Annotated in this window: 58 protein-coding genes and 1 tRNA gene (1 of these 59 running past the window's edge); 12 read left to right on the forward strand and 47 right to left on the reverse strand. The window is 62.7% G+C overall.

The window, feature by feature from the left end; translation table 11 throughout:
• The 4 genes from QQJ96_RS01425 to QQJ96_RS01440 all read left to right on the forward strand — a co-directional run.
• On the forward strand, positions 1–426 hold a 426-nt coding region (locus tag QQJ96_RS01425; protein WP_284330124.1), incomplete at its 5' end, for a hypothetical protein.
• A 222-nt stretch (positions 427–648) separates the two neighbouring features.
• A complete protein-coding gene (mprF, locus tag QQJ96_RS01430; RefSeq protein WP_284330125.1) occupies positions 649–3,189 on the forward strand; it encodes a bifunctional lysylphosphatidylglycerol flippase/synthetase MprF in 2,541 nt (846 codons plus the stop codon).
• On the forward strand, positions 3,186–3,968 hold the full coding sequence (locus QQJ96_RS01435) for an AcvB/VirJ family lysyl-phosphatidylglycerol hydrolase (protein ID WP_284330126.1): 783 nt from the start codon (positions 3,186–3,188) through the stop codon (positions 3,966–3,968). Before mprF ends, QQJ96_RS01435 begins: the two co-directional genes overlap by 4 nt.
• A 288-nt stretch (positions 3,969–4,256) precedes the next feature.
• Positions 4,257–4,430 carry a DUF1328 domain-containing protein gene (locus QQJ96_RS01440; RefSeq protein WP_284330128.1) on the forward strand — a complete coding sequence of 58 codons (174 nt, stop codon included), beginning with the start codon at positions 4,257–4,259 and terminating at the stop codon, positions 4,428–4,430.
• A gap of 41 nt (positions 4,431–4,471) precedes the next feature.
• On the opposite strand, the gene QQJ96_RS01445 is transcribed toward QQJ96_RS01440, so the two are convergent.
• Positions 4,472–5,311 carry a methyltransferase domain-containing protein gene (locus tag QQJ96_RS01445; RefSeq protein WP_284330129.1) on the reverse strand — a complete coding sequence of 280 codons (840 nt, stop codon included), beginning with the start codon at positions 5,309–5,311 and terminating at the stop codon, positions 4,472–4,474.
• A 21-nt stretch (positions 5,312–5,332) separates the two neighbouring features.
• Here QQJ96_RS01445 and QQJ96_RS01450 point away from each other — a divergent pair, with 21 nt between their 5' ends.
• Positions 5,333–5,794, forward strand: coding sequence for a GNAT family N-acetyltransferase (locus QQJ96_RS01450; RefSeq protein WP_284330130.1), 462 nt, complete (start codon positions 5,333–5,335; stop codon positions 5,792–5,794).
• On the opposite strand, the gene QQJ96_RS01455 is transcribed toward QQJ96_RS01450, so the two are convergent.
• The 4 genes from QQJ96_RS01455 to QQJ96_RS01470 form a co-directional block, all read right to left on the reverse strand.
• Positions 5,789–6,679, reverse strand: coding sequence for an alpha/beta hydrolase (locus QQJ96_RS01455; RefSeq protein ID WP_404649392.1), 891 nt, complete (start codon positions 6,677–6,679; stop codon positions 5,789–5,791). The genes QQJ96_RS01450 and QQJ96_RS01455 overlap by 6 nt on opposite strands.
• A gap of 64 nt (positions 6,680–6,743) precedes the next feature.
• Positions 6,744–8,255, reverse strand: coding sequence for a PhoPQ-activated protein PqaA family protein (locus tag QQJ96_RS01460; RefSeq protein ID WP_284330131.1), 1,512 nt, complete (start codon positions 8,253–8,255; stop codon positions 6,744–6,746).
• Between the two features lie 181 nt (positions 8,256–8,436).
• Entirely contained in the window at positions 8,437–9,186 is a 750-nt protein-coding gene (locus QQJ96_RS01465) for a DUF4386 domain-containing protein (RefSeq protein WP_284330132.1), read from the reverse strand.
• A gap of 158 nt (positions 9,187–9,344) precedes the next feature.
• Positions 9,345–10,172 carry a helix-turn-helix transcriptional regulator gene (locus tag QQJ96_RS01470; protein ID WP_284330133.1) on the reverse strand — a complete coding sequence of 276 codons (828 nt, stop codon included), beginning with the start codon at positions 10,170–10,172 and terminating at the stop codon, positions 9,345–9,347.
• 162 nt (positions 10,173–10,334) lie between these two features.
• On the opposite strand from QQJ96_RS01470, the gene QQJ96_RS01475 reads away from it, so the two are divergent.
• On the forward strand, positions 10,335–11,174 hold the full coding sequence (locus QQJ96_RS01475) for an isocitrate lyase/PEP mutase family protein (protein WP_284330134.1): 840 nt from the start codon (positions 10,335–10,337) through the stop codon (positions 11,172–11,174).
• A 66-nt stretch (positions 11,175–11,240) separates the two neighbouring features.
• Here QQJ96_RS01475 and QQJ96_RS01480 read toward each other — a convergent pair whose 3' ends face one another.
• From QQJ96_RS01480 to QQJ96_RS01500, 5 genes are all read right to left on the reverse strand, one after another.
• Positions 11,241–13,037: a right-handed parallel beta-helix repeat-containing protein gene (locus QQJ96_RS01480; protein ID WP_284330135.1), complete on the reverse strand. Its 1,797-nt coding sequence runs from the start codon at positions 13,035–13,037 to the stop codon at positions 11,241–11,243.
• A gap of 303 nt (positions 13,038–13,340) precedes the next feature.
• Positions 13,341–13,733 (reverse strand): hypothetical protein, encoded by a 393-nt coding sequence (locus QQJ96_RS01485; protein ID WP_284330136.1) that lies wholly within the window; start codon positions 13,731–13,733, stop codon positions 13,341–13,343.
• Between the two features lie 395 nt (positions 13,734–14,128).
• Entirely contained in the window at positions 14,129–15,130 is a 1,002-nt protein-coding gene (bla, locus tag QQJ96_RS01490) for a class A beta-lactamase (protein WP_284330137.1), read from the reverse strand.
• 255 nt (positions 15,131–15,385) lie between these two features.
• Positions 15,386–16,768 carry a serine hydrolase domain-containing protein gene (locus QQJ96_RS01495; RefSeq protein WP_284330139.1) on the reverse strand — a complete coding sequence of 461 codons (1,383 nt, stop codon included), beginning with the start codon at positions 16,766–16,768 and terminating at the stop codon, positions 15,386–15,388.
• A gap of 147 nt (positions 16,769–16,915) precedes the next feature.
• Complete coding sequence (locus QQJ96_RS01500) at positions 16,916–17,068, reverse strand: hypothetical protein (protein WP_284330140.1); 153 nt, start codon at positions 17,066–17,068, stop codon at positions 16,916–16,918.
• A 151-nt stretch (positions 17,069–17,219) separates the two neighbouring features.
• Here QQJ96_RS01500 and QQJ96_RS01505 point away from each other — a divergent pair, with 151 nt between their 5' ends.
• The gene (locus QQJ96_RS01505; RefSeq protein ID WP_284330142.1) at positions 17,220–18,137 is read left to right on the forward strand and encodes a class I SAM-dependent methyltransferase; all 918 of its coding nucleotides are present in this window, start codon (positions 17,220–17,222) and stop codon (positions 18,135–18,137) included.
• Positions 18,138–18,438: 301 nt separating this feature from the next.
• Here QQJ96_RS01505 and QQJ96_RS01510 read toward each other — a convergent pair.
• Positions 18,439–18,515: transfer RNA gene (locus tag QQJ96_RS01510), tRNA-Arg, on the reverse strand.
• A 156-nt stretch (positions 18,516–18,671) separates the two neighbouring features.
• The gene (locus QQJ96_RS01515) at positions 18,672–20,579 is read right to left on the reverse strand and encodes a M61 family metallopeptidase (protein ID WP_404649387.1); all 1,908 of its coding nucleotides are present in this window, start codon (positions 20,577–20,579) and stop codon (positions 18,672–18,674) included.
• A gap of 315 nt (positions 20,580–20,894) precedes the next feature.
• Between QQJ96_RS01515 and QQJ96_RS01520 the strand changes: the two genes are divergently transcribed.
• The 3 genes from QQJ96_RS01520 (at position 20,895) to QQJ96_RS01530 (ending at position 22,645) form a co-directional block, all read left to right on the forward strand.
• On the forward strand, positions 20,895–21,557 hold the full coding sequence (locus tag QQJ96_RS01520; RefSeq protein WP_284330143.1) for an outer membrane protein: 663 nt from the start codon (positions 20,895–20,897) through the stop codon (positions 21,555–21,557).
• A gap of 172 nt (positions 21,558–21,729) precedes the next feature.
• Positions 21,730–22,092: a hypothetical protein gene (locus QQJ96_RS01525; protein WP_284330144.1), complete on the forward strand. Its 363-nt coding sequence runs from the start codon at positions 21,730–21,732 to the stop codon at positions 22,090–22,092.
• 190 nt (positions 22,093–22,282) lie between these two features.
• Positions 22,283–22,645 (forward strand): hypothetical protein, encoded by a 363-nt coding sequence (locus tag QQJ96_RS01530; protein WP_284330146.1) that lies wholly within the window; start codon positions 22,283–22,285, stop codon positions 22,643–22,645.
• A 247-nt stretch (positions 22,646–22,892) separates the two neighbouring features.
• Here the strand turns inward: QQJ96_RS01530 and QQJ96_RS01535 are convergent, their stop codons facing one another.
• The 11 genes from QQJ96_RS01535 to QQJ96_RS01585 form a co-directional block, all read right to left on the reverse strand.
• Complete coding sequence (locus QQJ96_RS01535; protein ID WP_284330148.1) at positions 22,893–23,198, reverse strand: STAS domain-containing protein; 306 nt, start codon at positions 23,196–23,198, stop codon at positions 22,893–22,895.
• Between the two features lie 9 nt (positions 23,199–23,207).
• A complete protein-coding gene (locus QQJ96_RS01540) occupies positions 23,208–24,392 on the reverse strand; it encodes a methyl-accepting chemotaxis protein (RefSeq protein ID WP_284330149.1) in 1,185 nt (394 codons plus the stop codon).
• Between the two features lie 16 nt (positions 24,393–24,408).
• Positions 24,409–25,506 (reverse strand): protein-glutamate methylesterase/protein-glutamine glutaminase, encoded by a 1,098-nt coding sequence (locus tag QQJ96_RS01545; RefSeq protein ID WP_284330151.1) that lies wholly within the window; start codon positions 25,504–25,506, stop codon positions 24,409–24,411.
• Between the two features lie 39 nt (positions 25,507–25,545).
• A complete protein-coding gene (gene cheD, locus QQJ96_RS01550; protein WP_284330152.1) occupies positions 25,546–26,202 on the reverse strand; it encodes a chemoreceptor glutamine deamidase CheD in 657 nt (218 codons plus the stop codon).
• Positions 26,199–27,077 carry a CheR family methyltransferase gene (locus QQJ96_RS01555; protein WP_284330153.1) on the reverse strand — a complete coding sequence of 293 codons (879 nt, stop codon included), beginning with the start codon at positions 27,075–27,077 and terminating at the stop codon, positions 26,199–26,201. Before QQJ96_RS01555 ends, cheD begins: the two co-directional genes overlap by 4 nt.
• Before the next feature lie 3 nt (positions 27,078–27,080).
• A complete protein-coding gene (locus QQJ96_RS01560) occupies positions 27,081–27,287 on the reverse strand; it encodes a hypothetical protein (protein WP_284330154.1) in 207 nt (68 codons plus the stop codon).
• 72 nt (positions 27,288–27,359) lie between these two features.
• Positions 27,360–29,084, reverse strand: coding sequence for a methyl-accepting chemotaxis protein (locus QQJ96_RS01565; RefSeq protein ID WP_284330155.1), 1,725 nt, complete (start codon positions 29,082–29,084; stop codon positions 27,360–27,362).
• Positions 29,085–29,096: 12 nt separating this feature from the next.
• Positions 29,097–29,582, reverse strand: a complete 486-nt coding sequence (locus QQJ96_RS01570) for a chemotaxis protein CheW (RefSeq protein WP_196240369.1) — start codon at positions 29,580–29,582, stop codon at positions 29,097–29,099.
• Positions 29,583–29,778: 196 nt separating this feature from the next.
• On the reverse strand, positions 29,779–31,767 hold the full coding sequence (locus tag QQJ96_RS01575; protein ID WP_284330156.1) for a chemotaxis protein CheA: 1,989 nt from the start codon (positions 31,765–31,767) through the stop codon (positions 29,779–29,781).
• Between the two features lie 100 nt (positions 31,768–31,867).
• On the reverse strand, positions 31,868–32,230 hold the full coding sequence (locus tag QQJ96_RS01580) for a response regulator (RefSeq protein ID WP_284330157.1): 363 nt from the start codon (positions 32,228–32,230) through the stop codon (positions 31,868–31,870).
• Positions 32,231–32,244: 14 nt separating this feature from the next.
• A complete protein-coding gene (locus QQJ96_RS01585; protein WP_284330158.1) occupies positions 32,245–32,547 on the reverse strand; it encodes an STAS domain-containing protein in 303 nt (100 codons plus the stop codon).
• A gap of 241 nt (positions 32,548–32,788) precedes the next feature.
• On the opposite strand from QQJ96_RS01585, the gene fliK reads away from it, so the two are divergent.
• Together fliK and QQJ96_RS01595 are read left to right on the forward strand one after the other, a co-directional pair.
• On the forward strand, positions 32,789–33,919 hold the full coding sequence (gene fliK, locus QQJ96_RS01590) for a flagellar hook-length control protein FliK (RefSeq protein WP_284330159.1): 1,131 nt from the start codon (positions 32,789–32,791) through the stop codon (positions 33,917–33,919).
• Complete coding sequence (locus tag QQJ96_RS01595) at positions 33,916–34,188, forward strand: flagellar biosynthesis protein (protein WP_284330160.1); 273 nt, start codon at positions 33,916–33,918, stop codon at positions 34,186–34,188. Before fliK ends, QQJ96_RS01595 begins: the two co-directional genes overlap by 4 nt.
• Before the next feature lie 34 nt (positions 34,189–34,222).
• On the opposite strand, the gene QQJ96_RS01600 is transcribed toward QQJ96_RS01595, so the two are convergent.
• The 24 genes from QQJ96_RS01600 to fliG form a co-directional block, all read right to left on the reverse strand.
• Positions 34,223–34,699, reverse strand: coding sequence for a chemotaxis protein CheW (locus QQJ96_RS01600; RefSeq protein ID WP_284330161.1), 477 nt, complete (start codon positions 34,697–34,699; stop codon positions 34,223–34,225).
• A 3-nt stretch (positions 34,700–34,702) separates the two neighbouring features.
• The gene (motD, locus tag QQJ96_RS01605) at positions 34,703–35,791 is read right to left on the reverse strand and encodes a flagellar motor protein MotD (protein ID WP_284330162.1); all 1,089 of its coding nucleotides are present in this window, start codon (positions 35,789–35,791) and stop codon (positions 34,703–34,705) included.
• Complete coding sequence (locus QQJ96_RS01610; RefSeq protein ID WP_284330163.1) at positions 35,788–36,528, reverse strand: flagellar motor protein; 741 nt, start codon at positions 36,526–36,528, stop codon at positions 35,788–35,790. The genes motD and QQJ96_RS01610 overlap by 4 nt, the downstream gene beginning before the upstream one ends.
• Position 36,529: 1 nt before the next feature.
• Positions 36,530–38,473, reverse strand: a complete 1,944-nt coding sequence (locus QQJ96_RS01615) for a chemotaxis protein CheA (RefSeq protein WP_284330165.1) — start codon at positions 38,471–38,473, stop codon at positions 36,530–36,532.
• A 5-nt stretch (positions 38,474–38,478) separates the two neighbouring features.
• Complete coding sequence (locus QQJ96_RS01620) at positions 38,479–39,120, reverse strand: protein phosphatase CheZ (protein WP_284330167.1); 642 nt, start codon at positions 39,118–39,120, stop codon at positions 38,479–38,481.
• The gene (gene cheY, locus QQJ96_RS01625; protein ID WP_284330168.1) at positions 39,117–39,524 is read right to left on the reverse strand and encodes a chemotaxis response regulator CheY; all 408 of its coding nucleotides are present in this window, start codon (positions 39,522–39,524) and stop codon (positions 39,117–39,119) included. The genes QQJ96_RS01620 and cheY overlap by 4 nt, the downstream gene beginning before the upstream one ends.
• A 50-nt stretch (positions 39,525–39,574) precedes the next feature.
• Positions 39,575–40,309 (reverse strand): RNA polymerase sigma factor FliA, encoded by a 735-nt coding sequence (locus QQJ96_RS01630; RefSeq protein WP_284330169.1) that lies wholly within the window; start codon positions 40,307–40,309, stop codon positions 39,575–39,577.
• A gap of 1 nt (position 40,310) precedes the next feature.
• Positions 40,311–41,234, reverse strand: a complete 924-nt coding sequence (locus tag QQJ96_RS01635; RefSeq protein WP_284330171.1) for a MinD/ParA family ATP-binding protein — start codon at positions 41,232–41,234, stop codon at positions 40,311–40,313.
• A gap of 14 nt (positions 41,235–41,248) precedes the next feature.
• Positions 41,249–42,592 carry a flagellar biosynthesis GTPase FlhF gene (flhF, locus tag QQJ96_RS01640; RefSeq protein WP_284330172.1) on the reverse strand — a complete coding sequence of 448 codons (1,344 nt, stop codon included), beginning with the start codon at positions 42,590–42,592 and terminating at the stop codon, positions 41,249–41,251.
• Positions 42,589–42,753 carry a hypothetical protein gene (locus QQJ96_RS01645; protein ID WP_284330174.1) on the reverse strand — a complete coding sequence of 55 codons (165 nt, stop codon included), beginning with the start codon at positions 42,751–42,753 and terminating at the stop codon, positions 42,589–42,591. Before QQJ96_RS01645 ends, flhF begins: the two co-directional genes overlap by 4 nt.
• Positions 42,754–42,772: 19 nt before the next feature.
• Entirely contained in the window at positions 42,773–44,863 is a 2,091-nt protein-coding gene (gene flhA, locus QQJ96_RS01650) for a flagellar biosynthesis protein FlhA (RefSeq protein WP_284330175.1), read from the reverse strand.
• Positions 44,864–44,875: 12 nt separating this feature from the next.
• Positions 44,876–46,015, reverse strand: coding sequence for a flagellar biosynthesis protein FlhB (gene flhB / locus QQJ96_RS01655; protein WP_284330176.1), 1,140 nt, complete (start codon positions 46,013–46,015; stop codon positions 44,876–44,878).
• A 3-nt stretch (positions 46,016–46,018) separates the two neighbouring features.
• Positions 46,019–46,786, reverse strand: a complete 768-nt coding sequence (gene fliR / locus QQJ96_RS01660) for a flagellar biosynthetic protein FliR (protein ID WP_284330178.1) — start codon at positions 46,784–46,786, stop codon at positions 46,019–46,021.
• The gene (fliQ, locus tag QQJ96_RS01665; RefSeq protein ID WP_188793634.1) at positions 46,783–47,052 is read right to left on the reverse strand and encodes a flagellar biosynthesis protein FliQ; all 270 of its coding nucleotides are present in this window, start codon (positions 47,050–47,052) and stop codon (positions 46,783–46,785) included. The genes fliR and fliQ overlap by 4 nt, the downstream gene beginning before the upstream one ends.
• A complete protein-coding gene (gene fliP / locus QQJ96_RS01670; RefSeq protein ID WP_284330179.1) occupies positions 47,049–47,864 on the reverse strand; it encodes a flagellar type III secretion system pore protein FliP in 816 nt (271 codons plus the stop codon). Before fliP ends, fliQ begins: the two co-directional genes overlap by 4 nt.
• Positions 47,861–48,247 (reverse strand): flagellar biosynthetic protein FliO, encoded by a 387-nt coding sequence (gene fliO / locus QQJ96_RS01675; RefSeq protein WP_284330180.1) that lies wholly within the window; start codon positions 48,245–48,247, stop codon positions 47,861–47,863. Before fliO ends, fliP begins: the two co-directional genes overlap by 4 nt.
• Positions 48,244–48,540: a flagellar motor switch protein FliN gene (fliN, locus tag QQJ96_RS01680; RefSeq protein WP_284330750.1), complete on the reverse strand. Its 297-nt coding sequence runs from the start codon at positions 48,538–48,540 to the stop codon at positions 48,244–48,246. Before fliN ends, fliO begins: the two co-directional genes overlap by 4 nt.
• Before the next feature lie 59 nt (positions 48,541–48,599).
• The gene (gene fliM / locus QQJ96_RS01685) at positions 48,600–49,616 is read right to left on the reverse strand and encodes a flagellar motor switch protein FliM (RefSeq protein WP_284330181.1); all 1,017 of its coding nucleotides are present in this window, start codon (positions 49,614–49,616) and stop codon (positions 48,600–48,602) included.
• Between the two features lie 12 nt (positions 49,617–49,628).
• Positions 49,629–50,117, reverse strand: coding sequence for a flagellar basal body-associated FliL family protein (locus QQJ96_RS01690; RefSeq protein WP_284330183.1), 489 nt, complete (start codon positions 50,115–50,117; stop codon positions 49,629–49,631).
• A 298-nt stretch (positions 50,118–50,415) separates the two neighbouring features.
• A complete protein-coding gene (locus QQJ96_RS01695; protein ID WP_284330184.1) occupies positions 50,416–51,660 on the reverse strand; it encodes a flagellar hook-length control protein FliK in 1,245 nt (414 codons plus the stop codon).
• Positions 51,661–51,727: 67 nt separating this feature from the next.
• A complete protein-coding gene (gene fliJ / locus QQJ96_RS01700; RefSeq protein ID WP_284330185.1) occupies positions 51,728–52,165 on the reverse strand; it encodes a flagellar export protein FliJ in 438 nt (145 codons plus the stop codon).
• Positions 52,162–53,523, reverse strand: a complete 1,362-nt coding sequence (gene fliI / locus QQJ96_RS01705; protein ID WP_284330186.1) for a flagellar protein export ATPase FliI — start codon at positions 53,521–53,523, stop codon at positions 52,162–52,164. The genes fliJ and fliI overlap by 4 nt, the downstream gene beginning before the upstream one ends.
• On the reverse strand, positions 53,520–54,155 hold the full coding sequence (locus QQJ96_RS01710; protein WP_284330187.1) for a FliH/SctL family protein: 636 nt from the start codon (positions 54,153–54,155) through the stop codon (positions 53,520–53,522). Before QQJ96_RS01710 ends, fliI begins: the two co-directional genes overlap by 4 nt.
• A protein-coding gene (gene fliG / locus QQJ96_RS01715; protein WP_284330188.1) for a flagellar motor switch protein FliG crosses the window boundary here: on the reverse strand, positions 54,155–54,845 show its 3' portion. It continues 323 nt past the right edge of the window; 691 of the gene's 1,014 nt are visible here — the last part of the coding sequence; its start codon lies off the right edge, out of view — the gene reads right to left on this strand; its stop codon occupies positions 54,155–54,157. The genes QQJ96_RS01710 and fliG overlap by 1 nt, the downstream gene beginning before the upstream one ends.

Consider the following 54,845-nt stretch of genomic DNA (forward strand, 5'->3'; position numbering starts at 1 on the left):
GACGCGCCGGCCCACCCGGCCACCGCACCGGCTGCTCCGGCACCCGCCAGCACCGCGGCATCGGCCGCCGTGCCCGCCGCCGCCGAAGGCTTCCAGGTCAGCTCCATCACCCTGGGCGACGCCATCACCAGCGAGCACAAGGTAAAGAAGGAAGCCACCATCTTCTCGCCCAGCCAGAAGACCATCTATGTAAGCGTCGATACCACCGGCACCACGCAGGGCGCTACGCTCAACGCCAAATGGACTTATCTGGACAAGAACCAGACGATCGTCAGCACCAGCCAGTCGATCGTCGCCGACAGCCCGAGCACCACCACCTTCAGTATGAAGAACCCGGACCTGTGGCCGGAAGGCAAGTACAAGGTGGACATCTCGGTGGACGGCAAGCCGGTCGCGAGCAAGACCTTCGAAGTCAAGAAGAGCTGAGCCGGGCTGACGGTATGGATACGGGGCGCCCTTCGCGGGGCGCCCCTTTGTTTTCATGGGAACGTGTCCAGGACACGTCCGCGATGGCGGGTCGCAAGTTATTACCTGTCATGCCATGTATGGCACCATCGCGGTCCGGGGAATTGAGAGGCGCGGTACGTGGAGCAGCAAGGCGGGGCCGAAGTCCTTAGCCAAGAAGACGCCCTGAGCCGGAGCGGTCCGGTGTGGCTGCGTCGATTCGTCGGTCCGATTCTGTCGGTGCTGATGCTGTGCCTGGCGCTATGGGCGCTGTACCGGCTGGCCGGCGAAGTGAGCTATCACCAGGTTGGCGAGTACATGCACCGCCTGCGCCGCGGGCGCATTGGCCAGGCCATCGTGCTGACCGCGCTCGGTTACGCGGTGATGCCGCTGTATGACCTGTTTGCGCTGAGCGCGATTGGCCGCAAGTTGCCGAAGCCGCGCGTGGCGCTGATCTCCTTCATCAGCTACGCCTTCAGCAATACCCTCGGTATGGCGATGCTGGTATCCGGTTCGATCCGCTACCGCTTCTATATCCAGGCCGGCCTGACGACGCTGGACGTAGCCAAGGTGGTGCTGTTCTGCACGCTCAGCTTCTGGCTGGGCCTGTTCACCATCACCGGCGTGACACTGCTGCTGGTACCGATACCTCTGGGCTTGCCGTTTGCTCATTGGCGTCTGCTGTTGGGTGTCGGCTTGTGCCTGATGCCCTTGCTCTGGCTGACCGGAGCGGCCCTGCTGCGTCGACCGATCAGACTTTGGCGATGGAAAGTGCAATTGCCTTCGTTGTCGGTGGGATTGCGCCAGGTGTTCGTGGGGGCGCTCGACTGGGGTCTCGCGGCCGCCGTGCTGTATGCACTGATGCCCGATTCACTGGCGCTGCATTTCGGTTCGTTCCTGGCGATCTTCGCGCTGGCTCAAATCGCCGGCCTGATCAGCCATGTACCGGGTGGCCTGGGCGTGTTCGAAGCCGTGATGCTGGCCGGCTTCGGCGCCACCGGTAACCAGGCTTTGTCCGCACCGATACTCGGTGCGCTCGCCGCTTACCGCGGCGTGTACTACCTGCTGCCGCTGTGCGCGGCCACGGTGGCAGTGGTGATCCGCGAAGCCCGCGGGCTGCGGCAGGCCGCGCTGCTTACACCGTGGTTCAACGGCATCCTGCCACCGTTCTTCGCGGGTCTTACGCTGGTATCCGGCGCGGTACTGCTGTTCTCCGGCGCCACCGCGGTCTTGCCGGGGCGCCTGGAACTGTTGAGCGACCTGTTGCCGCTGCAGGTGATGGAGGTTTCGCACTTCCTCAACAGCGTGATCGGCATGTCGCTGTTGATACTCGCGCGCGGCCTGCAGCGCCGGCTCGATGCGGCCTATTGGCTGACGCTGGTGCTGTTGCTGGCCGGCGCGGTGGCTTCGCTGCTCAAGGGCATCGACTACGAAGAGGCCGGCTTGCTGGTTCTGCTGGCGGTGGCGCTCGCACCTGCGCACCGCCTGTTCTATCGCCGGGCTTCGCTGTTCGACATGACCTTCTCGTTCGGCTGGCTGCTTGCTTGCGCCACGGTACTGGGTTGCACGGTGTGGCTGGTGCTTTTCAGCTACCAGCATGTGGAATACCGCAACGACCTGTGGTGGCAATTCAGCTTCTACCACGGCAACGCGCCACGCGCCTTGCGCGCCCTGGTGGGTGCGGCCGGGGTGGCGTTTCTGTTCGCGCTTACTACGCTGATCCGCTCCGCGCGCTCGCGTCCTACCCCGCCCGGCGAAGTAGAACTGGCGCGCGCCATACCGTTGATCAAGCAATTCCACTCCGCCCAGGCGCATCTGGCGCTGATGGGCGACAAGAGCTTGTTGTTCGATCCGGATACCCAGGCCTTCATCATGTATAGCGTCGAGGGGCGCAGCTGGGTGGCGATGGGCGATCCGGTCGGCCGCGATGATCGCGCGCGGCAGGAATTGGTGTGGACCTTCCGTGAGCGCTGCGAACGGGCCGGCGGATGGCCGGTGTTCTACCAGGTGAACCCGGACGACCTGGATCTCTATCTGGAGGTGGGCATGAGCCTGCTGAAGATCGGGGAAGAAGCACGCGTACGGCTGGCACAGTTCAACCTCGACGGCAAATCGAAGAAGGTCCTGCGCAACACCGTGAACAAGCTGGTGCGCGAGGGCCTGCGGCTGGAGATCGTGCCGGTCGAACAAACCCCGTCGCTACTGCCGCAGCTGAAGCCGATCTCCGACGCCTGGCTGCGCGAAAAGCGCGTGCGCGAAAAAGGCTTCTCGCTCGGCGCCTTCGACGAGCGCTATCTCTCGCGTACGCCGATGGCTGTGGTGTGGCAGAACGACAAGCCGGTCGCCTTCGCCAACCTGTTCCTCACCGACAGCATGGAAGAAGCCTCGGTGGACCTGATGCGCTTTGCGCCCGATGCGCCGCCAGGCTTGATGGATTACCTGTTCGTGGAACTGATGCAGTGGTCCAAGGCGCAGGGCTATCGCTGGTTCAACCTCGGCATGGCGCCGCTGTCGGGCTTGCAGAGCCGCCGTCAGGCGCCGCTGTGGAATCGCTTCGGCGCGCTCATCTTCGGTCGTGGCGAGCGCTTCTATAATTTCCAGGGCCTGCACCGCTACAAGGACAAGTTCGATCCGGAATGGGAGCCGCGGTACCTGGCTGCCCCGGGCGGAATTGCCTTGCCGGTGGTGCTCACCAATGTCGCCAGCCTGATCTCGGGCGGGCTTAGCGGAGTCGTCCGTCGATGAAATTGCGTATTGCCGTGGTGGTGGTCGTGCTGGCGATCGCCGCGGTACTGGCCATCTGGAAACCGTTCCCTCATCCCAGCCTGGAAGATGCCTCCGTCAAGCTGATGCCGACCACGCCGGCGCCGGCCGGCCATGACGACGTGATCGCGATCTTCTATTCCGGCGACGGCGGCTGGCGCGATCTGGACCAGCAACTGGGTAAGCGCCTGCAAGCCCACGGCGTGCCCGTGCTCGGCATCAGCTGCCTGGACTACTACTGGCGCATGCGTCCGGCCGAGGAATCGGCACGCGACCTGGATGCGCTGATCAACCAGTACACCACGCAGTGGCACAAGCAGAAGGTATGGCTGATCGGCTTCTCCTTCGGCGCAGACGTGCTGCCCACCATCGTCGACAAGCTCAGTCCCGCGAACCGTGCGCGCATCACGCAGATGGTGCTGCTCTCGCCCAGCCAGGACGTGAACTTCGAGATCGAGATGGAAGGCTACATCATGATGCGCGAGAACTGGCTGAAGACGCATCTGCAGCAAATCAAGCAGTGGATCCATCCGGTGCCGCACTATCCGGCGCTGCCGCCGATCGAGGCGCTGCAAGGCAAGCCGCCGCTGGTCTGTTATTACGGCCACGACGATGGCGACGATACGGTATGCAACGATCCGAAGCTGCCGAAGTGGGTGCAGGTCTACGTGAAGCCGGGCGACCATCACTTCGACTACAATTATGACGGGCTGGCGATGCAGATGATCGCCGATTTGCCGAAGCATCCGCCCTCGCCCTGACTCGTGCGGGACGGGACGTCCCGCGATCTATGGCGCGAGACCAGGCGCCTGCCAGCGACGCAACGCCAAGCGCCACGCTCAATGACCATGCTTTGAACAAAGGCTTCATGCCCGCCAGGCTTTCGGCGGCTGTCTCGCATACCGCGCTTGCACGAACATCGCGCGAGATTTTCACCTATCTGAACTGCCTGGACGGCGCGTACGCCTCTTTCACGGCCGCATTGATCGAATCGACAACGCCGAACGCGCTACCGCGCCGGCTATCCATCGATCCGCACGGAGATTGTGATGCTTTATTGGGCCGCCGTATTTTTCATCATCGCCATCATCGCCGCCGTGTTCGGTTTCGGTGGCATTGCCGCCGGAGCGGCCAGTATCGCCAAGATACTGTTCATCCTGTTCATCGTTCTATTCGTGCTGTCGCTGATCGTCAGCGGTATACGCCGGGGGCCACGTCCTTGACCCATAGGCCGGGATTGCCATCCCGGCCGGCAATATAGTCGCTAGCGGCTACGAAACAAGGTCACGCTTCCGCGCTCGCTGATATTGTCCATCGTCAGCCACGATTCCCGGGCCAGCACTTCGGTGCAGGGTCCCAACGTGCAAAGTCGAATCGGGCGGTCTTCGGCTTCCCGCTTCAGCATATCCAACACGGTGCGCAAGATCGTGCCGGTGAACGGCGTGTACAAATAGAACACCGTGCCTTCTGCCAGGCACGCATGCCGTACATCCTGCGCGATGAAACTTGCATTGCGCAGGTTCAACGCTTGCGCGCACTGCCGCGCGCTCGTCACGTAAGCGGCCTGCAATTCGATGCCGACGCAACGGGCCCGTGTGCAGATCGCCGTCAACAGCGTGACATGACCTAACCCCGCCCCGAGATCGATGACCACATCCTGGTCACCCATGGGCACGCGCGCCAGGAGGTCGAAGATATGGCGCGCCGGTGTCGGCTGATAGAACACCATCTCCGCGTCAAGCTCGGGCACGTTGCCGGGTTCCGCCAAGTCGAGCACGCCGCTGAGCAGCGCGTCGAGCGGATCGTAGCCTTCTTCATCGCCATTCCGGGGCATCGCTGCTGCCCAATGCAGCAGCCTGCCTGCCCCCTGACCACGTCGAATGTCTGCGCGAATGGCGTGATAGAGCCGGCGATCGATCACTTCCAATTCGATCATCAGGCCTTCGCCGCGTTGTCGTAGCGATGGCTCCAGGCTATCGCCGGCATGGAAAAGAGCACGTTCCAATTGCTCTTGCATGTCGATACGGCGCCCCAGTTGGTCCGGATCGCGCCAGGTTCGATCCTGTAGCATTTGGTTCAGCAGGTTGCGCAAACGGGCGTCCATCCGATCATCCAGGAATGTCACATGAGCAAGCCCTTCGTCATCAGGCAGGTACGGCAGGCGGATTTTTCCGAGTGGCTGCCGTTATGGCAAGGCTACAACGCTTTCTACGGCAGAGCGGGCGCTACGGCGCTTCCTGCGCAGATTACGCATACGACATGGCAGCGCTTCCTCGACGCCTATGAACCCGTGCATGCACTGGTCGCCGAATGCGACGGACGCCTGCTTGGCTTGGCGCACTACCTGTTTCACCGCAGCACCACCCAGATCGAACCGAGCTGCTATCTGCAGGATCTGTTCACCGACGAATCGGCCCGTGGCTTAGGAGCGGGCCGCACACTGATCGAAGCGGTCTACCAGGCCGCGGCGCAAGCCGGCTGCCCGCGTGTGTACTGGCAGACGCACGAAACAAACGCCACCGCCATGCGGCTTTACGACCAACTGGCGGAGAAATCGGGCTTTGTCGTCTACCGCAAGTTGCTATGAATAGCCCGCCGCTTTGCGGTTGCGCAACCATTCCAGCAGTTGTGCCATCACCTGGTGCCGCCCGGTTTCGGTTTCGTTGAACAGCTCGTGGAACAGAGTATCGAAGAAGCGACTGGTGAGTTGCTTGGTGGCCCAGGCACCGTTGGAAAAATCGCGGCTGCCGGACGGATCCACCAGGCGATCGCTGCCGGCTGCCAGCAACAAGGTCGGTACGCGCAAACGCCAGGCGTCGGTAATGCACGCTGCGCCGGCACGGAAAATGAAATCGGCCAGGCGCGGCGTTATCCAGCGTACGCACAAGGGATCGTTGCGATACTCCTGGACCACCTTCGCATCATGCGACAACCCATCGAACGGCAAGCCATTGCGCAAGGGCAGATTCGGCAGCACCCGCGTGAGCACGGCCGCCAAGCGACGCTGCCATGGCGCCGCATACGAGCGCAAGGCGGGTGAGGAAAGCACCAGTCCGGGTGGTTCCACGCGACCATCCAAAACCGCGCGCAAAGCAATCAGCCCACCCATGCTGTGACCGAGCAGTAGTGGCGGCTTACCCAGGCTGGCCGCGTAATGCTCGTAGACAGAGGCGAGGTCGCGCAGCAGATCATCGCCATGCCGCAAGGCGGCCCTTTGGCCCGGCGTATGTCCATGCCCGCGTTGATCGTAGCTGCGCACGGCATAGCCGTGCGCGAGAAACCACTGCGCCAGTGCTTCGTAGCGTCCGCTATGCTCGCCCAACCCGTGCACGATCAGCACTGCATCGTGCGCGGGGTGCCGTGGCCAATCACGCAAAAACAGCCGCTGCCCGTCGGCCATGGTCAGCCAGGTCGCCCCATCGTTGGTATTCCCACCACCGGCCATCGACTCCGCCCTTGCCTGTCGTTCCACAGCAGTCCCCTTGTTGGCTTGCGTACATTAGCCCTTGGCGGAAGTTCTGAGAACCTGGGATGCCTTAGCGGCTTGGTACCAAGCCTGGCTTACCCACGGTGCTGCACGAAGGCCCCTGGTCCGGCGGTGGTGCAGAAGGAAAGGCCTGCTCAGGGTAAATATAGACTGGGGTGGTCGCGACGAAACTATCCGCGTAGGTCAGCTCGGTAAACATCGCCAGCCAGCCGCTGTCCGGCTTGTCCACCTCAACGGTCACTTTGCCATGGCTGATAGTCGCCGGCATTTCCTTGTAGCGGACGCCGCACGCATAGCGGAAATCGCGTGCCGAGGCGTTCTCAGCCACCCATACCCGGGCGCTCTCGGGTGCTTCCGACGACGAGGCGCTAAGCTCTAGTCGAGCCCCTACGTTCCATTTCGAATGCACCACAGGAATGGAGCGACCTTCATTCCAACGCTGCAGCGTCGGGATCAACGCCTCCTGCAGGTGTTGCTTGATGCCGTAGTGGTCGGAGTTGGGCACGACGCGTTCACCGGTTTCACCCTGCAATTTGTCGATATAGAAGCGCGACACATCCGGTGGGAAGAAGTCATCACCGCTGGCATTGACGATGTACTTGGGTATCCGCAGGCGTTCCCCATACCGGCTCGACAGATATTTATAGGGATCTTCCACCTGCATCAACTGATCGAACTCCGGAGTCTGATAACGCCCTAGAATGCCGTGGTTGTAATAGTCCCGCAGGGCAATCGGCCACGCGCCGCCATAGCTCTTGTTGATATAGGGGATCAGCGGCTCGATATGCATGCCGATCACAAAAGGAACCACCGCATCCACTCGCTGATCGCCCAAAGGCACCAGCCAAGTAGCCCAGGCCCGCTTCGACACACCGGTCACCACGAAGGAGCGCACCTGCTCGGGAGTCAACTCGCGCTGCGCCAGATCCATGGCGTGTACCGCTGCCTCGGCCATCGGTACATGCAGCGGCAGCGTGCGGTTTTGTTGCGGGTGGTCCAGGAAACGCTCCCAGGTCTCACCGATCAGGTCGTCTTCCTCTCTTTGCTGGCTGTCGCCCGGCAGCTGCACATATTGATTGGGCTCATACGCCAGTGAAATCACGACCATGTGGGTCTGCCGAGCAAGGTTTGCCAGGATGTCTTCATCGAAATCCGTAGGGGGAGAGCTGTCCTCCTTGGCCTGGTCTTTCGCCACGTTGGTGCCGTTGTTGATCACCAGCAGGGCACGCGCCGTGGATGTTTTCTCCGGCACATAGACATCCACCTGATGCGTCCAAACCTCAGGCCGTGCGCCACCGCCCTCCGGCCATTGCTGGGAAGTCATCTCGTAACTGGTCTTTTTGACGTCCGGCGGCTGGACTGCCGGCGGTGGCAGCTTTTTATATCGCCAAGGCCAACTCGCCTGCTGCTCGCGATAGCAGGGCCACGCGTCAGAAAAATTGAGAGAACGACACGGATCGGCGGCAGGTTGCGCCACCGGATCGGCGTGCACCTTCGCGTGGAATGCCACTACGGTGACAACAATGAGGGTAAAGCCGACGACCATCAGCGACTTGAACATACACATGCTCCTTGTGTTTGCTGCGCACATACCGTGCGTTGCCGCGATTGAAGACGGCATGCGCGGACATGAAAAATCATCCATGACACGACTGCAAACAGGAAATGTCTCAAACACCCACGATGGTGAAAGGACTCACAATCAGTGTGTTGGCGGGTACCTGGAATAGATCAGAGCATCCCTAGGGAATCCAGGTCGCCGTACGGGGATCCGTAGCCCACGCGCGCCATTTTGCGACATTCAAGCCTACGATGGTCAACCACAGCGCGATCGAACCCTCTCCGGGCAGGCACGGGAACAACAGATACGGCAACAAGCGGTTTTGCAGCGATGGCGCGATGAAACTGAGGAAGCCGTCGAGGAAATAGCAAAGCCCGGAAAGTGCAAGCAGCGCACCGAGTAGCCGTGGCAAGAAGCCGGAGCGGAAAATCAGAAAGCCCGACAGTATTTCATCGAGCCCATAGAACGCGAAGGAAATAAGCAGACCTGTGTCCTGCAGTTGCAATGATAGATAGGACAAGGCTTGCAATTGTGCCGGACTGAACGCGGCCATGGCGCCGCCTTCGGCCGCAAGCTTCAGCGGCACGTAGGCGTTAAGCATATCCAGGCCTTCGATCGCCGTGCCGATCAACCCGCAGCCCATCGCGATCGCCGCGACTATGCCGTTCACTCGCCTGAACAGGATGAAGCTGATGATTTCATCGGGGACATTGCACAGCAGCAGCACGACATGGGCCGCAAAGCCCAGCCGGAATAAATCTTCGTGCATCGCGATGTTATGCACCGTGGCGGCGGCATTGCCGGACACGATCAGCGTGCTTCGCACGTAGCCAATGTCGAAAGCGCCGGTCACGATGCCGATCAGCGACACGACACCGACGATTCTCGCCAGCACCAGCGGGGAAAACCGTTCCGGACTGGGATGCTGCATAAGATCCCCTTGCCGGCGCTGCGGCCGGGTGCGGTACCTACACTGGAAAGCTTACCGCCTATAGCATGCACTGATGAGGGCCACGTTCCGCGTGCCGAAAGCTTGGTTACCCGCCAGGGCCTGCTGTCGCGCTAACGTGCTGGCGCGCCGTCGAATCCTTAAGCCTTCGTAGCGCGGCGAAAGTCGGTCGGTGCACGACCAAAGGCCTGCCGGAACGCGCTGGTGAAATGGCTATGACTCGAGAAACCCAGTTCAGCGGCCAGCGCGGAAAGATCGTCATAGCGCTTGATCAGGTCGAGCGCACGCGCCAGACGCAGTTGAAGCTGATAGCGGTAGAGCGGCGTACCTTCCACTTGCCGGAACACCTGGGTGAGGTAGGCAGGCGAACTACCGATCTCTTTGCCGATCTCGGCCAGGGTCCAACGTCGTGACAGGTCGCTGGACAGCATGATCTTCACGCGGTCGGCGAGACGCCGGCGCGCAGGCGTAGCGGCCAATGGCCTGGCCGTGCTTGGCCCGAGGCTGCGGCTCACCAGGGTGAACGCCAGGACCTCCGCCTCCAATGGCTCGATGGTTCGGCTTTCGAGGCGTTGGTGCAGCAGCGCAACCAAGGCCTGCGCATGCGCATCGATGCGTTGCGATTGCGCACGAAAGGCTATGCCGGCACTGGCATGCAGCAGCGCTTTGGGCGCCAGCTCGGCAAGCAATGCCTGATCCAGATCCAACGATAGGCAGGCGTCACCCCCGTCTACAGGATGGCTGACCTGGTAGCCCTCCTGGGCATTGAAGAACAACACATGATTGGCGTCCGCCACCGCCTGGTCTTTGCCCAGGTGTCGAAGGTAAAGACCCCGGTAAGGAAAGTTCAGCTGTGTCGCCGAGACGCACTCTTCCGCGCTGCGATGACGGCAGATCCCCGTGCAAAGCACGTTTCGCAGCATCAGCGAATCGGTCCAGAGCAGGGTCTTGGCGGTAAGGGCGGACATGACTCTTGCCTCGACAGGCGCCCGTTCGGGTGAAGAAGGTGGGGGGAACTGGCGACGAACCGATCTGCGCAGCGGCAGCTAAAGATTTTGATAGCGCGATTGTAGCGGTCAATGGTCTGATCTGCTCGCCCGAGATGAGGGTGTAAATCCAGTGCATCGAGCATGAATCCAGAACAGAAAAGCCGCGCCGAATACTTCCATCAACTGCACACCGGCCCAGACCCGTTGGTACTGCCCAATGCCTGGGACGCCGCCAGCGCGCGCGCCATCGAAAGCGCAGGCGCCAAGGCCATCGCTACGACCAGCGACGGCATGGCGTGGGGACTGGGCTACCCCGGTGGTCAGCAGATGCCCGTGCAGGAACTGCTGGCTGTCTGCCAACGGGTCTGCGGCGTCGTAAGCGTTCCGGTGAGCGTGGATATCGAGCAGGGCTACGGCCGCGACGTGCAGGAAACCAGCGAGGTGGTAGAAGCCCTGATACGCTGCGGCGCCGTCGGCATCAACATCGAAGATGGTGTGATGCACGACAGCCAAACGCTGGCGCCCCCGGGCGTACTCGGCGAACGTATCGCAGGCGCTCGTTCAGTAGCGCGGCAGCGCAACCTGCCGCTTTTCATCAATGCGCGTATCGATACCTATTTCGCCCCTGGCCTTGACGCGCAGACGCGATTCGAGGAAACGTGCAAGCGCGCCCTGGGCTATATCGAGGCTGGCGCCAGCGGCATCTTCGTACCTGGCCTGGCCGACCTGGGTCAAATCGCCAAGCTGGCTGAACTGCTGCCGGTACCGCTGAATATTTACGCTGGCTATGCCGGGGCCCACCACTCAACCGAATTGAAAAAACTGGGTGTGCGACGAATCAGCTTGGGTTGCGGCACCACGCAAGCAAGCCTGGCGCACCTGGTTCACATGGCCAGGGAGGCATTGGCCGAGGGCCGTTCCGAAACGATGGCTGGCCGTATGTTCACGGTGTCGCAAGCCAGCAGCTTGTTTCAAACCTAAGGACAAAGAGCAGTGACGATGAATCGTCACCGCTCCCCATGACAAGCGCCTAAACATCTAGCCTCGTCACTGTTGATACGCACCCCGATCAATCAGGCCACCGCCGTCAGTCCGCGGCGAGCCTGCATAATCATAGGCTCCCTCGATGGCCAGGCCGAGGTCCGCGCCACTGCCGATACCCGGCGAGCCGGCCGAAAGATGCAAATCCGGCGTGGTCGTGCTGCTGAACAAGGGATCGGCCAGCAAGCCATTGGATTCGCTCTGGCTGGCCTGCTGGAACGAGCCCAGGCTGGTGTACGAAATGTTGTTCCACACCCAATACGCTGACGCGCCGCTGTCGCTGGTATAGAACAGGTCGTTTTGCAACGTCACCGGTGCTGTGCTCGACGAGATCGGGCTGTTCACCAGCAGCCCCTGGCCATTGGCGTACAGAATATTGTTGGCGAACAGGTTGTTGCTGGCATGGTTTTGCACCTGGAATTCGCCGCTGCCAGATAGCGTGGTGTCGTTCTCGAACAGCGTGTTGTTGACGATGGTGCAATGGTCGGTGCCCCCCACCGACGAGCTATAACCGCCGATGGAGATTCCGGTGACGTTGCTATAGAGCACGAGATTATTGCGCGCCGTGATAAAGCTGGTGTCATGCCCGAAGTGCTCGCTTGCCAGCTCGATTCCCAAGTCGGCCGCCTGCACATTGTTCTGCTCGATCGTGATATGCGTGCCACCATCCACGTAGATGCCATCGGCGCCCGGTTGGTAGTTGTAGGCCGGATTGGTGGTGGAACTGATGTTGTACACCGTGTTGCCGGCGATCCATCCATTGCGCGCCTGGTCCAGGCTGGCATTGGGCGCCGTGCCTTCGAAACCGATCGCGACGATGCCGATGTTGTTATTGTCGTGCACGCGGTTGTTGGTTACCTGCCAGTTCTGCACGTTGCCGTTCACCGACAGCGATTCACTGTAGGCAAGAGTGAGGTGATCGAGCTCGTTGCCGTCGATGATGAGGTTGCTGATCGGCGTGGTGGCGTTGCCGTACACCGCCAGGCCAAACGCATCACCCTGCGAGGTCGTCACCGTGGTAACGATGTTGTGGATATGATTGTTGCGGACCTCGATGTGGTCACCTGAGCCCACTACATAGATACCCAGCGGCACCAGGCTAGACGAGTTCGAGGTGTAGTTCTGCAATTGCAGACCGATCACCCGTACGTAGCTGGCGTTTTGCAAGGTAATCAAGCCTTGCTGGCCTTGCGGCACGCCCAGGCCGCTGCCGTCGAGGGTGGCCGTCTGGCCCGGCGCGGACGTCAGGGTAATGTAGCCGGCGCTAGCCGAGCCGGACTGGGTAATGGTCACCAGCTCGTTGTACGTACCGCCTGCCACTTGCACCGTTGCGCCGGCAGGTACCGAATTCATCGCGTGCTGGATGGTCCTCCATGGCGCAGCCGCGCTGCCGTTGGCGCTGTCGTTGCCGGAGGTAGCGACGTAATACACCGGCCCGACAAAGGTGGATGCCGCCACCGCCACCGATGCGGCGCTGGTGGCGAGCGGCGCCGCATCGGCCTGCGCCGTTACCGTAGCGGTGAACGATGACGAAGCACCCGCAGGCGCGGTGTAAAGACCGCTGGAGGAGATCGTACCCAGGCTCGGCGCGCCACCAGGCACGCCGTTGACCAGCCACGTTACGGTTTGATCGCTGCTGCCGGATACCGTGGCGGCGAATTGCTGCGTGCCATTGGCGGGCAGCGATACCTGCGAAGGCGACACGGCGACCGTGACTGCCGCCGAAGCAGGCGCTGCTGCGAAGAACGTCGAAGCCATCATCACGGCCAATGCGGCCATGCGCATCTTGGGAGGCGTGCTCATACTTTCCGTATCCTTACAAAGGGGAAGGTCGCCATGGGCGACGGGGAGGCTGGACAGCCGCCGCACTATGGCGCAGGTGCTCCTTGCGAGAATGCGATGGCTTTCGCAAGATCGGCCGCGTCCTGATCCCGTCCACGCAAGACCCTGCCGCACATCAGGCAGCATGCATGTCATTTCGCAAGGGCTTATTTAATTGACGGTAAATCGTCACGCGCCGTGACGCGGAAACATTAATGCGTCAAAAAATACACACTGCGCTATGGGTTCGCCAAACCGCGCGCAATCCCCGTGCGGCCTGAAATATCAATCGTACTGAAGCGTCATCAACACGGGGTGTTGGGCATGGCCCTCCGCGCTCGTGAGGTAGTTGAAAAAATACCTGAGCACCTGGTCATTGGAATCGGCTTGAATGGCTTGGGTAGTGAGCCGATAGGTGCGCACCGATTTATCTTTTTCCAGCCCGCAGGAGTGATCGGCAGCTGCATCATGAACAGATGTATCCGTTGACACCTGGCAGGTTGGTGTCACCACCGAACCCACAAACGTGATGGTTCCCGTTTCGGCATTCGCGCCAAACGACAAACACGAGAGCGTTGCAGCCAACAGGCCGATCCGTGCGCGTGACCCCAGCGTGCGAGATATCGCAAGCTGGTGAATGCGCCCCTTCGCAGTGCTTGAGTCGATTAGGTTTCTCATGACCTACGTGTTGCATCGAGCAAGCCACGCGGGATATATCGAATGAGAGCCTGATCACAATTTATTAGATTGCGCCAAATGGAAAAGCCATTAAGCCAAAGCGCATTTAGATCCGAATGAAAACATTATCTTCACTTATACCCAAAAGCGCGCCGTACGCGACACAAGTTGACGCTAATGGGCGGCATTTGAAGCTGAACAAACTGAATGAGCGATCGTAAATGCACAGTGCGCAGTGCCCAAATCGGGCCCTATCTCCTACGTGATAATCAAAGATGCCCCGTTTCGAATGAATTAAGACGATTATCGTCACCCGAATCGTGAAGAATGCCTTCACATTTCTGAACAAACGTGCATCTCACGGTAATTTCAAGGCATCGCGGCTGGCTAGGCCATCACTTGACCGCGCGGGCGATGCTTTGGGCAATCTCCGCATACAAGGCATCCCTGCCGGCCTTGTCCGCGTGGGAGGCGGTCAGAAAAGCCGCGACAATAACCGTATGGCCATCCGGCCAGGTCATGATGCCAATGTCGTTATAGGCGGCCGTCTCCCCTTCCAGTGAGGCAGAGGTGCCGCATTTGTCGGCCAGGCGCACGCCCTCGGGCAGGCCTGACCTGAGGCGATTGGGCTTGGTTTGGCCATATAAAAGCTGTAGCAGGCGCTGGGTCGAGCCGGGCGACAACAGCGTGCCTTTCCAGAGCTTGTTCAGGAAATGCGCCGCGGCATCCGGCGTGGTGCGGTTGCGTGGATCGCTCAGATACGCACGGTAGCCGCGACGCCAGCGCTCCAGCCCCTGCTGGTCAGTTTCATCGGCAGGTATTTGCTCACCGTGTTCAGTGCCCTCGAAGATCCGGTCGATACCTGCCTCGTCCAGGTCGACGCGCATGCCATCAACCCCATGCGCGCGCAAATAGCCGGTAACCGCCTTGGGACCGCCTATCACCCTCACCAGCACATCCGCAGCCGTGTTGTCGCTTTCGCTTACCGCCGCCGTCAGCAGCTGCGCCACTGTGAATGTCATGCTGTCACCACGGAAGTGGGCGCCGATGGATGGAACCGCGGCACCGCCCACGACGTCGGCACGCGTCAACGTCACCGTCTGATCCAGCGACAACTGCCCGCTATCCACCTGCGCAAGCACGGCTGCTGCGACGGGAGCCTTGAACACGCTCATCATCGGGTAGGCGCGATCGGCGTTGACCCGCGCCTGTACGCCGGTCTCCAGATCCAGCACGGTAACGCCAAGCAGACCTGGCCGGGCATGCTGCGCAAGTTCGTCCAAGGCGTGCTGAAGCCGGGTCTGTTCCTTCTCGCCGTTATCGGTGGAGGCAGCCGAGGCCGGCGCACCCATCAGCAGCAAAGCCGCGCCAGCAAACAGCCCATATCGGTAGATCATTCCTGTTCTCCCCAGACGAGGCCGTTCGAGCCGGTCTGCATTGCGCGCGCGGCCACCGCGAAATAGCTGGTCTTGTGGCCGAGCCCTTCCCTTGGCAGAAACGACCACCCTATCGATCCGGCCGGCGAAACGCGTGCGCGAATAATGACCAATTCGAGGCAGCGCGTAGGCTGGGATGACAATCCCAGCATCGGGACGCCGTGTGGAAAGCTGGGATTAGCATCCCAGCCTACGCGCTAATGACCCGCCTGCCGGCTATCGAGTGCCCAGGTGCTTTTCCACTCGTGGCGGGTCCATGCCATCCGGATAGAATTCCAGCGCGGTGACCTCCCCGTTTGTCGACTTCACGACATGAAAATAATCGGTACCGTCACCGGCATAATAAAGAAGCTCGCTGCGAGCCGGCGTCAATGGACGTTTGGGTCCGGGTGCCCGCTGAATGTAAAGCTGCCCACTGTCCCAGCTTATGACATGCCGGGATTCGCCCTGGATTTCATAGCTTCCCAGCAGAGCGCTTACCTCGCCCTTTGACAGGGTTACGTCGTCGAAGCGCCGGTAAGGCTTACCGATGGCCAGCGCGGCCAGCTGATGCGCGACGCTGCGTGCATTGGGCTTTCCGGCATCCGAGTTGGCGAGGACCACCACCGTGACTTTTTCTTCGGGCACGTATACGTATTGCGATGCGAAACCCTCGATGCCACCGTTATGCTCAAAGACTTGTTCACCGCGTACCCGGTCCAGCATTACGCCGTAACCATAGGGAACGGTGCTCCCGTCCGAAAGTCTGGCCGGCGTCGTCATTTGCTTGAGCAGTGAGGATGGAAACGTCTGGCTGTTGTTGAGGCCTTCGACCAGGTGGCGTATGTCATCGCTGGTTGCAGCGAGCGCCCCGGCAGTCATGGGGCCATCGATGGACACAAAGGGCGGCCTGGTCACAGCGCCACGGGTGTCGGCACTATAGCCTTGCACTAGATGGTTCACGACCGCATCGTCGGAGTAATAGCCGGTATGGGCCATGCCAAAGGGGGTGAGCACCAGGTCATGTTCGACCTGATCCCAGCGGCGACCTGTCACTTTTTCGATGACGGCGCCCAGCAGCATGTATCCCGAATTGCTGTAACGCCAATCGCCTCCTGGCTTGAAATCCAACGGTTGTTTGGCGATCAGGCCGACCAGCGCCTTGGTGTCCAAGCTCAAGCCTGGATCGACATTCCAGTTATCGCTTATGCCTGCTGTGTGGCTCAGCAGTTCGGCAATGGTGATGTCGGAGGCATGAGGAAAGTCCGGCAGAAATCGGGACAAGGGGTCGGCCAGTGACAACTTTCCTTGCTGGCCCAGCAACAAGATCGTCGCTGCCGTGACGGTTTTGGTGATCGACCCTATGCGGTAGACGTCATCGTCCGAGCTTGCTACATGAAGCTCCAGACTGGCCATTCCGCGCGAGGCACGGTAGATCACCTTGCCGTCCTTGGAAACCAGTGCGGAGATACCCGGCCCATCCTGCCGCGTGGAGCGGAACAGGATTTGATCGGCTGCAGATGCAAACGGTGACGGTTCCGATGCCGTGGCCTGGAAAGCCACGCCCAGGAGTGAAATACCCAGCAAAGCGGCTCGAAACACGCGAACTATGCAATCCATGGTCATTCCCTGTCTTGGTTTGTGCGATCTACGGGCAAATCGGCCGCGAAGGACTCGGCCTTGGCCGAGTTGCCAAAGGCGTCTTTTTACGCCTATCCCTGGCAAAGACTACCGCTCAACATAACGCAGTGACTTGCACCAGGCCAGTCACGCATCACCTTGGCCCCGATATCCGTCGGCCAGCAAGGGACGACGCGGCGTGACCGAAACTTCATTGACCTTGGTCCAGTGAACGGCAGCTTGTCCATTCGGGTAGATGACGAAGGGCATGTCCATGAGATCGCCCACATCGACGTCCATGCTGGCGCTGATGGTACGGAACCGCGTGTTATTTTGAGACACCGCAAAAAGATGGCGCACACTCGTTCTGATTCAAGACCCATTACACTTGTCTGCAACAGAGTGCCGACCATCGACACTCAATCCAACCCCTTTCAGCCGCCATCAGCCCATGAGTCATCTTGACAAACTTTCTCGTTTCTTTAGGCGTCGGGCTCAAGACAATCAGGAAAATGCGGCACGCAAGCGGATTCTCACCTCGCACCCCAACGGCCATTTCTACTCCCCCGTGGTTGATCCTTCGGAGATTTCCGCACGCACCGATCAGATATGGCCGGTACACCCCGCGATTCTTGGCATTGATTTCAACGACGCAAGCCACCAATCGATACTGGCTCGCGAATTTCCGCGTTTTTATCCGCAATATGATTATCCGGAGCATTTGCAGGAATCGGAAACACTGAGTTCGTTCTTCACACAGAACTCCCAATTCAGCTGGCTGGACTCGCGCTTGTTTTTCGTATTGTTGAGAGCCTGGCGACCCGCGCGAATACTCGAAGTCGGCAGCGGGTTCTCCACTCTGCTTGCCGCCGACGTCAAACGGCGGTTTCTCGATGGGGATCTCGACTTGACTTGCATCGAGCCCTATCCGCGTCCATTCCTGCACCATGGATTCGATGGACTGACGCGTCTTATTGAGCAAAAGGTGCAGGACGTACCTATGGCCGAATTCCTTAGACTTGAAGCTGGCGACATACTTTTCATCGATTCGTCGCACGTCGCCAAGACAGGGAGCGACGTCAACTATTTGTATTTCGATGTGCTGCCTAGATTGAAACCAGGGGTACGCATTCACGTGCACGACGTCTTCTTCCCCCATGATTACCCCAAGGAATGGGTTATTGATCAAAACAGGAGCTGGAACGAACAGTACGTGTTGCGTGCACTTCTGATGTACTCGAATGCGTTCGAGGTGATCTTCTCGTCCAGTTATGCGTATTGGCGCTTCCCCGAACAGGTACGTTCCGCGCTGGCCTATGCGGATGGAAGATATTTCGATGGCGGTAGCATCTGGTTTGAGCGGCGTTGATGCCGACGCCATGCCAGGCCTGATTGGCCCTGGCCCCAGCCATGGAAATGATTGACTGCTCGCCAACAGGTTATTGCTAAGGCACGCACAGTGCCTTGGCGCAAGACTACACCGTTGGTGTGCGGGTCTGCGCAGCGAGTAACCGCCTTTCTTCAGAATCTAACGCACGCTTTGCCCTGGACCGTAACAGGACCGCAAAGCCGGATCGATGCCGGCAAGTGAGCCTGGCCGGCGCCAATGGACCCGCGGAGCGAGGCCAGGCGGCCGATCACGCGACCGGCGTCGCGGTTTTGCTCGCAATTGGCGCGCCCGGAGGGATTCGAACCCCCGACCAATGGCTTCGGAAGCCACTACTCTATCCGGCTGAGCTACGGGCGCGTGATAAGCGCTGGCGCGAAGGATCCAAAGGAGGATGAGCGCCAAGCGGAGGGGAAGTATAGCGGAGGTGGATGGGGATGCCCATGATGGCGCTTCTCACCAGGGCAGACCCTCACCCCAGCCCTCTCCCCCGCGGGGAGAGGGCTGAAAGCAAGCTCACTTCGCCTTGATCAGCTGGCTCAAGGTATCCGGCTTGCTGCTATCACGCTCCAGGTGCGGGTACTTCAGGCCGCCGTGGTAATCGATGCGCACAGTCTTGTACTCATCGAAATTCTTCACCAGCAGTTCGATCGGCTGGCTGCTGTCCTTGGCGGCGGCCGTGACGGCATCCTTGATCGCATCCGAATCGTAGCTGCGGCCATTCACGGCAACGATCGTCATGCCCGGCGAGAGGCCCGCGTTGAAAGCGGGGCCATCCCATAGCACGTCGTTGATGGCGCCTTCCTTGCCGATCGAAACGCCCAGGGAGTAACTCAGGTCGGTCATATGGCGGAACATTTCCATCGCCTTGACCGCATCGGACGGCTTGTCGTTGTAGACCAGCTTCCAGCCATGCGAAGCCAGGCCGCCGGTCAGCGGGCCGTGTCCGTCCAGGCGCGTACGCAAATAGCTCGCCCAGTCGTACGGTGAGATGCCGTTGAGGGTTTTCACAACGTCATCAAAGGTATACGGATCGACATCCCACGCCCCCGGATTCACACCGAAGAATACCTTGGCGAAATCATCGATGGTCTTCTTGCCGCCGGTCAGTTCGCGCAGCTTGCCGTCCACGTCCAGCCAGATCATCTCGCCGGCGGAGTAGTAATCCTCGCTGCCCTGGTAGTTGCGATACGGCAACGGGCGGCGCAACGCGATGGTCGGATCGTTGGTGGTGTCCTGCACATTGCGCCAGCTGGCCAGGCCCGGGCGCCCCTTGTCATAGACGGAGGCGACAGCGGCGATCATCTCCAGGTACTGCTTGTCGCTCCACAGGCCCGAGCGCGCGGCGACAACCTGGCCCCAGAACTGCGTCTGGCCTTCGTACACCCACAGCAGCGAATCGCCCATCGTCACATTGAAGTTCGGCGTGGCCAGGTCTGCGCCGCGGCGATATTTGCCGTCCCATGAGTGATTGAACTCGTGCGAGAGCAGGTCGCGCATCGCCCAACCCTTGCCCCACTCGGTGAAGTAGGCGGGCGGGGTGCCGTTTTCGCTGGAGCGGTGATGTTCCAGGCCGTTGCCGCTCATCTTGTCGCTGAGCGAAAGCAGGAAGTCGTAGTGGTCGTAGTGATGCGCGCCATACAGCTTGTACATCTGCTGCACGAGCTGGCGGTGGATCTTCAGCTGGTCCGGCGTGACTTCCAGGTACTTCGGATCATCCGCCACGATGTTCAGATGCACCGGCGTGCTTGCGCCGGGGTCGAGGTCCAGGCGCTTGAAATACTTGCCGGCATAGATCGGCGAGTCGACCAGGTCGTCGTAATCGATCGGCTTGAAGTGCACGCTGCCGCCATCCTGCGAGGCCACTTCCAGCGCGGAGCCGAACTGCCAGCCGGCCGGCAGCTTTACGCTGGGCTCGGCCTGGATCTGACGCGCGTAGTAGCCGGCCGGGTAAACCGAAACCGTGTTCCACTGCAGGTTGAGCATTTCCGGCGTCATCACCACGCGACCCTGGCGGGTGTCCTGCGGCGAGAGGAACTGGAAATCCACTTCGACTTCGCTGGCGCCCTGCGGTACGTCGACATTGAAGGCATACACGTTGTATTCGTCACGCGTCCACGGCAGCACCTTGCCATTGGCCTTCACCGTGAGGCCGGCGAACTTGTCGATTGGGCCGGTGGGCGAATGGTTGCCCGGTATCCATTGGGGATACAGCAGCGTCAGCCGGCCGGCCGCCGCGACCGGGATGGTTTCTTGCACCCGGAACACGCGGTGGGCGAGGTCGGTGGCATCCACGTTGATCTTCAGCGCGCCGGCGCTGTAGGGAACGTTCTGCGGGGCGGGCACATCGTCGGCAAAAGCAACGACAGTGGTACCTCCCAGCGCGATGGCGAAAAGGGCGGCTGCAAGCGGGGTGCGTTTCAAAGGAGTCTCCTGGTGCGGCTAGGCCGCCAACAGCAACGTGAAGGCGGCGTAAGCCACGATCCTAGCCATGCGCATACGCTCGGCTCCCCTGCCAGAGGTCACGCGCAAACCCAGCGCCATCTTGGATTCGAAGCCTGTAGGAAAATGCTGCGGCGCAGTAACAAAACCTGAACCGCAGACTCCGCAAGAACCATTCGGCAAAGTTTGGTTCAGCCCGAACGTTACAGGATTGTTACCGCCGTGTTCCCCCGCACGGCCCTTCACCTCGTTCTCCCCATCGCGGTGAAGCCCTATAAAAAAGAGAAGGAGTCCCCCATGAACAAGCTAGTTCTCTCGGCCGCCATGGCCGCTTTCGCGCTGTCCCCCGTACTGAGCCAGGCTGCTCAGACTGATGCTGCCGCCACCAGCACTTTTGGCGCCAACATCAATCCCAACTGGCAAGACAATTTCTTCGTCGCCGGCCAACTCGGCCAGACCCAGTACCGCGACAGCTACCTGACCCACAACCATAGCGTGTTCCAGAACGTACGCTTTGGCTGGCGCTGGAACGGCATCGTCGGTCCGGAAATCGGCTATGCCTACCTGGGCCGCCCGAAGTACGACGCTACTATGCAAAACGGTCTGGGCAACCCGGTTGACCTGACGGGCTCAGTCAAGACCCGCGTCCTGACCGCCGGCGTGAACGGCAAGTACAACGTGTACAACAACTGGTACGCCACCGCGCATGCGGGCTACCTGCGTTCCCAGTCGAAGAGCAATTTCACTGCCGTAACCAACTTCGGCGCAGGCGACCTCAGCACCAACAGCGCCAAGAGCACCGACTATGACGACGGTTGGTACGCCGGCCTGGGCGTGGGCTACGACCTGACCCGCAACTTCAGTGTCGGCGTGAACTACGACAACTACCACCTGAACAGTAAGTCAGGAGCAGGCGTGAGCGTAGCGGCCTATTCCGCTTCGGTGGAATACCGCTTCTAATCGAGCGCGGCACGTAACGATGAAAGAAAAACCCCCGGCTTGCCGGGGGTTTTTTGTGGATCTGACTGGGTATTCCGGGATCGTCGGGCGTACCTAAAGTTTCTCCCGATGAGGCCGATACCGGTTTTCGGTGGCTCTTCAAGCCCACGCCTTTCCCCCTAAGGACTCATCCATGAAAATCGTACTCGCCGCGACCCTGTTGCTGGTCGCCCCCATCGCCGCCCATGCCACCTGCGCAGCCAGCGATTTCGCCATCCAGGACGTCAAGGTCGCCGCGGTCGGCAGTGGTGTTGCCACCCGTCTTAGCGTCAAGGGCAAGCTGGTGAACAATTGCGCTTCAGCCGCTGCCGCCCAGGTTCGCCTGGACGCGAAGGACGGCTCCGGCAACGTGCTCGCCTCCAAGGTAGGCTGGCCCGCCGGCACCACCAACGTCAGCCCCGGCCAGTCGGTGGAATTCGACCTGGGCCGCCTGATGCATTACCAGTCGGACATGCAGAACTACTCGCTCAGCGTGGTCGACGTAAAAGCCTGGTAAGACACCTGGCATTTACTCAAGCTTGTGAATCGGCCGACGGCCTGCGCCGTCGGCCTCTTTTTGCGAATGAAACCACGCTCGTGGCCAGCGCATGCAAACCCTGCAGCATCGCTAAAGTTTCGTCGTCCCCAGGCCGATAGTTGTTTCAAGCCGTGCTGTTCCTGGCGAACCGAGTCCTGAGGAGTGACACATGAGAACCGTACTCGCTGCGACCTTGCTGCTGGTCGCTCCCATCGCCGCCCATGCCGCCTGCGCAGCTACCGATTTCGCGATCCAGGACGTCAAAGTCGCGGCGGTCGGCAGCGGTATCGCCACCCGCCTGAGCGTGAAGGGCAAGCTGGTCAACAATTGCGCCGCACCCGCCGCCGCGCAAGTTCGCCTCGACGCCAAGGACGGTTCCGGCAACGTGCTCGTCTCCAAGGTGGGCTGGCCCGCCGGCACCACCAATATCAGCCCTGGTCAATCGGTGGATTTCGACATGGGCCGCCTGCTGCACTACCAGACTGACATGCAGAGCTATTCGCTCAGCGTGGTCGACGTAAAGGCCTGGTAAAACGCTTCACCCAAACCCAATGCGTGTGAACCTGCCGGCGGTGCTAGCCCACATCGCCGGCCTTTTTTTGTGCGGTGGAATTTGGACTGCGGCGCAGAACTACGCAACACCTTGTTCGCCGAAGACGTAGCAAGCGCTTATTAGTCGAAGCCGATCGAAAGCGGCTCCCTTGGGCGGTGAGCGCGTAGGCTGGGATGATAATCCCAGCTAAGCGGAGAGCTGGGATTATCATCCCAGCCTACGCTTCTCAATGCAGGGTAAACAGCTTGTCGAACCCGGCTACGCGTAACGTACCACGCAGCGCGGTGCTGGCATTGACGATACGGATCTCAGCACGATCGCCACCGGCGTGCTCGCGCAGCAGCAGCAGCATGCCCAGCGCGGAGCTGTCCATGCTTTCCACTTCGCCCAGGTCGATCACATAGCTGCGTGAGGGCTTGTGTTCGCCCAGGCAGGCTTCGTGGAAACTGCGGTGCACGCTGAAGTCGAAGCGGTTGCTGAATTGCAAGGTCAGGCAATCCTGTTCGCTGTCATGTTGAACATTGAGATGCATGGCTTATCCTCAAAACAGTTCGATTTCGCCGGCGTCCATGCTGTTCTGCAGCGCCGGGCCACGCGAACGGATGCGGGCTTTTTCACGCTGCAAGGCCAGACGCTCGCGCACACGCTCGGAATGCTGGCGCAGCACTTGCACATCGAATTCCTCGCAGGCCAGCGATTCAATGTCACGCGTGGTTTCGGCGGCCACGCCTTGCAATTCCACCAGGCGCGTGCGCGTCTGATTGAGCAACTGGCTGAGAATATCTTCGAACTGCAGCGAGCGGATGGTGGTGGAAACATCGTTGCCGAGGCCGCGATTGATCTCGACCACCTGGTCAGCTACGGCCGTGGCGCGCGCGTCGCTCTCGGTCACGTGGGCCATCATCGCGTCGATGCCGCCCTTGGCCGACAGCGCCACGTTCAAATCCTGCGAAGCCAGCTCGCCGACCAGGTCGCGCACCTGCTCCATCGCGATGCGCGCGCGCTCGACGTGGCTGCCGATCTGCTCGTTGAACTGGTTGGAATGGCTGGCAAGATTGCGAATCTCACCGGCCACCACCGCGAAGCCGCGGCCCGCTTCGCCGGCTCGCGCGGCTTCGATGGCCGCGTTGAGCGCCAGCAGGTTGGTTTCCTCGGCAATGGTGTTTACGTTCTTCAGCAGGGCGAACACCGCATCCATTTCCTTGGACATACCGTCGATGCGATAGACGATGCGCAGGCTTTCGCGCGACAGCTGCACGATCAGGCCGACGAAATGTTCCAGCAGGTCGCCGGTACGCGAAGCGAAATCCTGCACCGACACACCGCCATTCTGCACGTCGATGATCTGCTTCAGCAGCGACTGCTGCATGCCGGTCTTCTGCGACAGGCCGTCGAAGCCGCCGCCCAGCTCGGACACTGCGTCACGCAGCAAGTCCAGTGCCTGGTGCAATTCACGCGCGGCGTGGCCGAGTTCGTCGACCAGCGCACCGCGTATATCCTCCAGCGCCTCGCGTACCGGCGAATGATCCTGTTCAGGCGCGGCTTCCACGACCACCGGGGTAGCACTAAGGCGCCGGCATTCGAAGATCCACACCGCGCAGACGGCGGTGACCAATACGGGCGCCATCCATGCCGGATTCCAGATCAGGCACAGCAGCAAGGCGGCAAGGCTTGCGCCGATGCCGACGAGGGGGCGGGGAGCGGAGGCGGAAAGGATGGCGGACATAAGCGATTCCGATACGTCAGGATGCCGCGCGTCGTGCGCTAGCAATGGGTTGTTGCGCCAGCACCAGCAAGCGTGCGGCGATGTCTTCGAGCGGAAGCTTTTCGCCGGCTGCGCCGAGTTTCCAGGCGGCACCCGGCATGCCCCACACCACCGAGCTGGCTTCGTCCTGCACCAGGGTGGGGGCGCCGCTTTCGCGCATTTCCAGCAAGCCCCGCGCGCCGTCGTCGCCCATGCCGGTAAGCAGTACGCCGATTGCGGCTGCGCCAATGCTGGCGGCGGTGGAGCGGAACAGTACGTCCACGCTGGGTTTGTGGCGATTTACTTGCGGGCCGTCATGCAAGCGGCAGACATGCTTGGCGCCGTCCCACATCACCAGCAGGTGTTCTCCGCCAGGCGCGATGTACGCATGCCCCGGCTGGATTGGCTGGCCATCGCGCGCTTCACACACGCGCATGGCCGAGCAGTTGTTCATGCGCGCCGCAAACGGGCCACTGAAGGCCGCGGGAATGTGCTGCGTGATCACCATCGGCGGCGCATCCGGCGGCATCGCTTCCAGCAGCACGCGAATGGCTTCGGTGCCGCCCGTGGAGGCACCTACCGCGATGATGCGGGTGCCGCCACGCGTGCCTGGCGATTGCGAGCGTGGCAATACAGCGTCGGCAGAAAGGCGCGGTGGCACGGCGATCTTCTGCACTTGTGTGTAGGCACGCGGACGCGTGCGCGCAGCCAGTTTCACTTTAGTGCAGATTTCCTGCGCGCTCTCGGCAAAGCAATTGGCCAGGTCGCTGGACGGCTTGGTGAAGAAATCCACCGCGCCGATCTCCAGCGCACGCAAAGTCACCTCCGCTCCGCGCTCGGTCAGCGACGACACCATCACCACCGGCATCGGCCGCAGCCGCATCAGGTTTTCAAGAAAGGTCAGCCCGTCCATGCGCGGCATTTCCACGTCCAGCGTGAGCACGTCCGGATTGAGCTGCTTGATCTTGTCGCGCGCGATCAGCGGGTCGGCGGCCGCGCCGACCACCTCGATACCGGGATCGGAATCGAGCATGGCCGACAGGAGCTTGCGCACCAGTGCGGAATCATCGACGACCAGGACACGGACTTTTTCCATTACCGCTTTCTCGCTCAGTGCTTCAACGCAAGGGGAGCTTCAGAACAGCTCCACCTCTCCCTTTATCGGATCGTTCGCCAAACGCTTGAGGTAGCGCTGTTCGTTGGCCGCCAGCTCGGCATCGCGCTGGCTGCGCAACTGCCTCACGCGCACCCTTCCGCTGGCCGGGAAAAACTGCAGCTGGCGCGGATAGATGTCGCCCACGTCCGCCGCCACGATCGGCAAGCCTTCGGTTTCCAGATAGCGCTTCACGAACGCGACATTGCGCTGGCCCACATCGGTCATCTGCGCCAGCACGCGCCCCCCGCCGAAAATCTTCACCGTCAACGATTCGCGCCGGCCACCGGCTTTCAGCAGGGCGTTGATGAGCTGCTCCATCGCGTCGGTGCCATAGCGCGCCGCGCGGCCAATCGCCGATGACCAGTCGTTGCGCTCGCCGTTCATCGGCTCCGGCAGCATGAAATGATTCATGCCGCCGATGCGCCGCTCGGCGTCACGGATGCAGGCGGAAACGCATGAGCCCAGCACGGTGGACACCATTTCCTCCTGCGCGCTCACGTAATACTCGCCCGGCAGTACTTTCACCGTCATGCAGTTATGCGTGGGATCCCAGAATCGGCGCATGTGCTCGAAACCGGGCAGGACGGGCTCGCTGATGCTGGGCGCAACGGCAACGCCTCGGATGGGAGCGGTCATACGGCACGCCTCCGATAGACGGTACGGCCGACCAGGTCGAACTCGTCGCTCAAGCCATGCATCGATTCGGAATGGCCCAGGAACAGATAACCACCCGCCTCCAGTAGACCGGCATAGCGTCCGAACAGGCGCTGCTTGGTCGGCTTGTCGAAATAGATCACCACGTTGCGGCAGAAAATGGCCTCGAACGGCCCGCGCATCGGCCAGTCGTGCAGCAGGTTGAGCGGCTGGATCGTGACCAGTTCGCGCAAGCGCGGATGCACGCACGCATAACCTTCATAGCGACCCTCACCGCGCAAGAACCAGCGGCGACGGCGCTCATCGCTGATGCCGCCCATGCGATCCAGCGCGTACATGCCGGCACGCGCGTGCTCCAGCGCCTGCGGCGATAGATCGGTGGCGAGGATGCGCGCATCGACCTTGCTGCCGGTGCGTTCCAGTGCTTCGGCCAGCACCATCGCCAGCGCATAAGGCTCTTCGCCGGTCGCGCAGCCGGCGGACCAGATGCGCACCCGGCCGCCATTCTTCTTCTCGTCCAGCCAGCGCGGTAGAAGTTCGTCCACCAGCAGATCGTAGTGATGCATCTCGCGAAAGAACGAGGTGACGTTGGTGCTGATCGCGCTGGCCAGCTCGCCCAGCTCTGCATCCGGGTCCTGGCGCAGCAGCTGGCAATAGCCGCCGAAGTCCTTCAAGCCCAGGGCGCGCAGGCGACGCAACAAGCGGCCTTGCACCAGCTGACGCTTTTGTTCGCTGAGCGCGATACCGCAATGCCGGTACACGAAATCGCGCAGGAACTGGAATTCGGCATCGCCGAGCGAGGGTCCACCCGAGCTCGACACGGCTGCATTGAAATCGGAGACGGCGGTCGTAGCCATGGCTTAGAACTCCATCCGCTCGCTTGCGGCGCAGAACACGGGTTGCAGCGCCTGTACCAAAGCCTGGCCGCGCGCGGCGGCGAACAGCGACTTGATGGAAATGGTCCAGTTACCCAGCATCACGATGACTACCTCTTGGAGTTCTACAGCGACGAATGTCGCTCGCAATGGGTGGTGCACGATCTCCTTCTGCGCCAGTACCACTCCCACACCAGCCGGCACCCCTTAAACAGCCGGCTGGCAACCAGGTTTTGAATTCACTGCATTGCCGGCGACAAGGCCTCAGAATTCCTTCCACACGTCGGCGTCGGCCGTAGCCGGCACGCTGCGGCGCTGCGGCGCAGCCGCCGGAGCGGACTGACGTACGGCCGCAAACACCGCTTCGGTTTCGGCCAGGATTTCCGCCGCCTTCGGCTTGGCCTGCGGCGCAGTGGCCGCTTCCTCGCCGAGGCGGAAGAAGCCCACCTGCCGCGACAACTCGCCGGCCTGTTCGTGCATCGCGCGCGCGGCGGCGGAAGCTTCTTCCACCAGCGCGGCGTTTTGCTGCGTCATCTCGTCCATCTGCGACACGGCGTGGTTCACCTGGTCGATACCGGCCGATTGCTCCTGGCTCGCAGCGGCGATCTCGGCCACGATGTCGGTCACCTTTTTCACGCTGTCGACGATGTCCGCCAGCGCCTTGCCGGATTGATCCACCAGCTCGGAACCCGCGCGCACCTTGTCGGCGCTGTCGTTGATCAGCAGCTTGATTTCCTTCGCCGCACCGGCGCTGCGCTGGGCGAGGTTGCGTACCTCAGTCGCCACCACCGCGAAGCCGCGGCCCTGTTCGCCGGCGCGTGCCGCTTCCACCGCCGCGTTCAAGGCAAGCAGGTTGGTCTGGAAGGCGATCTCGTCGATCAAGCTGACGATGTCGGAAATCTTGCGGCTGGAGGTATTGATCTCGCGCATCGCCGTCACCGCCTGCGCCACCACTTCGCCGCCGCGCTCGGCCTGTTCACGCGCACCGCGGGCGAGCTGGTTGGCGTGGCTGGCGTTTTCGGCGTTCTGCTTCACGGTGGAAGTCATCTCCTCCATCGACGAAGCAGTTTCTTCCAGGCTGGAAGCCTGTTCCTGCGTGCGCTGGCTGAGGTCGTCGTTACCGCGAGCGATCTGCTGTGCCGCCGTGCTGACCGCGTCGGAACCATTGCGCACTTCGCCGACGATCTCGACCAGGCGCTGGTCCATCGTGCTGAGCGCGGCGAGCAGTTGCGCCAGCTCGTCCTTGCCCTTCACTTCGACGTTATGGCCGAGCTTGCCGGCAGCGATTTCATTGGCGACTTTCATCGCATAGTTCAACGCATGCGAGATCGAACGGATCAGCAGGGCGGAGCGCAGCGCCGAGAACAACAAGCCGGCAATCAGCGCGACCAAGGTGATCAAGCGCACGCGCTGATAGCTCTTCACCTGGTCGGCGTAGATCTGGCCAGCCTCCTCGCTCTGTACCTTCACCAGCTTGGCCAGCGCGTCCTGTCGTTGCATCAGCAGCGGACGCAGTTCCATCTCCACCAGGTCAGTAGCGCCGGTATCGGCCTGCTTGATGGCGTCGAGCACATCCTGCTTGGCCTGGGTGTAATCCTTGTCGCTGGAATGCCATTCCTTGTTGGCTGCCGTCACGGCAGGCGTCATCGGCAGCTTGCCGAATTTTTCCTTGTAGTCGTTCATTTCGACCTGATAGCGATCGAACTCCGCCATCTTCTGTTTCACTTGGTCGGCCTTGCCGACCAGCGCGGCCGCTTCGCTGAGCGTGAGGAACGACTTGAGCGAGTCGCTGCGTACCTGGTCCAGGTACTGGCTGGGCACCATGCCGGTTTCGTAGATGCGCTGGGTGCCAGCGTTCTGCTGCGACATCGAATACAGCCCGAGGGCCGCACCGGCCAGCAGCATGAGGCCGAGCAGGCCGACCAGCGTGACCAGCCGCGCCCGCACGCTGGAGGATAGGAACTTGAATGTCGGGAAACGCAATTTCATGGAGGTTGTCCTTCAGGCTACGGCTTTCACTTGACCAGCCGCGTCGAGGGCGGCTTCGAGCATCTGTGCATCCTGCGGTTGCAGCAGTTTGTCGGCGTCCAGCAGCAACACCATGCGGTCGCCGACTGAGGTCAGTCCTTTCAGATATTCGGTATCCACGGTGGTGCCCATGTCCGGCACCGGGCGAATCGCATCGCTTGCCACGTCGAGCACATCCGATACGGCATCCACCACCACGCCGAACTGGCGGCCGGCCACGGTGATGATCACGGTGACGGTGGTGGCGTTGTATTCCTCGCGGCTGAGGCCGAAGCGCAGGCGCAGATCGATCACCGGGACGATCGCGCCGCGCAGGTTCAACACGCCCAGCACATAGTGCGGCGACTGCGGAATGCGCGTCACGGGAGTCCAGCCGCGGATTTCGCGCACGGCCAGGATGTCGACGCCGTACTCCTCATGCGCGAGGTTCACGGTGAGATATTGCGCTTGATCGGACATGTTTCGCCTCATGGTCGGGAGCCTCCGGGTGCTGCTCCCGTTCGTAGGAGAAATCGGCGGTTTTTAGGGAAACTTGAGGTGGGAGAAGCGGGCGACGAGCCGAATTTGCAGGCTGGGACGACAATCCCGGCATCGCGATCCCTACGCGCACGACCAAGCTGGGATTGTCATCCCAGCCTGCGAGATGGTTTTCGGCTCAAGCTGCCTTGCGGCGCGACTGCAGGCGAATCAACCCGGCCACGTCGATGATCAAGGCCACCGAGCCATCGGCCAGGATGGTGGCGCCGGAAATGCCGTCCACGCGCCGGTAATTGGCTTCCAACGATTTGACCACCGCCTGCTGCTGGCCGACCAGTTCGTCGACGAACAGGCCGATTTGCGTGCCGTCCGCCTCGACCACGATCACCAGACCCTCTTCGACGAGCTGGCGTGCGTTGGCACAACCGAACTGCTGGTGCAGGCGCACGATCGGCAGGTATTCGCCGCGGAAGCGGAACAATTCGCCGCCGCCGGTCACGCTGCGCACCGCATCGGCGCCCAGCTGTACCGATTCCACGATCGACACCAGTGGCACGATGTAGCACTCGCCGCCCACCGCGGCGCGCAGACCGTCGATGATCGCCAGCGTCAGCGGCAGGGTAATGGTGAAGCTGGTGCCCTGCCCCGGGCGGCTCCTGATGGCCACGTTGCCGCCCAGATCCACCACGTTGCGGCGGACCACGTCCATGCCTACGCCGCGCCCGGAAAGATCCGTGGTGACCGCCGCAGTGGAAAAGCCCGGCTGGAAGATCAGCTCGCCGACTTCTTCCTCGCTCAGCCCCTCGCCGCTCTTGATCAAGCCCTTCTGCAAGGCTTTGGCGATGATCGCCTCGCGATTCAGGCCGGCGCCGTCATCGGAAATTTCCACCACGATCGAGCCACCGCGGTGGAAGGCCTCCAGGCGCAGGGTGCCCATCTCGGGCTTGCCGGCAGCGCGGCGCTTCTCGGGCGTTTCCAGGCCGTGGTCGATCGCATTGCGCACCAGGTGCACCAGCGGATCGCCGATTTTTTCCAGCACCGTCTTGTCCAGTTCGGTGTGTTCGCCGACCAGGTCCAGCTTTACCTGCTTGCCCAGCTTCTGGCTCAGGTCGCGCACCAGCCTGGGGAAACGGTTGAAGACCGAGCCGATCGGCAGCATGCGGATGCCCATCACGCTTTCCTGCAACGCGCGCGTGTGGCGGGCCAGCTGCGCCAGGCCGTGCTGCAACATCGCCAGACGCGAGGGGTCGAAATCCTCGCGGAACTGATCGAGCATCGCCTGTGTAATCACCAGTTCGCCGACCAGGTCGATCAGGCCGTCGATCTTGTCGATCGCTACGCGCACCGAGCCGGCATCATTGCTGCTGCCCGCCGGACCGCGTGCAGCCCCTGCCGATCCGCCCGCACCGGCGGCCGGCGCTGCGACAACAGCCTCGACTGCTGGTGCGGGCGGTGGCGCGGCGGCAACGAGCGGCTCGATGCTCAGATCGCATTCGTCCTCGACCCATTCGAACACCGACTTGATCGCATCCTGGCTAACCGCGCCGGTCAGTTCGATGCGCCAAGCCAGGTGGCATTCGGAGGGATCGAGCGCGTCCAGCGTGGGCACACGATCCAACTGTGCCTCGACGACCAGCTGACCGAGCGCAGCCAGTTCACGCAATAGACGCAACGGGTCGTTGCCGCCGGCCAACATGCCGGCGTGGGGACGGAATTGAATGATCCAGCCGCTACCGGCGGCCGGCTTTGCCGCAGCCTTGCTCGCAGCTGCCGGCACGTTATTGCCGACCGCCGCGGCAAGCTGCCGCTTGAGGCTTTCGCTGTCCGCGTCGGCCAGCGGTTGCCCGCCCTGCGCGCGGTCGAACATGCCGCGCAGGCAGTCCACTGTGCGCAGCATCAGCTCGATGATCGACTTGTCGATCGCACGGCGCCCGTCGCGCACCTGGTCGAGCAACGACTCGGCCTCGTGCGTAAGCGCAGCCATGTCCGGAAAACCGAAGGTGGCCGAACCGCCCTTGATCGAGTGCGCCGCGCGGAAAATGCTGTGCACCAGCTCCGCATCGCCGCCTTCGTCCAGCGCCAGCAGCGCCGCTTCCATCGCATCGAGCCCTTCCAGGCTTTCCTCGAAGAAGACTTTGTGGAATTGGGTGACGCTGATGCTGCTCATAGGAAAAATCCAGGAGATACGTGATCTCTCCCTGCCGTCGTTCCCGCTTACGCGGAAATGACGGCGAGGACATTTATGTCTGTGCCGTCACCGGTGGCGCTCAACCGAGCACACGTTTGACCGTCGCCAGCAACTGCTCCGGATCGAACGGCTTTACCAGCCAGCCCGTCGCACCGGCCGCCTTGCCTTCCATCTTCTTGTCCGTGTTGGACTCGGTGGTCAGCATCAGGATCGGTACGCCCTTGTATTCGGCACGCGTGCGCAGCTGGCGCACCATGCTGATGCCATCCATAACCGGCATATTGACGTCGGCCAGCACCAGGTCGAACTTCGAGGACGCCGCCGTATCCAGCGCCACTTGCCCGTTCTCCGCTTCACTCACGTCATAGCCGGCGCTGCGCAGCGTGAATGCCACCATGCCGCGCATCGACGCCGAATCGTCCACCGCAAGAATCTTCGCCATCTTCCACCTCGAGTTCAGGCCGGCTTCTTGGCCGGCAATGCCAATGCTTCTGTCAGACCCAGCTGGCTCGCCGCATCGTGCAGCGGCGCGCTGACCTGTGCCCATTGCACCTGCCGTTCGCGCTGCTTCGCCTCACGCTGAAACACCACCAGCAACTGCAGCGCGGCAGTGTCGACGCGATCCACTGCGCTGCCATCCAGCACGATCTGCGACGACTCCAGGGCGCCCCGCAATTGCGTATGCAGCGCGCCGACGTCGGCGATACGGCAATCGGCAGGGATACTTACCCGCGCGTCGTGCTTGCTTTTGCCGCCCATGGTGGTCACCTCGCTGGCTTGGTCTGTGCGAGATTTATCGGCGGGAGGCTGGGCAGCTTTAGGACGCCTAGGCTGGGGCGCCGGGATGCTGCAAAGCAGCTGGGATGGTCATCCCAGCCTATGCGCCCCGCGGGAAAAAAAGCGGTGGGAGCCCTAAAGTTCCGGCGAGGTGGGCCGATACCCATACCAAAGGTTCGCGAACAACGCGCGCGCCCGCGCGTCGCTGGCCAAGGAGCCAAGCGTGATCATCCAGCCAACCAGCGTTGCCGCACTGACCTGGCTCGGTGCCGCCGCAGGCGCCAGCTCGGAAGGCTGGCGTATTGGCAACGTGCTGTCCGCGCGTCCGCTCGGCATCAACGAGCAGGGCTTGCTGGTGCTGCAGGTCGGCGGGCTGGCTGTTGCGGCCGAAGCGCCGGGCACCAGGCTGCCGCCACAATTCCAGGTGCGTGTACTCAGTGTGGGCGCGCAACCGCAGCTGGAAATTCTTGGTGTCGACACCCACCCCGACACCGGTGTGCATCAGGCGCTGCGCGAGCGATTGCCGCAGCAGAACGGCTATGCGCCGCTGCTCGCCACCGTAGGTGCGCTCTCGCAATGGTCCCTCACCAAGCAATTGCCACCTTATCTGCGTTCGGCGCTGGCACTGCTGGAGCACAGCATGAGCACCCCACGGGAGCTGGCTACGGCCGAAGGATTGCGCCAGGCCGTGCAGCGCAGCGGACTGTTTCTGGAAGCGCAGCTCGCGCAAGCGCCAGCCAGCGATGCCACCACGGCGCACGACGACATGAAGGGCGCGCTGTTACGCCTGGTTGCCATCCTGAAAGGCCAACCCGTACTTGGCGAAAGCAACGACGCCGAGGTGGACCCGCCGCTGCTGTATCGCGGCGTGGTGCCGCAAGGGCGTTTGCCCTTGCCGCAGGAGCTGGCCGCCACCTCCGAAGCCACCGATCTGCTGCCGCGTCTGTATACCGACGTGCAGGCAGCATTGGCACGACTGGAGGTGGCGCAGTTGCAAGCCAATCCTAATCACTGGATCGTGGAGATACCGGTGCAGGACACGGAAGGCGCCGACGTGCTGCAGCTTTCGCTGAAGCATGCGACGGAAGCCGAACAGGACTGGACCATGGGCTTTTCGCTGGACCTGCCTGCGCTTGGCCCTATCGTCGGCGAATTGCATCTGCGCGGGATGCGCCTGTCGGTGCGACTGTGGGCGCAGCACCGCGAAACAGTGGAACGGCTGGAAGACCAGTTCGATGATTTGCGCAAGCGTCTGGAAGCCAGCGGCCTGTTCCTGGATCAGTTGAGTTGCCAGTTCGGCCTGCCGCAGGCCGGCAATGGCATGAGTGCGGTGTTCCTGAAGGCAACGGTATGAGCACGCCGACCCTGCCTTCGCCCCAACGCAAAGTGGTGCTTCGCCTGGCCGGTGGAGCCGAAGGAAACCAGGCAGCGACCGGCGTTCCTGCCCATGACGTGGAAAATCTGCTGCGCCACGCGCATGCGCTTGGCCTGCCTGTGCATCACGATCCGCAAATCGCCGCGCTATTGGCCTCTTTGCGAATGAGCGGCGACGTACCACCGCTGTTGTATGCGGCGGCGGCGGCTGTGCTTGCCAGCATCTATGAGGCTATGCGCAAACCGTAGGCTGGGATGACAATCCCAGCTTTGGAAATGTGCATCAGGCAGCGTCCTTGATGCCCTTATCCAGCCGGCACAACTTCGGCACATCCAGCAAAGCCACGAAGCCGCCGTGCCAGCCCATCACCGCCTGCACCGGATCATCCGCCCGCCCGGACCGCATCGGCGGCGGTTCGATCGCCTCGGTCCTGGGCTGCAGCAGGTCGCCCACCGCATCCACGCGCAAACCCACGCGATGCGTTTCATGCATGCACACCACGATGCGCGTGGCGCTGGGATCGGTCGTTGTGGTCGTGCTCAAGCCCAGCCTTCGACGCCCGTCCAGCACCGGCACGATGTTGCCGCGCAGATGGCAGATGCCGAGCAGATCGCTCGCGGCACCGGGCACCGGCGTGGGCGTGCTATCGCGGATGACTTCACTGACACGGCTCAACAGCACCGCGTAATGCTGCCCATCCAGTTGGAAGGACAGCCAGGGTTCGCGTGCGATGGTTTCCAGCTGGGGCACGAGGCTCATGCGTCATCCCTTGTTGTCGGGCGTACTCGCATGCGGCTGCGACGCCTCGGGAACAGTAGTGATCAGCGACGCCACTGGTGCGATGGCTGGCGGTGTTGGCAACGTCGACGGCGTCGTTACGACGAGCGGCTGCGTCTGAGGGGGGCCCGCTGGTTGCGCGGCAACGATCGGCGCCGGCGAAGCTGGTACGGCCTGTTGTTCCGTGTTGTCGCCAGTCGCATCGGCCGTCTGGTTGATCTGAGCGCTGTTGGTATAGAAACGGCGCGGAGCGGCCTTGTCGCTCAACACCACCACCAACACACGACGGTTCCTGTTGCGGCCATCCACACTGTCGTTGTCCGCCGCGGGTCGGTATTGCCCCCAGCCGACGATGCCCAAGCGTTCCGGATCAACGCCATGCTCGGCAAACAAACGCGCAACGCTCGCCGCGCGTGCGGCCGAAAGCTCCCAGTTGGAAGGGTAGACGGCCGTGTTGATCGGCATGTCGTCGGTATAACCTTCCACGCGCAGCGGATTGGCGAACGGCGCGAGGATGTCGCCGATGCTGGTCAGGACCTGCGTGGCCGAAGGCGACAGCGTGGCTACGCCGCTGGGAAACAGGATGTCCGTGCGTATCTCGATTTCCAGCCAGTTCGGCGTGCGGCGCACCGTCACCAGGTTCTTGTCGATCAGCGGCTGTAGCGCACGCTCCACCTGGTTGCGGATGCGCTCCAGATTCTGCTGCTCTTCGCTGAGTTTGGTCTTGTTCTGATCCGATGGCGTAGCCGGCGTCGTATTCGGTGTGGCAATGTGCTGTGTAAGCACCGGCAGCAGCACCTGCGCCAGCGGAGTACGCGGAATCGGCGCCGGCTTGTTGGTAGGCACCGGGATGCTCGATTGCGGCGCGTTCGGTGTCAGCGGCTGGATCACCGCGCGCGAACCGTTGAAGGCCGCCGAGATCGCTTGCGCCAGCGCGCGATACTTGGTGGTGTTGACGCTGGACATCGCATACAGCACCACGAACAGCGCCAACAGCAGCGTCAACAGATCCGCATAGGGGATCACCCATGCTTCGTGGTTGGGGTGCTCTTCGTGTTTGTGCCGGCGCCTCATACGAGGTAGCCCTGCAGCTTGCTTTCGATCTGGCGCGGGTTGTCGCCCTCGGCGATCGAGATCAGCCCTTCGATCAGGATTTCGCGTACCTGCGTTTGCTTGTTGATCAATGCCTTCAAGCGCGCGCCAATCGGCAGCAACAGCAGGTTGGCCAGGCTGATGCCATAGATGGTGGCGACGAACGCCGCCGCGATGCCATGGCCGAGCTTGGCCGGATCGGTGAGATCGCGCATCACCGCCATCAGCCCCAGTACCGCGCCGATGATGCCCATGGTCGGCGAATAGATCCCGCCTTGCTCATACACTTTCGCGGCATGCAGGTCCGCCTGCTCGCGCGTTTCCACTTCCAGTTCCAGTACGGTGCGGATGGCTTCGGGCTCGCTGCCGTCGACCAGCAGCTGCAAGCCTTTCTTGACCAGCGGATCGTCTTCCGCATCGATATGCGGCTCCAGGCCGAGCAGGCCCTGGCGACGGGAAATTTCGCTCCAACCGATCACGCGGCTGATCAAGTCGGACGGATGCAACACCGGCGGCTTGTACACCATCTTAAGCATGCCAAGTGCGCGCTTGAGTACCTTGCCCTGCGTATGCAGCAGCAAGGCCGAGATGGTGCCGATGAAGACGATCACGAAGGCCGCCGGGTTCCATAGCGCGGAAACGTCGGTGCCCTTGAGGATCGCGCCGACGATCAGCACGACGAAGGCGAGGATGGTGCCGGCGATGCTTACGACGTCCATATCAGGCCGATACCTTCAAGGTGGGTAGCAAACGCCCGTCGTCTTGCGACAAAGCGGCCAGATCCAGCACCAGCGCCAGGCGCCCGTCGCCGGTCACCGTGGCGCCCGCCACTCCCGGCACGCCCTCGAACAGCGGCCCCAGCGGCTTGACCATCACGTCTTCACGGCCGATCACTTCGTGCACCAGGCAGCCCAAGTGCAGATGGCCGACATGCAACACCACCACGTGGCGGCCACCCGCACCAGATACCCCGGCCCAGTCGGCCAGATCGCCCAGCACCAGGGCACGACCGCGATGCGCGGCGACGCGGCGGCCATCGAGCATGTGATCGTGCTGGGGATTGAGTTCGAACACTTCGCTGACGTTGCCCAGCGGCAACGCAAACAGACGGTCACCCACACACACCATCAGCACGCGCAGGATCGCCAGTGTCAGCGGCACGGTGAGTTCCAGCGTGCTGCCGGACCCCAGGCGCGAATGCACCTGCAAGGTGCCGCCCAGTTCGGCCACTCGCGTCTTCACCACATCCATGCCGACGCCACGGCCGGAGATATCGGAAATGGTGGCGGCGGTGCTGAAGCCGGGACGGAAAATCAATTCGTAGCATTCGACTTCGGACAGTCGCGCCGCCTGCGTCGAGTCGATGACGCCTTTCTCAACCGCCTTGCGGCGAAGCACTTCCGGATCCATGCCGCGGCCATCGTCGCTCACGGAGATCACGATACGTTCGCCGCGCTGGCTGGCCGATAGCTTCACCTTGCCCTTGCGTGGCTTGCCGGCGCGCTCGCGGCCAGCCGGGTCTTCCAGGCCATGATCGACCGCGTTGCGCAGCAAATGGATCAGCGGATCGGCCAAGGCTTCGACCAGGCTGCGATCCAGATCGGTATCTTCGCCTTCGGTGACCAGCTCGATTTCCTTGCCGAGCTGGCGCGCGAGATCGCGCACGATGCGCGGGAAACGCTGGAACAGCCGGCCGACCGGCTGCATACGCATGCCGAGCACGGCATTCTGCAGATCGTCGGAAACCCGATCCAGGTCACCCGCCATGGCGGCGAGCGTTTCGTTGTCGCTGCGCGAAGCCAGGCTCAGCAGGCGATTGCGCAGCAGCACCAGTTCGCCGGCGCGGCTGACCAGGGTATCCAGGCGCGCGGTGTCGACACGGACCGTATTCTCGCCGGCGGATGTTTTCGCAGCCGCTGCCGGACGCGCCGGCTCGGTCGCCGCGGGAGCGGGCGTTGGCGATGGCGCGGGCGCTGCGGCAATCGCCCCCGGCGCCCCGCCTTTGCCATGCAGGTTGTCCAGCAGGGCTTCGAATTCGTCGTCGCTGATCTCTTTGTTTTCAGGCTCGACCGCTTTCGCCGCACCCGGCGCGCTGCCCTTGCCATGCAGCGTATCGAGCAGGCTTTCGAATTCGTCGTCGTTGATTTCGTTGGAAGCGTGCTTGGGCGCACCCGGGGCGCCGCCCTGCCCGTACAGCGTGTCGAGCAGCGCTTCGAATTCCGCTTCGACCGGATCGACGGCACGCGCCGGCTTGGCCGGCTCAGCAACCGCAGCGGCAGTTTCCACTGCCGGTTGCAGGCGTTCCAGCAAGGCCGCCGGCGGTGGCGACATCGCGGTCCCGTTCGCCAGCGCGGCCATCATCACGTTGAGCAGGTCCAGCGCTTCGAGCAGCGCATCCATGTGCGTCGAATTGAGCACCAGACGGCCGTTGCGCGCGTCGTTGAGCAACTCCTCCGCGCAATGGCACAACTGCACCATCGGTTCGATGCCGAGAAAGCCGGCGCCGCCCTTGACCGTGTGGAAGACGCGGAACACCGCATTGAGCAGTTCGCGGTCGTGCGGCGAGGCTTCCAGCTCGATCAGCTGTTCGCCCAGCCGTTGCACCAATTCCCCGGCTTCGACCAGGAAATCATCGCGCAGCTCGCTGTCGAGGTTGGCGTCCATCAAGCTCAGAATCCAAACTCGCTCAGCAGACGATCCACCTCGTCCTGGTTGTGCACCTTGGCCACTTCCACCGGCGCTTCGCGTCCGGCCAGTGCACCGGTAAGCCGTACCAGTTCCAGCAGCGAGGATTCCACGCTCTCGATGAAGCTCACCACTTTCTTCACGCGCTGGCCGGCCAGATCCTGCCAGGACTGCACCAGCACCATATCGTTAAGGCCCTCGCTGCACGCGCTGGCGAACACCTGGGCCTGGCGCGCCAACACGGCGGCCGGGTCGTTTTCGCCATGGTTCGAATCCAGCACGGCACTGGCGTTATTGGACAGCGCTTCGGCTTCCGGACGGATGCGGTCGACGAAATCCAGGCTGCGATGCGCGGCCTGCGCGCTCATCTCCAGCACTTCGGCCAGGTAATTGCGCGCATCGACCATGCTGTCGGGCATGCCGCCATTGGCAAGGTCGCTGCCAAGGCGGCTTACGGCGCCATGCAGATCGCGCGCGAGCACGCCGAGCGCACGGAACAGATGCTGTTCGCGCTGGCGCACCATGGTATCCAGGGCTTGTTCGAAAGCCGTGCCGTCCTTGCTGTTGAGCAGATCGAGCACTTCCGGCGGAAGGCTGTCGTTCACGGGGGCGGTCATGGCGTTCATGCTGAAGCTCCACTTGCTGCCAGGCGCTCGAAGATCTTGTCCAGCTTTTCCTTGAGCGTGTTCGCGGTAAAAGGTTTGACGACGTAACCATTCACGCCGGCCTGTGCGGCGGCGATGATCTGCTCGCGATTGTTTTCCGCCGTGACCATCAGTACCGGCAGGCCCTTGAGCTTGGGCTCGGCGCGAATCGCCTGCAGCAGCTCGATGCCGGTCATGTTCGGCATGTTCCAGTCGGTGACGACCATATCGAAGCTGTTGGCCTTGAGCATCGCCAAGGCGTTGTTGCCGTCATCAGCCTCCTGGATCAGCGTGTTGCTGAAGCCCAGCTCCACCAGCAGGTTGCGGACGATACGCCGCATGGTGGAAAAATCGTCCACCACGAGGATTTTCATGTTCTTGTCCAAAGCCTAGTCTCCTAAGAGCGAGGAGCGGGTACTCCACCCGCCCCTGAAAATCATCCGCGCCAATCACCCATCCGCGCCCTGAGCCGCACCAGCGCCTGGCCATGGATCTGGCACACGCGCGATTCGGTCACGCCGAGCACCAGGCCGATTTCCTTCAAGTTCATCTCCTGCTCGTAGTACAGGGACATCACCAGTTGTTCGCGCTTGGGCAAGGTGCCGATCGCCTCGGCCAGGGCTTCACTCAGGGTTTCATGCTCGAAGCTGTCCTGCGGTCCCAGGTTGTCGTGGTCGATCACATCCAGCGCACCGGCCTCGCCACCTTCGCCGTCATCCGGCGCAGTCAGGCTCAGCAGGCGTGCGCTGGTCGCATCGGACAGCACCTGGTGATACTCCTCGGCGCTCATGCCCAGTCGCTTCATCACCTCGGCGCTGTCCGCGTCGGCGCCAGTTTCGTTTTCGATCTGTCGCACCACTTCCGCCACCTCGCGCACCTTGCGGTGCACCGAGCGCGGGGTCCAGTCGGTGCGCCGCAATTCGTCCAGCATCGCGCCACGGATGCGGATACCCGCATACGTCTCGAAGCTGGCCGCGCGGTCGGTCGTGAAATTTCGCGCCGCCTCCAGCAAGCCGATCATGCCTGCCTGCATCAGGTCTCCCACGTCAACGCTCGGCGGCAACCGGCCCATCAGGTGGTAGGCGATACGCCGCACGAGCGGCGCATGCTTGCGCACCAGTTGGTCCGCGTCCTCGCGTTGCAGCTGCAAATATTCAGAAGCCACATTCATGTCACCACCCCGCAGCCGGCAGGCTCTGCCCGCTAAAAAAGGCAATTCGTCCTAGGTCCGGGCACACGGGTTTTCCCCATGTATCGACCGCACCTGCCAATTGCTTGAATCCCATCGCCGAGCGGCTCGACGGCCACAGGTCGACCACCGTGCCCTGGCGGCGGATCGCCTGCCGCAGCCATTCGTCATGCGGCACCATGCCCATGTAGTCGAGCGCCACGTCGAGGAAGCGTCCGCAGACACGTGCGAGTTTTTCGTACAGTTTCTTGGCGTCGCCCGCCTGGCGGACCATGTTGGCGACGATGTGGAAACGCCGCACGCCGAAGTCGTGGGCAAGAATCTTGATCAAGGCATAGGCATCGGTCAGCGAAGCCAGCTCATCGCACACCACGATCAGCACGTCGTCCGACGCCGCCGCGAACATGGCCACGTTGTCGGCCACGCCCGCGGCCGTATCCACCACCAGGAATTCCGGCGGTTGCAGCAGCTCGTCGAACGCGCGGATCACCGCGGCATGTTCACCGTTGCCCATCTTGGCCAGCCGGCGTACGCCCGAGCCGCCCGGAATCACCTTCAGGCCGTGCTGCGCCGGCATGATCAGGTCCTGCAGCGTACACAGGCCTTCCAGCAGATGCCCGACGTGGCGCAGCGGATTGAGGCCCAGCTGCACGTCCACGTTGGCCACGCCCATGTCGGCGTCCAGCAGCATCACGTCGCGGCCCGCCATGGCCATCGCCATCGCGAGATTGACCGCTACCGTGGTCTTGCCGACGCCCCCCTTGCCGCCCGCCACCGCGATGGTGCGTGTGGTACGGGTCCGCGGAATCAGCGGGCGCAGGCTTGCAGCTTGGTGAAATATGTCCATGTCCTCACGTGGCGCATGAGCGGCGGAAAAAAGATTGTGCAAGCCGGCGGCCTGATTCATGTGCACTGCCTTGTTCATAGACCCGCCACCGCCATGCCGAAGCGTTCGGCCATATCCAGATCGTCGCCCGCCAAGCCGAGCTTGCGCTGTTGCTGTGCGGCGCGGCAGACCAGCACGCGCGCATCGGCGGCGCTGATGTCTTCGGGAACGCGCTGGCCATCGGTGGTGCAGTCCAACGGAATACGGTGACGGATCAACGCCGACAACAGGCCACCTAGGCTCGGCGCTTCATCCAGCTTGGTGGCGATGCAGGCGCTGGGCTTGATCGGCAGGTACGCGCGTACCGAATCGTCCAGTGCGGACGACTGCGCATTCGCGGCCAGCACCAGGCAGGCGCGCAATTGCGCAGCGCCGTGCGCACTGGCCTCGCGCAGCACGTCCATCTGCTGCTGCAGGCGCGGATCGTTGCCGGACACGCCAGCAGTGTCGACCAGCACCGTGTGGTGATCGCGCAGCAGGTGCAGTGTTTGCGCCAGTCCGATCGCGTCGTAAGCCGGGTATACGCGCACACCGAGCAAACGACCGTAGTGTTCGAGCTGGGCGGCGGCGCCGATGCGGTAGTGGTCGGTGCTGACCAGGGCCACCCGGGCCGGACCGTGATGCTTCACCGCGCACGCGGCGAGCTTGGCGATCGTGGTGGTCTTGCCCACGCCGGTCGGCCCGACTAGCGCGATCACGCCGCAAACGTCGGCCAGCGCCCGGCCACTGACCTTCAAGCTGCGGCTCAGCAAGCCCAATGGCAGGTAGCGCGCCTGGTCGGCATTGATGTCGTCGGGCAGTTCGTCGATCAGCTGGCGCGCCACGTCGGTGTCGATGCCGAGGCGCGACATGTCGCGCAGCACACGGGCGCGCATCGGGCTGCGGCGCTCCATGTCGTTCCAGGCGAGGCTGGAAAGCTGCTGTTCAAGCAATTGACGCAAGCCGCCAAGTTCGGTGCGCATGCGTGCGGTTTCCAGCGCATGCTGCTCGATCATCGGCTGCAACGCGGCAAGTTCGCTGGCCGGCAAGGGCAAGGGTGGAGGCGGCGGCGGCGGTGGCGGAAGTGCACCTGCTCGCGTCTCCTTCGGCGCATCCTTCGGCGTTTCCCTGACCACCTCTCTGGCGCGCTCTTTCGGTGTTTCCTTCAGCGCTTCCTTGGCCGGCGGGCGGGTTGGCATGGGCGCCGGCGCGGGAGCCGGCGGCGCATTGACGCGCGCGGCTTCGCGCATCAGCGCCTCGTCATAGTCGACGGCGGCGATGATTTCGATGCCTTCTTCAAGGCGACGCGTGGAAAGGATCACCGCATCGGCGCCCTGCTCTGCGCGTACGTCGCGCATCGCCTGACGCATGTCGGGGGCGAGGAAGCGCTTGATCTTCATGCGAAGCTCCAAGCAATCGCTGCGCGAATGCGCATAGATTGCGCGAGGTCATTCCCGCGCAAGCGGGAACTCATTTTGATTTTTGTCGCGTGGCGAAGAAGCATCCCCGCTTCCGCGCGGATGACAGCAACAAAGCAAGATTTCGATTTCATCGCCAACATCTCACCCTCTCCACATCTCTCACCGGCCGATCGCTTGCACCAAGCGCACGCGGCGGTTGTCCGGTACTTCGTTGTAGGCCAGCACATGCAGGTTCTGAGCCACGTGGCGAGTGAAGCGCGATAGCCACGGACGCAGTTGCGGCTGCACCAGCATCACCGCCGGTTCGCCGCTGGCCTCCTGCCGCCGCGCCGCTTCGGCGACGCTCTGCTGCAGGCGGTCGGCGAGCCCCGGCTCCACGGCCGCGCCGGCCGCACCACTGCTCGAGAGGGATCCGAGCAAAATCTGTTCCAACTCCGGAGCGAGCGTCAGTACCGGGATTTCCGTGCCCAAACCCGCGATCTCCTGCACGATCTGGCGGCCAAGCGCGACACGCACATAGGCGGTCAGAGCGCCAGGATCCTGACTTTGGCCAGCGTGCTCCGCCAAAGACTCGACGATGCTGCGCATGTTGCGCACCGGCACCCGCTCGGCGAGCAGGTTTTGCAGCACTTTCACCACCACGCCCAGCGACAGGCGCTTGGGCACCAGGTCCTCCACCAGCTTGGGCGCGACCTGCGCCAGGCGGTCCAGCAGTTGCTGCGCGTCCTGGTGGCTGAGCAGTTCGTGCGCGTGGTTCTGCAGCAGGTGCGAGAGGTGGGTCGCGATCACCGTGGCCGGGTCGACCACCGTGTAGCCCAGCGCCTGGGCGTGATCGCGCTGGCTGCTCTCGATCCATACCGCTTCCAGGCCGAAGGCGGGGTCGCGCGTGGCCACGCCATGCAGCGTGCCGTGCACGCGGCCTGGATTAATGGCGAGATGCCGCTCGGTATACACCTCCGCCTCGCCCATCGGCACGCCCATGAGCGAAATGCGGTAGGTGTTGGGGCCCAGGTCGAGGTTGTCGCGGATATGCACCGGCGCGACCAGGAACCCTAACTCCTGCGAGAGCTTGCGGCGCACCGACTTGATGCGCGCCATCAACTCGCCACCCTGCTGCTTGTCCACCAGCGGAATCAGGCGATAGCCCACTTCCAGCCCGACCGGATCCACGCTGGCGACGTCTTCCCAGCCCAGTTCCAGCCGCTCGGTGGCGGCCGGCGCGGGCAGTGCTTCGGTAGCGGCCTTGGCCAAACGCTCCTTGGTTTCGTTCTCGCGCTTGATCATCAGCCAGGCCGCGGCGCCACACACCGCGCCCAGCATCAGGAACGCGATGTTCGGCATGCCTGGAATCAAGCCCATCGTTCCCAGCACCACGCCGGCCACCGCCAGCGCGCGTGGCTGGGCGAACACCTGGCCGACCACCTGCTTGCCCATGTCGTGCGACTTGGACACGCGCGTGACGATCACTGCGGTAGCGATCGACAACATCAGGCCCGGCACCTGCGCGACCAGTCCATCGCCGATGGTGAGCAGGGTATAAGTGCGCGCGGCCTCGCCGGCGGAGAGGCCATGCTGCAGCACACCGACAAAGAAGCCACCGACGATATTGATCAGCAGGATCAGGATGCCGGCCGTGGCGTCGCCGCGCACGAACTTGGAGGCACCATCCATCGAGCCATAGAAATCCGCTTCTTCGCGCACTTCCTGGCGGCGCTCACGCGCCTGCTCCTGGGTCAGCAAGCCCGCGTTGAGATCGGCGTCGATCGCCATCTGCTTGCCGGGCATCGAATCCAGGGTGAAGCGTGCGGTCACTTCCGACACGCGGGTGGCGCCCTTGGTGACCACCACGAAGTTGATGATGGTGAGGATGGCGAACACCACCAGGCCTACGGCGAAGTTGCCGCCGATCACGAACTCGCCGAAGGCCTCGATCACCTTGCCCGCGGCGCCGGCGCCGTCGTGACCGTGCAGCAGGATCACGCGACTGGAGGCGATATTTAGCGCCAGGCGCAGCAGCGTGCCGAGCAGCACCACCGTGGGAAACGCGGCGAATTCCAGCGGCCGCATCACGTACACCACCGCCAGCAGGATCACCAGCGACAACGCGATGTTGAAGCTGAACAGGATGTCCAGCACGAACGGCGGCAGCGGCAGCATCAGCATCGCCAGCATGGCGAGCATCACGATCGGCGCACCGGCGCCGCGGCGGCTGGCCTGCTTGAAGGTATCGAAGACGCTTGCGGTTGCCATGCGTGTCGCCTTTTACGATGAGCGGTAACGGCCCTGCAGTTCCGGATCGATGTCCGGATGCGGAGCCTCGGGAAGAGGGCCGCCCCGTTCGGCGGCCTGCTTCAGCTGATAGACGTAAGCCAGGATCTGCGCGACCGCGACGTACAGCGCGGACGGAATCTCATGGCCGATCTCGGTAGTGGCGTATAGCGCGCGCGCCAGCGGCGGCGCCTCCACCAGCGGAATGCGATGCGCGTCTGCCACCAGGCGGATCTGCATGGCCATCATGTCCAGGCCCTTGGCGACCACGCGCGGCGCGCGCATGCGCGCATCGTCGTAGCGCAACGCCACCGCAAAATGCGTGGGGTTGACTACCACCACGTCGGCCTTGGGCACATCCTGGATCATGCGGCGGCGCGCGATCTGGTGCTGCATCTGGCGAATGCGGCCCTTCAGTTCCGGGCTGCCTTCCGATTCCTTGTGCTCGTCCTTCAGCTCCTGCTTGGACATGCGATGCTTGCGGTCGTAGTCGAAACGCTGCCACAGCGCATCGATGCCGCCGATCACGCCCAGGAGCACCGCGAACAGCAACGCCGCGTGCGCGACCAACGACAAGGCATGCCCCACGCCCGCGCCGATGGCTTCGCGGCCGGTCGCCATCACGGCAGCCTCGTCATGCCGCAGCAACAGCACCAGCGCGACACCGATGAAAGCGACCTTCAGCAGCGACTTCGCCAGCTCGACCAGACCATTGAGCGAGACCAGCCGTCCGAGCCCGGAAATGGGGTCAAGCCGCTGGAAATTCGGCGCCAGCGCTTGCGAACTGAAACTCAAGCCGCCAATCAATACCGACGAACCCACCGCGGCCAGCAAGGTGGCGGCGAACACCGGCATCAGCACGCCAAGCATGTCCGCCAGCGCAGCATGCATCGCGCGCGACATCAGCGCATCGCTGAACAAGGCGTCGCGCGAATAGTCCAGGCCCAGCGCATAAATGTGCTGCATATGCGCGTACATGCTGGCGCCATGGGAAAGCAGAATGCTCGCGCCGGCCAGCACAACCATGGCGCCGGAAAGATCGCGCGAGCGCGGAATATCGCCTTTTTCGCGGGCTTCCTGGCGGCGTTTTTCCGACGCTTGTTCGGTGCGGTCTTCGTTTTCGGTATCGGCCATGGCTTACAGCCCCGCCAGATGCCGCATCAAGTCCCAGCCCACCGCCTGCAGCGCCGAATACGCGCTGATCAGCCCGCGCAGCGCTAGCCACAGCGCGATAAACCCCATGCAGATGCTGATCGGGAAACCCACCGCGAACAGATTCATCGCCGGGGACGCGCGGCTGGTCGCGGCAAACCCGATATTCACCAGCAACAGCGCCGTCATCGCCGGCAGGGCCACGCGCAAGGCGCCTGAGAACAGGTCGCCGCCGGCCAGCACCAGCGCCCACAAGGATTGGCTGTCCAGGCCGGTGGCGCCAGGCGGCAAGCCACGAAAGCTGTCCGCCAGCAATTGGATCACTTGCAGGTGGCCGTCCATCGCCAGGAACAACAGGCTCACCATCACCATGTAGAACTGCCCCAGCACCGGCACGCTGGTGTTGCTGGTCGGGCTGATCAGTTCGGCGAAACCCAGGCCCATGCTTTGCCCGATCAGGATGCCGCCGTAGGAAACGGCCTGGAACACCAGCTGCAGCACGAAGCCGATGCTGGCGCCGATCAATAGCTGCGTGGCCATCGTTGCCACGCCTGCCGCGCTGAGCAGATCCATCTGCGTCGGAGCGAGCGGCGCCAGCACGAGCGTCAGCATGATGATGATGGCTGCGCGTATGCGCGCCGGCATCACCGTAGCATTGAAGATGGGTGCCGCCATGCAAAAGCCGCCCACGCGACCCAGCGCCCAGAACATCCCGGACAGCCAATGGATCAGCGCGGCCAGCTCGATCGTCACTTGATCGCCTCCGGCAGCCCCACGATGATGTCGTGCGTGAACTGCACCAGGGTGCGCAGCATCCACGGTCCGGCTATCAAGCCGACCGCTGCCATCGCCAGCAGCTTCGGGATGAAGCTCAGCGTCATTTCGTGGATTTGCGTAGCCGCCTGGATAACACCGACCAGCAGACCGACCAGCAAGGCGGTGAGCAGCAATGGCGCGGCCACGAGCATGCCGATATAGAGGGCATGCTGGCCGAAGTGGATCACCCATTCCGGTGTCATGTGTAGAAGCTCCCCGCCAAAGTACCCACCAGCAGCGACCACCCGTCCACCATCACGAACAGCATGATCTTGAACGGCAACGAGATGATCGACGGCGACACCATCGCCATGCCCATCGACATCAACACGCTCGCCACCACGATGTCGATCACCAGGAACGGAATGAACAACAGGAAACCCATCTGGAACGCGGTCTTCAATTCACTGGTGACGAAGGCCGGCATCGCCACGCGGAACGGCACGTCGTCCCTGCTGGCGTAGGGTTGTTCCTTGGCCAGGCGTGTGAACAGCTGCAAATCCGCATCGCGCGTCTGGTTGAGCATGAAGTGCTTGAACGGCATGGCGGCGGCGGGAATCGCCGCTTCGGCGCTGATCTGGTGATCCATGTAAGGCTTCACCCCGTCCTGGTAGGCACGGTTGAGCACCGGCGACATCACGAAGAAAGTAAGGAACAGCGCCAACCCCAGCAGCACCTGGTTGGGCGGCGTGGACTGCGTGGAGAGTGCCTGGCGCAGAAAGCTCAGCACGATGATGATGCGCGTGAACGAGGTCATCATCAGCAGCACCGCCGGCAGCAGGGTCAGCACGGTCATCAGTGCCACCACCTGCAGCGACAGGCTCCAGTTCTGGCCCCCGCCGGCGTTCTGCACGGTCAGCATGGGAATGCCGGCCGACTGCGAGATCGGGGCAATGGGTGCAATCGGCGCAACCGCCGTGGATGTGCTTGTAATGCTGGTTGTCGCTGCGTGCGCACCGAAGCAGATCAGCATGCCGAGCAAAACCGCCAGCAAGCGTGTCCATACCGTCTTCATGCTTTGCGCCCCAACCGGCTCAACAGCTCCGCGAAGGGCGGCGTCGATACGGGCGCCGGCGTGGCTTCCACCGGCACCGTGCCCTCGTAGACATGCAGGGCGCGGATGCCACCCGTACCCACACCTACCAACAGGCGCTTGCCGTCAGCCTCGATCAGCATCACGCGTTCGCGCGTGCTGATTGGCATCGTTTCAATGCAGCGCAGGCGGCGCCCGCCGCTGAATTGCCGCGATTGCAGGCGCCGCGTCAACCAGCCCGCGGCGAAGATCAGCGCCACGATGGCGCCCAGGCTCAACACCACGCGTACCAATTCGCCGGTCACGTTGATATCGGGCACGCTTGCCACAGGGGCGCGCGCCAGCATGTCCCATGCAATGCTCATCTGAGTTTGCGCACCCGCTCGGCCGGGCTGATCACATCGGTCAGGCGGATACCGAACTTCTCGTTGATTACCACCACTTCGCCATGCGCCACCAGGGTGCCGTTGACGAATACGTCCAGCGGTTCGCCGGCGGCGCGGTCCAGTTCCACCACCGAGCCCTGGTTGAGCTGCAGCAGGTTGCGAATGCTGATACGCGTGCGACCTACTTCCATCGCCAGCGTTACCGGCACGTCCAGGATCATGTCCAGGCTGACGTCGGCCTTGTCCCCGCCGTTCAAGGCGTCCAGTTCCATGTGTTGATCGCCGTTCTTGGCGGCCCCGTTCGGGCCGGGCAGGGAATCGAAGTTCTGGCTCATGCGATTTTTTCCGGGGCAAAGTCGACGGCGGTACGCGGTGTGCGGCGACCGGCCTGGGTTCTGTAGCGAATGGCGTAGCGGCCGTTGGTCTGGCCGTATTCGCCACGGAAAATGGGTACGTCTTCGGCGAAGACGGTGGTGACGTCGGGCAGGTTGATCGGGATCACGTCGCCGATGCGCAGGCCGAGGAATTCACCGATGCTGATGTTGGCTTCCAGCAGCAGCGAGGTGAGTTCCACCTCCGCATCCATCACTTCCTCGTGCAGGCAGTTGATCCAGCGTTCGTCGCGCTCGCCCATGCGGTCGCTCTGCACGCCGGCGTCAAGCATGGTGCGGATCGGCTCCACCATCGCGTAGGGCAAGGTGAGATGCACTTCGCCGCCGCCACCGTCCAGCTCCACGTGAAAGCGCGACACCACCACGGTTTCGGTGGGGCTGACGATGTTGGCGAACTGGGGGTTGATCTCGGAATTGATGAATTCGAACTGCACCGGCATCGCCGGCGCCCAGGCCTCGACCATCGAGATGAACACCTCGTTGAGCAGGATCTGGATCACGCGGTTTTCGGTCGGCGTGAAATCGCGGCCTTCGATGCGGGCGTGATAGCGCCCGTCGCCACCGAAGAAATTGTCGATCACGGTGAACACCAGGCGGGGCTCCATCACCGCCAGCGCGGTGCCGCGCAACGGCTTCACCCTGATCAGATTGAGATTGCTCGGCACGTTCAGCCCATGCACGTATTCGGCGAACTTCTGCATCTTCACGCCAAGCACCGACACTTCGCAGGTCTTGCGCAGCACGCCGAACAGCTGGGTGCGGAAGAAGCGCGCGAAGCGATCGTTGATCATCTCCAGCGTGGGCAGGCGGCCGCGCACGATGCGATCCTGCTGGGTGAAGTCGAAATCCAGCACCGTACCGGCCGGCGGCGGCAGGTCGCTTTCGGTTTCGATCTGGCCGCCGTCGACGCCGTTGAGGAGGGCGTCGATTTCTTCCTGGGTAAGCAGGTCGCTCATAGGGCTTTCCCCTTACTGCATCACGAAGCTGGTGAAATACAGCGCGTCGACATCCGGCTTGCCGGTCTTGTCGGCGACGATCTTGCGCACGGCGTCCAGGGCTTCGGTCTGCAGTTTTTTCTTGCCGGCGGTAGCGCTTAAGTCCGCATAGGTCTGATTGCTGAACAGCATCACCAGCGCATTGCGGATCACCGGATCGTTATCCTTCATCGCCTGCACGGCGGCCGGGTCATGCGTCATCACCGTCACGCCAACCTGCAGATAACGCGTTGCGTCCTGGTCCTGGAAGTTCACCACGAAGGCGGGGTCCAGCGGCAGGAACAATTCCGGCGGCTTCGGCGGCGTGACCGCGGCTTGCGCGCCATGGCCACGCGTGTACAGGTAACCGCCCGCGCCAAGCAGCACGAGCGCAGCGATTCCGGCAAACATCATCGCCTTGCCGCTCTTTTTCTTGGTCGCGGCGGCGGGAGCTACGTCTTCCTTACTATCGGCGTTAGCCATGGACAACCCCATTGCATACAAGACATGACGCCTCGCTTCGAATGCGAAGCGGGCTTGGCTACGGGGTTTTTAGCAAGCCGCGTGCCACGGTTTAAAAGCGCATAACGGCGCGGTTTGCGTGGTTGGCGAAGAACCCGGGCGGCGTTTTATTGACGCGAGTCGGGATGCAGACGCAGGCGATGATGTGGTGTTTCCGACGGTGCGCAAGTGTAGGCTGGGATGACAATCCCAGCTTTTTTACATAGCCCATGAAGCTGGGATTGTCATCCCAGCCTACGACGAAGCGATAAGCTCAAGCTCAGGCGAATGCGTCAACCAGGCCGATGGCAACACGCGCTGCGGTGGCAATCGGTGTATCGGCCGCTTCATCGCCCGTGCCGGCGGAAGCCGGCGCCTGCTGTCCCGACTGCCCAGCGAATTGCTGTTGCGCGTGCTGCCCTACCGTGGCGTGGCCCAGCGACAGGCCCTGCCCGCCCAACATCTGCTGCAGCTGATCCAAGCCTTGCTGTACAGCTGCGGTGGCATCGGGATGTTGCGTCAAAAAGCTCACGTCCACACGGCCGTGCTCCACGCTCACTTTCACGTCGAGCGGGCCCAGGTCCTGCGGATGCAGGCGGATCTGTGCCTGCTTCACCTCCTGGCCGCTGAGCCAGGTGATCTGCTGCCCCAGCTCCTTGGCGAAACCGGATGAGCCCACCTGCGAACTCATGGCCAAACTGTGCGCTGCGTTACTTGCAGGCACGATCGGCGCGTTGGCGGTGAGATTGCCCAACGCCGTGATACCGGACGTATTGGGCGAGGCGTTATCGGTGGCAAGCGTCGCGGTTGCAGGAAGCACCAAATGGTTCCCAGCGGCTGCATTGCCGGCAAGCGTTTGCGCGCCATCAGTGATGCCTTGCATCAAGCTGCCGGCATCCGCGCCGGACGCACCGGTTGTGCTTGCATCGCCTGCGCTGGTATCGCCGTCTTTGGCGTCGAACCCCAGGGACAAATTGGACGATAGCGCGCTGCCGATCGCATTGTTGCCTTGCTGCGCACTCGCAGCCGTTGCCGCCAAGGGCATCGGAGCGATCGCGGAAAGCGGCATTGGAATCATGGCTGCGTTCGGGGCAGCCGGCTGCGGGGAAGCTGGCTGTTTGTTGCCCGTAGCAGGCTTGGCCGAGCCCGATGCGGCACCCGCATGCGCATCGCCGTGAGCGTGATCGATCAGGCTCAGCACGGCACCGACCAGCGTCCCGACGCCGCCGGCCAGGTCGACGCCAGGGCCGTTGTCGTTCTGGGCAGCGTCGGTATCGTCGCCCGGCTTATCGGCATTGCTGGAGCTGTCGCTGGCTTTTGCGCTGTCGTTCTGGGCGTTGTTGCCGCCCTGCCCTTGATCGTTTTTCTGCGCGGCGGTGGGCGTATCTTGCGGTGGCGGCTGGCTCTGCTGTGCCGACTCCAGGTGCGAATGGAAACTGATACCGCCGTGCTGGCTGCGGACGCTCGTCGGCTGCGCCAGTTGGTTCGGCATCGCAGGCAAGGCGGGTAGCGGAATGGCGCTCATACGCAAGTGCTCGTAGCGAGATAGGGAGAAGGCAGGCAAGAACCAGGCCATGCGCAGCTAGCTTTTTTCATGACGGCGAACCGGCCCGGCGGCCACGGTACTGCATGCGCTCATCCACTTCCGCCTGCTCCAGGCGCTGCTCGCGCTGCTGTTCCTGCGTGCGCAAGCGTTCCACTACGCTATCCAGCGCGTTTTCGCGCGCATTTGCCTGCAGCCAGCGCTCGCGCACCACCTCCAGCTGGCGCTGCAAGCGTTCGATCAGGTGGCCCTGTTGCACGATCGCCTGGTCGATGCGCTCGACGAATTGTTGACGGTTGAGCAGTGCGCTTACCGTCAGCCCGCCGTCGCCAAGGCTGTATTCGCGTCGGTAACGTTGCAATTCCTCGAGCTGCTGTTGCGCTTGCGCGAGTTTCTGTTGATGGTCGGCCAGGCGCTGCAAGGCGTCCTTCTGGCGGCGCTGGGCCTGGTCAACGGCGGGCTGCAGACGGTCCGAGCGCGAACTCATACCTTCATCTCCGTTGTGATGGAAGCAAGCCGTTCCTGCGCCGCCAGCAGTTCGACCGGTTCGTCGACCTCCTGTTGCAGAAACCGCTGCAGCCGCGGATACATGGCGATGGCCTGGTCAACCTGCGGATCGGAGCCTTTCTGGTACGCGCCCACCGCGATCAGGTCCTGGCGCTGGCGATAGGCCGAATAGACCTGGCGGAAACGCTGCGCCGCGCGCATCTGTTCCTTCGCCACTACGGCGGGCATCACGCGGCTGATCGAAGCTTCAATATCGATCGCCGGATAATGCCCGGCCTCGGCGAGATCGCGCGACAGTACAATATGGCCGTCCAGGATCGCACGCGCCGCGTCGGCAATGGGATCGTGACGATGATCGTCGCCCTCGGTGAGCACAGTGTAGAACGCCGTGATCGAACCGCGCCCTTGCGCATCATTGCCGGCACGCTCGACCAGCGCTGGCAGCATGGCGAACACGGAAGGCGGGTAACCCTTGGTTGCCGGCGGCTCGCCGATCGCCAGCGCAATTTCGCGCTGAGCCTGGGCGTAACGCGTCAGCGAATCCATCAGCAATAGCACGCGCTGGCCGCGATCGCGGAACCATTCGGCGATGGCGGTGGCATATTGCGCGCCACGCAGGCGCTTCAGCGGCGGCGCATCGGCCGGTGCGGCCACGATCACCGCGCGTTCGCGGCCCTCCAGTCCCAGCGTGTGTTCGACAAATTCCTTCACTTCGCGGCCGCGCTCGCCGATCAGGCCAACCACGACCACGTCGGCGTCGGTATAGCGCGTCATCATGCCGAGCAAAGTGGATTTGCCCACGCCGGAACCGGCAAACAGCCCGATACGCTGGCCACGCCCCACGGTCAGCAAGGCATTGATCGCACAGACGCCGGTATCGAGCGGCGTGTCGATCGGCTTGCGCGCCATCGGATTGATCGGCTCGCGCTTCAGCGCAGCATGGCTCTCCGCATGCAACGGACCTTCGCCGTCCAGCGGCATGCCGTCGGCACCGACCACGCGTCCGAGCAAAGCCTCGCCCACCGGCAGGCCGCCCACCTGCGAGCAAGGCCGCACGCGCGCGTTCGGCAGCACGCCATGCATTTCGGTCACCGGCATCAACAGCAGGCGTTCGTCGGCAAAGCCGACTACTTCGGTATCCAGTTCAGTGCCGTCGGCGGCATCGACCAGGCAGCGCGCACCCAAGGGCGCTTCACAACCTTCGGCTTCCAGCGTCAAGCCGACCACGCGACGCAAACGCCCTTCCACCGTCAGTATTTGCGCGGAACGCGCATGCTGGGCGCGCAAGGCGAGTTGCCGGCGCCAGCGCTGATGCCTGCCTGGCGCCGCGGCCGTCATGCGGCAACCCCACCCTCGCCGTCATCAAGATCTTCGCCGATCACGGCATCGACCACAGCGGCCAGACGGGTACTGACCCGCGCATCGAGGCGCGAGCTTCCGCTTTCCAATATGCAATCGCCGCGTTGCAGGGTCGGGTTCGCGCCAAAGCGCCAATGCGTTTCGGCAGCACCAAGTTCACGCAGCAAGTCCATGTCGCTTGGGTGCACCCACACACGCAAGTCGCGTGCAGCCGACGGCAAGGCGGCGGTGGCTTCGCGTACGGCGCGCTCGATCAACGACGGATCGAGCTGCAATTCCCGGGCTATCACGCGACGCGCGATCACGGTGGCGAGCAGCGCCAGTTCGCGTTCTACAGCGTCGTCCATTCCATCCAGCGGGCGGGACGCGGCGCTCAAGATGGTATCCAGCCGCCCCAGGCGTTCATCCAGTTCTTTCTTCGCGGCCGCCCGGCCTTCGGCGAGGCCCGTGGCGTAGCCCTCTTCACGTGCCTGGCGTTCGATTTCCTCCAGCTCGTAGACGGTAGGGCCAGGTGGCGCTGCCGGTTCGGCTGCGACCTGATCGCTCCCGACCGAAGGCGGTTCCCAACGGTCGAAGCCGGCGATGGTTTCGCGCGAAAGAACGTTAGGCATCAGACAAACTCATCGCCGCCGGCCGAAAGGCTGAGCTGCCCCGCGTCGGCCAGCTTGCGTGCGATCTGCAAAACTTCCTTCTGCGCGGCATCGACTTCGCTGAGCTTGACGGGGCCCTTCACTTCGAGGTCATCGCGCAGCATGTCGGCCGCGCGCTTGGACATGTTGGCGAAGATCTTTTCACGCACGGAGGGCTCGCAGCCCTTCAGCGCGACGATCAGGCGCGTGGACGGCACTTCGCGCAACAGCGTCTGCATGCTGCGGTCGTCGATCTCGGCCAGATCGTCGAACACGAACATCAGGTCCTCGATCTTGGTACTGAGACCGGCGTCGTGACTGCGGATCGCGCTCATCAGCTCGGCTTCGCGCGAGGTTTCCATCGCGTTAAGAATGTCCGCGGCCGCTTTCAGGCCACCGACGGTGGCCGACTTCAGTTTGCTCGAGGTGCCGGAGAACTGGCGCTCCATGATTTCGTCCAGTTCATTGAGCGCCTGCGGCTGCACACCGTCGAGGTTGGCAATGCGCATCACGGCATCGCTGCGCACTCGCTGTGGCAGGTAGCCGATCACCTCGGCGGCCTGGTCCGGTTCCAGATGGGCCAGCACCAACGCGATGATCTGCGGGTGTTCCATGCCGATCATCTCGGCGATGGCGCGGCTTTCCATCCACTTCAGCGACTCCAGGCCCTTG

It is taken from the genome of Dyella flagellata (assembly GCF_030160275.1).
Taxonomy (GTDB): Bacteria; Pseudomonadota; Gammaproteobacteria; order Xanthomonadales; family Rhodanobacteraceae; genus Dyella_B; species Dyella_B flagellata.

What these genes read in the sequence shown, in the direction of transcription:
- QQJ96_RS01435 (WP_284330126.1), top strand. Translation starts at nt 3,186, where the DNA reads ATGAAATTGCGTATTGCCGTGGTGGTGGTCGTGCTGGCGATCGCCGCG.
- QQJ96_RS01440 (WP_284330128.1), top strand. Translation starts at nt 4,257, where the DNA reads ATGCTTTATTGGGCCGCCGTATTTTTCATCATCGCCATCATCGCCGCC.
- QQJ96_RS01445 (WP_284330129.1), bottom strand. Translation starts at nt 5,311, where the DNA reads ATGGACGCCCGTTTGCGCAACCTGCTGAACCAAATGCTACAGGATCGA.
- QQJ96_RS01450 (WP_284330130.1), top strand. Translation starts at nt 5,333, where the DNA reads ATGAGCAAGCCCTTCGTCATCAGGCAGGTACGGCAGGCGGATTTTTCC.
- QQJ96_RS01460 (WP_284330131.1), bottom strand. Translation starts at nt 8,255, where the DNA reads ATGTTCAAGTCGCTGATGGTCGTCGGCTTTACCCTCATTGTTGTCACC.
- QQJ96_RS01465 (WP_284330132.1), bottom strand. Translation starts at nt 9,186, where the DNA reads ATGCAGCATCCCAGTCCGGAACGGTTTTCCCCGCTGGTGCTGGCGAGA.
- QQJ96_RS01470 (WP_284330133.1), bottom strand. Translation starts at nt 10,172, where the DNA reads ATGTCCGCCCTTACCGCCAAGACCCTGCTCTGGACCGATTCGCTGATG.
- QQJ96_RS01475 (WP_284330134.1), top strand. Translation starts at nt 10,335, where the DNA reads ATGAATCCAGAACAGAAAAGCCGCGCCGAATACTTCCATCAACTGCAC.
- QQJ96_RS01480 (WP_284330135.1), bottom strand. Translation starts at nt 13,037, where the DNA reads ATGAGCACGCCTCCCAAGATGCGCATGGCCGCATTGGCCGTGATGATG.
- QQJ96_RS01485 (WP_284330136.1), bottom strand. Translation starts at nt 13,733, where the DNA reads ATGAGAAACCTAATCGACTCAAGCACTGCGAAGGGGCGCATTCACCAG.
- bla (WP_284330137.1), bottom strand. Translation starts at nt 15,130, where the DNA reads ATGATCTACCGATATGGGCTGTTTGCTGGCGCGGCTTTGCTGCTGATG.
- QQJ96_RS01495 (WP_284330139.1), bottom strand. Translation starts at nt 16,768, where the DNA reads ATGGATTGCATAGTTCGCGTGTTTCGAGCCGCTTTGCTGGGTATTTCA.
- QQJ96_RS01500 (WP_284330140.1), bottom strand. Translation starts at nt 17,068, where the DNA reads ATGGACGTCGATGTGGGCGATCTCATGGACATGCCCTTCGTCATCTAC.
- QQJ96_RS01505 (WP_284330142.1), top strand. Translation starts at nt 17,220, where the DNA reads ATGAGTCATCTTGACAAACTTTCTCGTTTCTTTAGGCGTCGGGCTCAA.
- QQJ96_RS01520 (WP_284330143.1), top strand. Translation starts at nt 20,895, where the DNA reads ATGAACAAGCTAGTTCTCTCGGCCGCCATGGCCGCTTTCGCGCTGTCC.
- QQJ96_RS01525 (WP_284330144.1), top strand. Translation starts at nt 21,730, where the DNA reads ATGAAAATCGTACTCGCCGCGACCCTGTTGCTGGTCGCCCCCATCGCC.
- QQJ96_RS01530 (WP_284330146.1), top strand. Translation starts at nt 22,283, where the DNA reads ATGAGAACCGTACTCGCTGCGACCTTGCTGCTGGTCGCTCCCATCGCC.
- QQJ96_RS01535 (WP_284330148.1), bottom strand. Translation starts at nt 23,198, where the DNA reads ATGCATCTCAATGTTCAACATGACAGCGAACAGGATTGCCTGACCTTG.
- QQJ96_RS01540 (WP_284330149.1), bottom strand. Translation starts at nt 24,392, where the DNA reads ATGTCCGCCATCCTTTCCGCCTCCGCTCCCCGCCCCCTCGTCGGCATC.
- QQJ96_RS01545 (WP_284330151.1), bottom strand. Translation starts at nt 25,506, where the DNA reads ATGGAAAAAGTCCGTGTCCTGGTCGTCGATGATTCCGCACTGGTGCGC.
- cheD (WP_284330152.1), bottom strand. Translation starts at nt 26,202, where the DNA reads ATGACCGCTCCCATCCGAGGCGTTGCCGTTGCGCCCAGCATCAGCGAG.
- QQJ96_RS01555 (WP_284330153.1), bottom strand. Translation starts at nt 27,077, where the DNA reads ATGGCTACGACCGCCGTCTCCGATTTCAATGCAGCCGTGTCGAGCTCG.
- QQJ96_RS01565 (WP_284330155.1), bottom strand. Translation starts at nt 29,084, where the DNA reads ATGAAATTGCGTTTCCCGACATTCAAGTTCCTATCCTCCAGCGTGCGG.
- QQJ96_RS01570 (WP_196240369.1), bottom strand. Translation starts at nt 29,582, where the DNA reads ATGTCCGATCAAGCGCAATATCTCACCGTGAACCTCGCGCATGAGGAG.
- QQJ96_RS01575 (WP_284330156.1), bottom strand. Translation starts at nt 31,767, where the DNA reads ATGAGCAGCATCAGCGTCACCCAATTCCACAAAGTCTTCTTCGAGGAA.
- QQJ96_RS01580 (WP_284330157.1), bottom strand. Translation starts at nt 32,230, where the DNA reads ATGGCGAAGATTCTTGCGGTGGACGATTCGGCGTCGATGCGCGGCATG.
- QQJ96_RS01585 (WP_284330158.1), bottom strand. Translation starts at nt 32,547, where the DNA reads ATGGGCGGCAAAAGCAAGCACGACGCGCGGGTAAGTATCCCTGCCGAT.
- QQJ96_RS01595 (WP_284330160.1), top strand. Translation starts at nt 33,916, where the DNA reads ATGAGCACGCCGACCCTGCCTTCGCCCCAACGCAAAGTGGTGCTTCGC.
- QQJ96_RS01600 (WP_284330161.1), bottom strand. Translation starts at nt 34,699, where the DNA reads ATGAGCCTCGTGCCCCAGCTGGAAACCATCGCACGCGAACCCTGGCTG.
- motD (WP_284330162.1), bottom strand. Translation starts at nt 35,791, where the DNA reads ATGAGGCGCCGGCACAAACACGAAGAGCACCCCAACCACGAAGCATGG.
- QQJ96_RS01610 (WP_284330163.1), bottom strand. Translation starts at nt 36,528, where the DNA reads ATGGACGTCGTAAGCATCGCCGGCACCATCCTCGCCTTCGTCGTGCTG.
- QQJ96_RS01615 (WP_284330165.1), bottom strand. Translation starts at nt 38,473, where the DNA reads ATGGACGCCAACCTCGACAGCGAGCTGCGCGATGATTTCCTGGTCGAA.
- QQJ96_RS01620 (WP_284330167.1), bottom strand. Translation starts at nt 39,120, where the DNA reads ATGAACGCCATGACCGCCCCCGTGAACGACAGCCTTCCGCCGGAAGTG.
- QQJ96_RS01630 (WP_284330169.1), bottom strand. Translation starts at nt 40,309, where the DNA reads ATGAATGTGGCTTCTGAATATTTGCAGCTGCAACGCGAGGACGCGGAC.
- QQJ96_RS01635 (WP_284330171.1), bottom strand. Translation starts at nt 41,234, where the DNA reads ATGAATCAGGCCGCCGGCTTGCACAATCTTTTTTCCGCCGCTCATGCG.
- flhF (WP_284330172.1), bottom strand. Translation starts at nt 42,592, where the DNA reads ATGAAGATCAAGCGCTTCCTCGCCCCCGACATGCGTCAGGCGATGCGC.
- QQJ96_RS01645 (WP_284330174.1), bottom strand. Translation starts at nt 42,753, where the DNA reads ATGTTGGCGATGAAATCGAAATCTTGCTTTGTTGCTGTCATCCGCGCG.
- flhA (WP_284330175.1), bottom strand. Translation starts at nt 44,863, where the DNA reads ATGGCAACCGCAAGCGTCTTCGATACCTTCAAGCAGGCCAGCCGCCGC.
- flhB (WP_284330176.1), bottom strand. Translation starts at nt 46,015, where the DNA reads ATGGCCGATACCGAAAACGAAGACCGCACCGAACAAGCGTCGGAAAAA.
- fliQ (WP_188793634.1), bottom strand. Translation starts at nt 47,052, where the DNA reads ATGACACCGGAATGGGTGATCCACTTCGGCCAGCATGCCCTCTATATC.
- fliP (WP_284330179.1), bottom strand. Translation starts at nt 47,864, where the DNA reads ATGAAGACGGTATGGACACGCTTGCTGGCGGTTTTGCTCGGCATGCTG.
- fliO (WP_284330180.1), bottom strand. Translation starts at nt 48,247, where the DNA reads ATGAGCATTGCATGGGACATGCTGGCGCGCGCCCCTGTGGCAAGCGTG.
- fliN (WP_284330750.1), bottom strand. Translation starts at nt 48,540, where the DNA reads ATGGAACTGGACGCCTTGAACGGCGGGGACAAGGCCGACGTCAGCCTG.
- fliM (WP_284330181.1), bottom strand. Translation starts at nt 49,616, where the DNA reads ATGAGCGACCTGCTTACCCAGGAAGAAATCGACGCCCTCCTCAACGGC.
- QQJ96_RS01690 (WP_284330183.1), bottom strand. Translation starts at nt 50,117, where the DNA reads ATGGCTAACGCCGATAGTAAGGAAGACGTAGCTCCCGCCGCCGCGACC.
- QQJ96_RS01695 (WP_284330184.1), bottom strand. Translation starts at nt 51,660, where the DNA reads ATGAGCGCCATTCCGCTACCCGCCTTGCCTGCGATGCCGAACCAACTG.
- fliJ (WP_284330185.1), bottom strand. Translation starts at nt 52,165, where the DNA reads ATGAGTTCGCGCTCGGACCGTCTGCAGCCCGCCGTTGACCAGGCCCAG.
- fliI (WP_284330186.1), bottom strand. Translation starts at nt 53,523, where the DNA reads ATGACGGCCGCGGCGCCAGGCAGGCATCAGCGCTGGCGCCGGCAACTC.
- QQJ96_RS01710 (WP_284330187.1), bottom strand. Translation starts at nt 54,155, where the DNA reads ATGCCTAACGTTCTTTCGCGCGAAACCATCGCCGGCTTCGACCGTTGG.